Annotated in this window: 54 protein-coding genes (1 of these 54 only partly in view); 34 read left to right on the top strand and 20 right to left on the bottom strand. The window is 71.5% G+C overall.

All coding sequences use genetic code 11. From position 1 onward, the window contains the following. Positions 1-380: 380 nt before the first annotated feature. Positions 381-1,352, top strand: a complete 972-nt coding sequence (locus ACGFIE_RS10455; protein ID WP_363685482.1) for a pirin family protein — start codon at positions 381-383, stop codon at positions 1,350-1,352. A gap of 44 nt (positions 1,353-1,396) precedes the next feature. Then, the gene (locus ACGFIE_RS10450) at positions 1,397-2,065 is read left to right on the top strand and encodes a hypothetical protein (RefSeq protein WP_393293167.1); all 669 of its coding nucleotides are present in this window, start codon (positions 1,397-1,399) and stop codon (positions 2,063-2,065) included. A 248-nt stretch (positions 2,066-2,313) separates the two neighbouring features. Here the strand turns inward: ACGFIE_RS10450 and ACGFIE_RS10445 are convergent, their stop codons facing one another. Both ACGFIE_RS10445 and ACGFIE_RS10440 read right to left on the bottom strand, forming a co-directional pair. Continuing rightward, positions 2,314-2,982 (bottom strand): DUF1345 domain-containing protein, encoded by a 669-nt coding sequence (locus ACGFIE_RS10445; RefSeq protein ID WP_363685486.1) that lies wholly within the window; start codon positions 2,980-2,982, stop codon positions 2,314-2,316. A gap of 33 nt (positions 2,983-3,015) precedes the next feature. After that, positions 3,016-3,288, bottom strand: coding sequence for a DUF2795 domain-containing protein (locus ACGFIE_RS10440; RefSeq protein WP_363685488.1), 273 nt, complete (start codon positions 3,286-3,288; stop codon positions 3,016-3,018). A 179-nt stretch (positions 3,289-3,467) separates the two neighbouring features. Here ACGFIE_RS10440 and ACGFIE_RS10435 point away from each other — a divergent pair, with 179 nt between their 5' ends. From ACGFIE_RS10435 to ACGFIE_RS10410, 6 genes are all read left to right on the top strand, one after another. Beyond that, positions 3,468-3,878, top strand: a complete 411-nt coding sequence (locus ACGFIE_RS10435; protein WP_393293165.1) for a DUF2267 domain-containing protein — start codon at positions 3,468-3,470, stop codon at positions 3,876-3,878. Positions 3,879-4,085: 207 nt separating this feature from the next. Next, the gene (locus ACGFIE_RS10430) at positions 4,086-5,108 is read left to right on the top strand and encodes a TerC/Alx family metal homeostasis membrane protein (protein ID WP_393293163.1); all 1,023 of its coding nucleotides are present in this window, start codon (positions 4,086-4,088) and stop codon (positions 5,106-5,108) included. Positions 5,109-5,184: 76 nt separating this feature from the next. Beyond that, a complete protein-coding gene (locus tag ACGFIE_RS10425; RefSeq protein ID WP_363685494.1) occupies positions 5,185-5,784 on the top strand; it encodes a sulfite oxidase-like oxidoreductase in 600 nt (199 codons plus the stop codon). Between the two features lie 7 nt (positions 5,785-5,791). Then, entirely contained in the window at positions 5,792-6,556 is a 765-nt protein-coding gene (locus ACGFIE_RS10420) for a ferredoxin reductase (RefSeq protein WP_358111825.1), read from the top strand. 30 nt (positions 6,557-6,586) lie between these two features. Then, entirely contained in the window at positions 6,587-6,880 is a 294-nt protein-coding gene (locus ACGFIE_RS10415; RefSeq protein ID WP_007459518.1) for a DUF6510 family protein, read from the top strand. A gap of 41 nt (positions 6,881-6,921) precedes the next feature. After that, positions 6,922-7,341, top strand: coding sequence for a hypothetical protein (locus ACGFIE_RS10410; RefSeq protein WP_393293160.1), 420 nt, complete (start codon positions 6,922-6,924; stop codon positions 7,339-7,341). A gap of 139 nt (positions 7,342-7,480) precedes the next feature. Here the strand turns inward: ACGFIE_RS10410 and ACGFIE_RS10405 are convergent, their stop codons facing one another. Continuing rightward, on the bottom strand, positions 7,481-8,317 hold the full coding sequence (locus ACGFIE_RS10405; protein WP_393293157.1) for an LLM class flavin-dependent oxidoreductase: 837 nt from the start codon (positions 8,315-8,317) through the stop codon (positions 7,481-7,483). A 350-nt stretch (positions 8,318-8,667) separates the two neighbouring features. Between ACGFIE_RS10405 and ACGFIE_RS10400 the strand changes: the two genes are divergently transcribed. Next, positions 8,668-9,384: a VOC family protein gene (locus ACGFIE_RS10400; protein WP_393293219.1), complete on the top strand. Its 717-nt coding sequence runs from the start codon at positions 8,668-8,670 to the stop codon at positions 9,382-9,384. A gap of 51 nt (positions 9,385-9,435) precedes the next feature. Continuing rightward, on the top strand, positions 9,436-10,296 hold the full coding sequence (locus tag ACGFIE_RS10395) for a class I SAM-dependent methyltransferase (RefSeq protein ID WP_393293155.1): 861 nt from the start codon (positions 9,436-9,438) through the stop codon (positions 10,294-10,296). A gap of 83 nt (positions 10,297-10,379) precedes the next feature. Here the strand turns inward: ACGFIE_RS10395 and ACGFIE_RS10390 are convergent, their stop codons facing one another. Continuing rightward, positions 10,380-11,111 (bottom strand): VOC family protein, encoded by a 732-nt coding sequence (locus tag ACGFIE_RS10390; protein WP_393293152.1) that lies wholly within the window; start codon positions 11,109-11,111, stop codon positions 10,380-10,382. Positions 11,112-11,221: 110 nt separating this feature from the next. Between ACGFIE_RS10390 and ACGFIE_RS10385 the strand changes: the two genes are divergently transcribed. After that, a complete protein-coding gene (locus ACGFIE_RS10385; protein WP_393293150.1) occupies positions 11,222-11,749 on the top strand; it encodes a GNAT family N-acetyltransferase in 528 nt (175 codons plus the stop codon). A gap of 51 nt (positions 11,750-11,800) precedes the next feature. Here the strand turns inward: ACGFIE_RS10385 and ACGFIE_RS10380 are convergent, their stop codons facing one another. Further along, positions 11,801-13,249, bottom strand: coding sequence for a M20/M25/M40 family metallo-hydrolase (locus tag ACGFIE_RS10380; RefSeq protein WP_393293148.1), 1,449 nt, complete (start codon positions 13,247-13,249; stop codon positions 11,801-11,803). A gap of 118 nt (positions 13,250-13,367) precedes the next feature. Between ACGFIE_RS10380 and ACGFIE_RS10375 the strand changes: the two genes are divergently transcribed. Both ACGFIE_RS10375 and ACGFIE_RS10370 read left to right on the top strand, forming a co-directional pair. Next, positions 13,368-15,521 (top strand): glycogen debranching N-terminal domain-containing protein, encoded by a 2,154-nt coding sequence (locus tag ACGFIE_RS10375; RefSeq protein WP_393293146.1) that lies wholly within the window; start codon positions 13,368-13,370, stop codon positions 15,519-15,521. 54 nt (positions 15,522-15,575) lie between these two features. Continuing rightward, entirely contained in the window at positions 15,576-16,877 is a 1,302-nt protein-coding gene (locus ACGFIE_RS10370; protein ID WP_363685516.1) for an NAD(P)/FAD-dependent oxidoreductase, read from the top strand. A 23-nt stretch (positions 16,878-16,900) separates the two neighbouring features. Here ACGFIE_RS10370 and ACGFIE_RS10365 read toward each other — a convergent pair whose 3' ends face one another. The 3 genes from ACGFIE_RS10365 to ACGFIE_RS10355 all read right to left on the bottom strand — a co-directional run bounded on the left by ACGFIE_RS10365 (position 16,901) and on the right by ACGFIE_RS10355 (position 20,065). Next, positions 16,901-18,013: an AI-2E family transporter gene (locus ACGFIE_RS10365; RefSeq protein WP_393293144.1), complete on the bottom strand. Its 1,113-nt coding sequence runs from the start codon at positions 18,011-18,013 to the stop codon at positions 16,901-16,903. A 115-nt stretch (positions 18,014-18,128) separates the two neighbouring features. Further along, entirely contained in the window at positions 18,129-18,920 is a 792-nt protein-coding gene (locus ACGFIE_RS10360; RefSeq protein ID WP_393293142.1) for a spermidine synthase, read from the bottom strand. A gap of 170 nt (positions 18,921-19,090) precedes the next feature. Continuing rightward, a complete protein-coding gene (locus ACGFIE_RS10355; protein ID WP_393293140.1) occupies positions 19,091-20,065 on the bottom strand; it encodes a DUF2267 domain-containing protein in 975 nt (324 codons plus the stop codon). A 201-nt stretch (positions 20,066-20,266) separates the two neighbouring features. Here ACGFIE_RS10355 and ACGFIE_RS10350 point away from each other — a divergent pair, with 201 nt between their 5' ends. Continuing rightward, positions 20,267-20,581, top strand: coding sequence for a hypothetical protein (locus ACGFIE_RS10350; protein WP_393293137.1), 315 nt, complete (start codon positions 20,267-20,269; stop codon positions 20,579-20,581). Positions 20,582-20,674: 93 nt separating this feature from the next. Here the strand turns inward: ACGFIE_RS10350 and ACGFIE_RS10345 are convergent, their stop codons facing one another. Together ACGFIE_RS10345 and ACGFIE_RS10340 are read right to left on the bottom strand one after the other, a co-directional pair. Continuing rightward, the gene (locus ACGFIE_RS10345) at positions 20,675-21,019 is read right to left on the bottom strand and encodes an STAS domain-containing protein (protein WP_393293135.1); all 345 of its coding nucleotides are present in this window, start codon (positions 21,017-21,019) and stop codon (positions 20,675-20,677) included. A 58-nt stretch (positions 21,020-21,077) separates the two neighbouring features. Beyond that, positions 21,078-21,494, bottom strand: a complete 417-nt coding sequence (locus ACGFIE_RS10340; protein ID WP_393293133.1) for an STAS domain-containing protein — start codon at positions 21,492-21,494, stop codon at positions 21,078-21,080. 192 nt (positions 21,495-21,686) lie between these two features. Between ACGFIE_RS10340 and ACGFIE_RS10335 the strand changes: the two genes are divergently transcribed. From ACGFIE_RS10335 to ACGFIE_RS10315, 5 genes are all read left to right on the top strand, one after another. Further along, positions 21,687-23,453 carry a PP2C family protein-serine/threonine phosphatase gene (locus ACGFIE_RS10335; protein ID WP_393293131.1) on the top strand — a complete coding sequence of 589 codons (1,767 nt, stop codon included), beginning with the start codon at positions 21,687-21,689 and terminating at the stop codon, positions 23,451-23,453. Next, positions 23,450-24,496, top strand: a complete 1,047-nt coding sequence (locus ACGFIE_RS10330; protein WP_393293129.1) for a B12-binding domain-containing protein — start codon at positions 23,450-23,452, stop codon at positions 24,494-24,496. The genes ACGFIE_RS10335 and ACGFIE_RS10330 overlap by 4 nt, the downstream gene beginning before the upstream one ends. 107 nt (positions 24,497-24,603) lie before the next feature. Further along, positions 24,604-24,951, top strand: coding sequence for an STAS domain-containing protein (locus tag ACGFIE_RS10325; protein WP_393293127.1), 348 nt, complete (start codon positions 24,604-24,606; stop codon positions 24,949-24,951). Positions 24,952-25,021: 70 nt separating this feature from the next. Beyond that, entirely contained in the window at positions 25,022-25,465 is a 444-nt protein-coding gene (locus ACGFIE_RS10320; protein WP_354861669.1) for a response regulator, read from the top strand. 179 nt (positions 25,466-25,644) lie between these two features. Then, positions 25,645-26,178: an ATPase gene (locus tag ACGFIE_RS10315; protein WP_393293125.1), complete on the top strand. Its 534-nt coding sequence runs from the start codon at positions 25,645-25,647 to the stop codon at positions 26,176-26,178. A gap of 8 nt (positions 26,179-26,186) precedes the next feature. Here ACGFIE_RS10315 and ACGFIE_RS10310 read toward each other — a convergent pair whose 3' ends face one another. The 3 genes from ACGFIE_RS10310 to ACGFIE_RS10300 form a co-directional block, all read right to left on the bottom strand. Continuing rightward, on the bottom strand, positions 26,187-27,035 hold the full coding sequence (locus ACGFIE_RS10310) for a hypothetical protein (protein WP_393293122.1): 849 nt from the start codon (positions 27,033-27,035) through the stop codon (positions 26,187-26,189). A gap of 322 nt (positions 27,036-27,357) precedes the next feature. After that, positions 27,358-27,783 (bottom strand): OsmC family protein, encoded by a 426-nt coding sequence (locus tag ACGFIE_RS10305; protein WP_363685540.1) that lies wholly within the window; start codon positions 27,781-27,783, stop codon positions 27,358-27,360. A 71-nt stretch (positions 27,784-27,854) separates the two neighbouring features. After that, positions 27,855-28,784 (bottom strand): serine/threonine-protein kinase, encoded by a 930-nt coding sequence (locus ACGFIE_RS10300; protein WP_393293120.1) that lies wholly within the window; start codon positions 28,782-28,784, stop codon positions 27,855-27,857. A gap of 198 nt (positions 28,785-28,982) precedes the next feature. Between ACGFIE_RS10300 and ACGFIE_RS10295 the strand changes: the two genes are divergently transcribed. The 3 genes from ACGFIE_RS10295 (at position 28,983) to ACGFIE_RS10285 (ending at position 31,574) form a co-directional block, all read left to right on the top strand. Then, positions 28,983-29,213: a hypothetical protein gene (locus ACGFIE_RS10295; protein ID WP_393293118.1), complete on the top strand. Its 231-nt coding sequence runs from the start codon at positions 28,983-28,985 to the stop codon at positions 29,211-29,213. A gap of 101 nt (positions 29,214-29,314) precedes the next feature. Then, positions 29,315-30,061, top strand: coding sequence for a response regulator transcription factor (locus tag ACGFIE_RS10290; protein ID WP_039906116.1), 747 nt, complete (start codon positions 29,315-29,317; stop codon positions 30,059-30,061). Beyond that, positions 30,039-31,574 (top strand): sensor histidine kinase, encoded by a 1,536-nt coding sequence (locus tag ACGFIE_RS10285; protein ID WP_393293115.1) that lies wholly within the window; start codon positions 30,039-30,041, stop codon positions 31,572-31,574. The genes ACGFIE_RS10290 and ACGFIE_RS10285 overlap by 23 nt, the downstream gene beginning before the upstream one ends. A gap of 49 nt (positions 31,575-31,623) precedes the next feature. On the opposite strand, the gene ACGFIE_RS10280 is transcribed toward ACGFIE_RS10285, so the two are convergent. Continuing rightward, a complete protein-coding gene (locus ACGFIE_RS10280) occupies positions 31,624-32,481 on the bottom strand; it encodes an arginase family protein (RefSeq protein WP_393293113.1) in 858 nt (285 codons plus the stop codon). Positions 32,482-32,661: 180 nt separating this feature from the next. Between ACGFIE_RS10280 and ACGFIE_RS10275 the strand changes: the two genes are divergently transcribed. From ACGFIE_RS10275 to ACGFIE_RS10260, 4 genes are all read left to right on the top strand, one after another. Next, positions 32,662-32,811, top strand: coding sequence for a hypothetical protein (locus ACGFIE_RS10275; protein WP_007459587.1), 150 nt, complete (start codon positions 32,662-32,664; stop codon positions 32,809-32,811). Between the two features lie 14 nt (positions 32,812-32,825). After that, complete coding sequence (locus ACGFIE_RS10270) at positions 32,826-34,256, top strand: methyltransferase (RefSeq protein ID WP_393293111.1); 1,431 nt, start codon at positions 32,826-32,828, stop codon at positions 34,254-34,256. Next, positions 34,249-36,264: a sulfatase-like hydrolase/transferase gene (locus ACGFIE_RS10265; protein ID WP_393293108.1), complete on the top strand. Its 2,016-nt coding sequence runs from the start codon at positions 34,249-34,251 to the stop codon at positions 36,262-36,264. Before ACGFIE_RS10270 ends, ACGFIE_RS10265 begins: the two co-directional genes overlap by 8 nt. A 190-nt stretch (positions 36,265-36,454) precedes the next feature. Then, entirely contained in the window at positions 36,455-37,738 is a 1,284-nt protein-coding gene (locus ACGFIE_RS10260) for a citrate synthase (RefSeq protein WP_393293106.1), read from the top strand. 186 nt (positions 37,739-37,924) lie between these two features. Here the strand turns inward: ACGFIE_RS10260 and ACGFIE_RS10255 are convergent, their stop codons facing one another. Together ACGFIE_RS10255 and ACGFIE_RS10250 are read right to left on the bottom strand one after the other, a co-directional pair. Next, entirely contained in the window at positions 37,925-38,569 is a 645-nt protein-coding gene (locus tag ACGFIE_RS10255) for a maleylpyruvate isomerase N-terminal domain-containing protein (protein WP_393293104.1), read from the bottom strand. Between the two features lie 197 nt (positions 38,570-38,766). After that, entirely contained in the window at positions 38,767-40,230 is a 1,464-nt protein-coding gene (locus ACGFIE_RS10250; protein ID WP_393293102.1) for a glycosyltransferase family 4 protein, read from the bottom strand. Between the two features lie 335 nt (positions 40,231-40,565). On the opposite strand from ACGFIE_RS10250, the gene glgX reads away from it, so the two are divergent. From glgX to ACGFIE_RS10215, 7 genes are all read left to right on the top strand, one after another. Continuing rightward, positions 40,566-42,683 carry a glycogen debranching protein GlgX gene (glgX, locus tag ACGFIE_RS10245; protein ID WP_393293100.1) on the top strand — a complete coding sequence of 706 codons (2,118 nt, stop codon included), beginning with the start codon at positions 40,566-40,568 and terminating at the stop codon, positions 42,681-42,683. A gap of 1 nt (position 42,684) precedes the next feature. After that, entirely contained in the window at positions 42,685-44,991 is a 2,307-nt protein-coding gene (treY, locus tag ACGFIE_RS10240) for a malto-oligosyltrehalose synthase (protein ID WP_393293097.1), read from the top strand. Further along, positions 44,988-46,712 (top strand): malto-oligosyltrehalose trehalohydrolase, encoded by a 1,725-nt coding sequence (gene treZ / locus ACGFIE_RS10235; protein ID WP_393293095.1) that lies wholly within the window; start codon positions 44,988-44,990, stop codon positions 46,710-46,712. The genes treY and treZ overlap by 4 nt, the downstream gene beginning before the upstream one ends. Positions 46,713-46,843: 131 nt before the next feature. Then, positions 46,844-49,312: a protein kinase gene (locus ACGFIE_RS10230; protein WP_393293093.1), complete on the top strand. Its 2,469-nt coding sequence runs from the start codon at positions 46,844-46,846 to the stop codon at positions 49,310-49,312. A 258-nt stretch (positions 49,313-49,570) separates the two neighbouring features. Next, positions 49,571-50,761: a helix-turn-helix domain-containing protein gene (locus ACGFIE_RS10225; RefSeq protein WP_393293217.1), complete on the top strand. Its 1,191-nt coding sequence runs from the start codon at positions 49,571-49,573 to the stop codon at positions 50,759-50,761. Between the two features lie 112 nt (positions 50,762-50,873). Further along, entirely contained in the window at positions 50,874-51,035 is a 162-nt protein-coding gene (locus ACGFIE_RS10220; RefSeq protein WP_393293091.1) for a hypothetical protein, read from the top strand. Then, entirely contained in the window at positions 51,022-52,167 is a 1,146-nt protein-coding gene (locus ACGFIE_RS10215) for a helix-turn-helix domain-containing protein (protein WP_393293088.1), read from the top strand. Before ACGFIE_RS10220 ends, ACGFIE_RS10215 begins: the two co-directional genes overlap by 14 nt. A 74-nt stretch (positions 52,168-52,241) precedes the next feature. On the opposite strand, the gene ACGFIE_RS10210 is transcribed toward ACGFIE_RS10215, so the two are convergent. Further along, positions 52,242-52,766, bottom strand: a complete 525-nt coding sequence (locus ACGFIE_RS10210) for a TetR/AcrR family transcriptional regulator (protein WP_393293085.1) — start codon at positions 52,764-52,766, stop codon at positions 52,242-52,244. Positions 52,767-52,911: 145 nt separating this feature from the next. Here ACGFIE_RS10210 and ACGFIE_RS10205 point away from each other — a divergent pair, with 145 nt between their 5' ends. Further along, positions 52,912-53,808: an SDR family oxidoreductase gene (locus ACGFIE_RS10205; protein WP_393293083.1), complete on the top strand. Its 897-nt coding sequence runs from the start codon at positions 52,912-52,914 to the stop codon at positions 53,806-53,808. A 50-nt stretch (positions 53,809-53,858) separates the two neighbouring features. Here the strand turns inward: ACGFIE_RS10205 and ACGFIE_RS10200 are convergent, their stop codons facing one another. From ACGFIE_RS10200 to ACGFIE_RS10190, 3 genes are all read right to left on the bottom strand, one after another. Further along, positions 53,859-54,119: a transcriptional regulator gene (locus tag ACGFIE_RS10200; RefSeq protein ID WP_393293081.1), complete on the bottom strand. Its 261-nt coding sequence runs from the start codon at positions 54,117-54,119 to the stop codon at positions 53,859-53,861. 74 nt (positions 54,120-54,193) lie between these two features. Then, positions 54,194-54,697, bottom strand: coding sequence for a hypothetical protein (locus ACGFIE_RS10195; RefSeq protein WP_393293079.1), 504 nt, complete (start codon positions 54,695-54,697; stop codon positions 54,194-54,196). Positions 54,698-55,116: 419 nt separating this feature from the next. Beyond that, on the bottom strand, positions 55,117-55,395 hold the final stretch of the coding sequence (locus ACGFIE_RS10190) for an SDR family NAD(P)-dependent oxidoreductase (RefSeq protein ID WP_393293076.1). 513 nt of this gene lie beyond the right edge of the window; the window shows 279 of its 792 coding nt (coding positions 514-792); the start codon falls outside the window, past its right edge; its stop codon occupies positions 55,117-55,119.

The following is a 55,395-nucleotide window of genomic DNA, read 5'->3' as shown; positions in this document are numbered from 1 at the left end:
CGACTGGCCGGCACCCGAACCCGGGTGCCGGCCAGCGGCATGTCCGACCCCACCCACCCCCGCTCGCCCAAGCCCGGCTGCGCCCAAGCCCGGCTGCGCCCAAGCCCGGCTTACCGGAGGGTGCGGCGTCGTGCCGTGCCCAGGGTGTGGCGTCGTGCCGTGCGCGCAGGGTTCGGCTTCACGCCGGTTGCGGCTCGCCCGGGTCCGGCTCGCACGCTGTCTGCCGAGATCTTGGACAGTTTCCGTTCGGGCCGAACGGAAACTGTCCAAGATCTCGACGTGGGTCGGCGGCCACCCCGCCGGGAAGCGTCGCGGTTCGGGAGGCGCCGCGGTCCGGGAAGCGCCGCGGCCAGGGGAGGGCGCGAGCGTACAGTCGGGCGGTGGAGCGTACCGAATCGATGCTGGCACAGACCCGACCTCCCGGCGTGGCCGACGTCGATCCCGGCAGCGTGCTGCTGCCGGGCCACGACGTGCCGCTGGGGCGGTACACGACGGTCCGGCGGTTGTTGCCGCAGCGGCCTCGGCGGATGGTCGGCGCGTGGTGCTTCGTGGACCATTTTGGCCCGGACGACGTGGCGCAGCGGCCCGGCATGGAGGTGCCGCCGCACCCGCACACGGGTCTGCAGACGGTGACCTGGCTGCTCGACGGCGAAATCATTCACCGGGACAGTCTCGGCAACGTCCAGGCGATCCGGCCCGGCCAGCTGAACGTGATGACCTCCGGGCACGGCATCGCCCACTCGGAGCGGTCGCCGGCCACGCACCCGCCGGTCATGCACGGTGTGCAGCTCTGGGTGGCGCTGCCGGACCCCGCGCGGGCCGGCGACGCGGACTTCGCCCACCATGCCGACCTGCCACGCTGGCGAGACGGCGACGTGGACGCGACCCTGCTGGTCGGCGAGTTCGCCGGCCAGCGGTCCCCTGCTGTGGTGCACACCCCGCTGGTGGGCGTGCAGCTCGAGCTGGGCGGGTCGGCGCCGACCACCCTGCCGTTGCGGCCCGATTTCGAGTACGCCGTGCTGGCGATGTCCGGCTCCGCGGAGGCCGCCGGGGTGGGTTTCGAGCCGGGCGCGCTGCTGTACCTGGGTTCGGGTCGACGTGAGGTGACCGTGCGCGGCGGGGCGGGCGCACGGCTGTTGCTGCTGGGCGGTACGCCGTTCGAGGAGCCGCTGGTCATGTGGTGGAACTTCGTGGGCCGCTCGCACGAGGAGGTCGCCGCCGCACGGGAGGACTGGATGGCCGGCAGGCGTTTCGGGGTCGTGGCCGACGACGCGGCGTCACCGCTGCCGGCGCCCGCCCTGCCCACCACCCGACTCAAGGCCCGCGACCGCACCGGCGGCCTGCACGGCTGACCGGACGCGGCGGTTGACCGACGGCGGCGCGGGTAGTCGCCGGCATGGCGACGACTCTGATCACGCCCGTGGAGGACCGGAAACGCCTGGCCCGCCGCCTGGCCGGCAGTGGACGGGGCTTCGCCGAGCAGTACGGCTTCCGGGTGACGAACAATCCGGCGAGCCTGTTCCAGGTGCTCTACCTGGCGGTGCTGCTCGCCCGGCGGGGTGACTTCCGGCGGGCGTTGGACGGCGCGCGGGCGCTGCGCGACGAGGGGTGGGACAGCGCCGCACGGCTGGCCCGGTCGCTGCACACCGACCGGGTGCGGGTGCTGCGCGACAGTGGGCAGCGCGGTGACGTCGACGCGTTGGCCGACGTGCTGGGCGATCTGGCGCGGACGGTCGTCGAGCGGTACCGGGGCGACCTGCGCCGGTTGCGCGCGGTGGCGCACCACGAGCCGGCTGCCGAGCGCGCGCTCCTCGCCGACCTGCCCGGGGTGGACGAGCAGGTCGTCGAGCTGTTTCTGCGCGAGGCGCAGGCGCTGTGGCGGGAGGTGGCCCCCGTCGCGGACCGGCGGGCGCTGGTGGCGGCCCGCCGGCTCGGGCTGGGCCGCTCGGCCGATGACCTCGCCGGGTTGGCCAGCGGTGAGTCGGAACAGCTGGCGTGGCTGGTGGGGGCCCTGGCCCGGGTGGATCTGGAGCACCGGTACGCGGAGCTGACCGGTCACTCCTGACGTGCCCTGGCCCACAGTTCGGCAAAAACTGACCGTACGGAGGATGTTCTGTCGTATGGTTGTACCCGGCAGTGCTGGCCGCTCGGTTCGAGCGGCCATCCACCGCCTGGTGACCGCGACCGGTTCGGGAGCGGTTCACCGCCTGGGCAGGCCTGCGTGGCGCCCCCGGTCGCGGTTCGTGGCCACGGGGCGCCCGCCTGTCCCGGCGAACTCCCGCCCCGTGCCAACCCCGGGCCGCGGTCGAGCGCTCAGTGGGCCAGTCCCGCCAGCAGGTTCACGGTGACGGCGATGATGAACGCCCCGAACAGGTACGACACCATCGAGTGCCGCAGCACCGTACGGCGCATCTCGTTGCTGGTCAGGTTGGTGTCGGAGACCTGGAACGTCGCTCCGATGGTGAACGCCACGTACGCGAAGTCCGTGTACCGGGGCGGTTCCGGTTGGTTGAAGTTCACCCCGCCGTCGGGGCCGGTGTAGTAGATCCGGGCGTAGCGGGCCGCGAAGACTGTGTGCACCACCAGCCAGGACAGCAGCACGCTGAGGACGCCCAGCCCGCCGTACAGGTCGCGATGCAGGCCGGGCGGCGCCGCGTGGGCGCTGGCCACGACGAGGCCGACGGCCAGCAGGCTGGCGAGGCAGGCGATCAGCAGCACCACGTCGCGGGTGGCCCGGTTGGGGTCCTCGTGCACGGCGAGTTGGGCGGTGCGGGCGGCGTCCATCGGCCAGAGCTTGCGCCACACCAGCACCAGCCAGCTCAACGCGGCGGCGTCCCAGCCTGCCAGTGGGGCGAGCGACGGCGACAGTGTCAGGGCGAAGGCGCAGCCGGCGATGACGCCGGCGACCGCCACGACGACGAGCTGCGTCGCCGCCGGGGTGTGCCCGTCCGGGGGGCGGGACAGCGGACCGGTGCCGGTCATCGGCGGCTCACGGTCGGGTCCGCCACCGCCGGGTCAGATGCCGCGCAGATGCTGCGACACCCGGTTGTGCTTCTTGTCCCGGGCCTGCTCGGCGCGTTGTGCGGGGCCCACCTCGGGGGCGGCCTCGATGCCTGCGGACCGGGCCACCTCGTTGCCGTTGGCGTAGTCGACGGGCGGCAGGGCGCGCAGCGCCTTCAGCACGTCCGGCGGGGCGCCCTCGCGTTCGGCCTCGCGGACCACGTCGTCCTTCTCGGCCGGGTAGTCCAGGCTCGACAGGTACTGCAGGACGTCCGCGTAGCTCGCCATGTCTGGGGCTCCCTCGGGGCATCGATGTGGTCACGACCGGCGGCGGTTACCCGCCCGCCGCCCGCTCACGCCGACCCGAGCGAGGAAATCGCCCGCGCCGGCGGAGAAAGGCGGCGTCGTTTCCACGGCACGGCCGCGGGTACCCGCAGGCGCCGTCGACAAGCCCGAGGGAGTACGCGATGAACTACGACACCTTCGTCGATCAGGTTTCCCGGCGCACCCGGACGTCGTCCGAGCAGGCGGTCGAACTGACCCGGGCGGTGTTGGAGACGTTCGCCGAGCGGCTGACCGGCGGCGAGGTGCTGGACCTGGCCGCGCAGCTTCCGCAGCCGCTGCAACTGGTGCTCAAGCCGAGCCCGAGCACGGAACAGGCGGACCGGTTCGGTGCGGCGGAGTTCGTGGCGCGCGTCGCGTTGCGTGCCCGGGTGCAGGAGCCGGCCGCGCGCGATGCCGTCCGCGCGGTGTTCACCACCCTGCGCGAGGCGATCACGGGCGGGGAGTTCGACGACGTGGCGACCCAGTTGCCGCGTGACTACCGGGGTCTCGTGGAGCAGGCGATGGCGCCGGGCGCGACGTTGCGCCGCTCCTGACCGGTACGGCGCACAGCGGTTGGCCAGGGCAACCATCGACGTCCGGCTTGGCGTGTCGATCCGGCCTGGCCTAACCTTGTCGTGCGAGGGGAGTACTTCCCACGAACCATTCCGGTCAGTACGGCACGCCCGGCGTGCCTCGGGTGGTTGCCCATCATCGATGGGTGAAGGAGACCTCGAACATGACACGGTGTTCGAGGAGACCCAATGACCGAATTGTCATACCTGGCCGCGGCGAGCGACCTGTCGTCGGTGGGTACGCCCACGCTCTGGGCGCTGACCATCGCCGGCGTGGTGCTCCTGCTGGTGCTGGACTTCCTGGTGACGCGCAAGCCGCACGAGGTGTCCATGCGGGAGGCGCTCGGCTGGTCGGCGTTCTACGTCGCGCTGCCGCTCGCGTTCGGCGGTTGGGTCTGGTCCCGCTACGGCTCCGAGCAGGGCGTGCAGTACCTGACCGGTTACCTCGTGGAGAAGTCCCTCTCGGTCGACAACCTCTTCGTCTTCATGCTGCTGCTGGCCGCGTTCGCGGTGCCGGCCGTGCTCGCCCAGCGGGTGCTGCTCTACGGCATCGCCGGCGCGCTGGTGCTGCGGGCGGTCTTCATCGCCCTGGGCGCGGCGGCGTTGCAGACCCTCGACTTCGCGTTCCTGCTGTTCGCGATCATCCTCATCGCCACCGCGGTGAAGCTGCTGCGCGACGCCCTCGCCGGGCACCAGCAGGAGGTCGACATCAACACGATGCGCTCGGTGAAGCTGCTGCGCAGGATCATGCCGGTGGTCGACGAGTACCACGGCGCGCGGATGACCGTGCGACAGGGCGCGAAGCGGGCACTCACCCCGTTCGCCCTGGTGGTGGTCGCGGTGCTGGCCACCGACGTGGTCTTCGCCGTCGACTCGGTGCCGGCCGTCTACGGCATCACCGAGGACCCGTACCTGGTCTTCGCCACCAACGCGTTCGCCCTGCTCGGCCTGCGGGCGCTCTACTTCGTCCTGCATGCGGCGTTGAGCCGGCTGGTGCACCTCAGCTACGGCCTGGCGATCATCCTGGCGTTCATCGGCCTGAAGCTGGGACTGCACTGGGCGCACGGCATCTGGGCGAGCGTGCCGCAGATCCCCACCCTGGCCTCGCTCGGCGTGATCATCGGCGTGCTGATCGTGGTGACCCTGACCAGCCTGCGCGCCACCCGGGGCGACACACCCGAGCAGCGCGAGGTCGTCACGGAGCGACACTGACCACGCCGCGCCGGGCCGACGAGGGGGTACGCGGGAAAACTCCCACCCCGGCCGGCCCGGGTGGTACGACTGTGCCATGGGAATCGTGTCACCGGGCTTCTCGGGTCGGCCTCGAACGCAGGAGCCGGCCCTGCCACCCGGCCAGTACCTGACCGAGGACTTTCCGGTGCTGTCGGCCGGCCCGACACCCCGGGTCTCGCTGGACACCTGGGAGTTCGTCATCTCCGCCGAGAACGGCACCGAGTACCGGTGGTCGTGGCAGGAGCTGATGGCGCTCCCACAGGAGACGCCGATGGTCGACATCCACTGCGTCACCCACTGGTCGAAGCTCGGCACCACCTGGACCGGCGTCTCCCTGGACACCCTGCTCGACGGCGTGGACACCGGCGCGCACTTCGCTCTCGCCCACTCGTACGGCGGGTACACCACCAACCTGCCGCTGGACGACCTGCGCGGCGGCCGGGCCTGGGTGGCGCACACGTTCGACGGTGCGCCGCTGCCGGCCGAGCACGGCGGGCCGGCGCGGCTGCTGGTGCCGCACCTGTACTTCTGGAAGTCCGCCAAGTGGGTGCGCGGCATCCGGCTCAAGACGATGGACGAGCCGGGATTCTGGGAGACGGCCGGCTACCACGACTACGGCGACCCGTGGCGCGAGCAGCGGTACCAGGGTGACTGAGCGGGCCGTGGCGACGGGCACCCCGGCCCGCGCGCCGATCAAGTGGCAGGTGGCGCGGCTGGTGGAGCGCCGGGTCGAGACGGCGACGGCGCAGACGCTTGTGCTGGAGGTGCCGGACTGGCCGGGGCACCTGCCCGGGCAGCACGTCGACGTGCGGTTGACAGCGCCGGACGGCTACCAGGCCGCCCGGTCGTACTCGATCGCCGGACCGGCAGTGGACGGCCCCGGCGGCCCGCGCATCGAGGTGACAGTCCAGCGGGTGCCCGACGGCGAGGTGTCGCCGTACCTCATCGATGTCTTCGGCGCCGGTGACCCGGTGGAGGTCCGCGGACCGCTCGGTGGTTGGTTCATCTGGCGGTCGGAGGACACCGCGCCGGTGCAGCTGGTCGCGGGTGGCTCCGGCATCGTGCCGCTGATGGCGATGATCCGGGCGCGGCGGGCGGTCGGCAGCAAGGTGCCGTTCCGGCTGATCTACTCGGTGCGTACGGCGCAGGACGTGATCTACGCCGACGAGCTGCGCCGCCGCGGCCGCGACGACTTCGGCCTCGACGTGGCGTATGTGTACACCCGTGAGGCGCCCGACGGCTGGCGCGGCGAGCCGCACCGGGTCGGGCTGGCCGACGTGAACACCCACGGCTGGCCGCCGGACCTGGAACCGCTCACCTACGTGTGCGGCCCGACCGGGTTCGTGGAGGCCGTGGCCGATCTGCTGGTGGGCCTGGGCCACTCGTCGCGGCGGATCAGGACCGAACGCTTCGGCCCCACCGGCTGAGAGCCCGCCCCGCAACGTCGAGGAGACCCGATGACCGAGATGTCGTACCTGGACGGCAACATGCTCGACGGCCCGATGCGCGAGCTGTTCACCGTCGACCTGAGCACCGCGATGGGCCGCTGCGAGAACTGCGGGATGACCGGCTCGATGGCCAGCCTGCACGTCTACTCGCACGCCCCGGGCCTGGTCGCGCGCTGTCCGTCCTGCGAGTCGGTGATGGTGCGGCTGGTCCGCGCACCGGACCGGGCCTGGCTGGACATGCGCGGCGTCACCTACCTCCAGGTGCCGATGCCGATGGAGCAGACGCTTCCCGAGCCGCTCTGACCGCTCGCTCGGCGCTCGCGCCGCTGCGGCAGACTGGCCGGATGAGCACCGGTCGGTGGCAGGGCGTACCCCTGCGGGTCCGGTTGGTCGTGTCAGCGGCCGTGCTGGTCTTCGCCTACGGCGCCGTCGTGCACGTCCTCCAGGTGCTGGTCCCCGGGCTGCGACCGCAGGTCGCCCTGCCCGGGTGGCTCGCTGTCTACTTCGCGTCCCTGACCCTGTGGGATCCGTTGGCGGCACTGCTCTTGGCGGCTCGCCGCCCGGTGGGGCTCGCGCTGGGCTGCGCCGTGCTGGTGACCGACGCCGCCGCGAACGGGTACGCCAACTACGTGCTCGACCCCGCCGGTGGCGTCACCCCGGGCCGGATCGGGCAGGCCGTGATCACCGCCCTCGCCGTCGCCCTCGTCGCGCTCACCCCGTGGCTGGCCCGGTGGTACGCCGCCGGGTCAGTCACGGGGCGATGAGCGGTCGGCGTCACCAGGCCGCCGGACGGCGACGACGTGGCCTATCTCGACAATCCTCTACAGGGGACGGTCGTCGAGCGCAGCGCCGACGTAAGCGCGTGCTGCCTCTTCCCGACGACCCTGATCCGGTGTGCCGAACTCAGCGCACGATCTCCGCGAGCACGTCGACCTGCCCGGGGTCAGCGCCGTAGCAGTACAACACCAGTTCGTCCGCGCCGAACTCCCGGTACGCGGCCACGGTGTCGGCGATCTGCGCCGGATCGCTCAGCGGCTCACCCCAACCGGGCCGGCCGGTGAACGCGTAGTAGGCGGCGATGGCGGCACGCGCCTCGTCGATCGTGGCGGGCGAGCCGACCGCGACGTTTACCTGACACACCAGGCGCGGTCGGCCGGCACGGCCCGCTGCCTCCCACCCCTCCTGCACGGTACGGACCAGGGGGCCGGCCCAGGTCAGGGGTGCTGCGCAGACGAACCCGTCGGCGTACCGCCCGACGCGTCGCAGTGCCGGCGCGGCGAACCCTCCGATCAGCAGCGGTGGCCCCCCGGGCGTGATGGGGCGGGGCCCGATCGTCGTCCCGCGGTACGGCTGGCCCCGCCAGATCTCACGCAGGGCGGCGAGTTGCGCGTCGAGCAGCCGACCCCGCTGCCCGATCGGCGTGCCGGCGGCAACGTGGTCGTCGTCGCGACCACCGACGCCGATGCCGAGGACGAACCGGCCGGCGGACATGCGGTCGAGGGTGGCGACCTGCTTGGCCAGCAGGGCGGTCTCCCGCAGCGGGCCCAGCAGGACTTCCGTCTGGAGGCGGATGCGCGTCGTGGCGCCGGCGAGGACCGCCAGGGCGGTCAACGGTTCGGGATTGTCGAACGTGAGGCGGTCCAGCAGAGCGAGGCTGTCGAAGCCGCGTGCTTCGGCGGCGGTGGCCCAGTCGAGCAGGCGGGCCGGTGCGCTGATGGGCAGGCCGAGGCCGATGTCCATGTCGATCTCCGTACGATAGGCAGCGTGAACTGAAGCCGCCACCTCCTCCTCGCCCACGGCGAGGTCCCGAGTTCATCTGCGACGTGTTTCTCGAACCAGGGATACGAAGTTCCGCGGCAATACTACGCGGCATCCACCGGAGCGTCCCGCCGCCCCGGTGGGCGGTGATCGACTCCGTTTCACGGAAATCGGGGCGTCCGAGCGCACGGGACACCCCGACTTCAAGGATGCCGAGTCGATCAACCGCCGCCGTATCGAAACTCGGGTGCGGGCGGCGCGGCCGGATCCGTAGGCTCCGATCTCCGGCCCGTCCGGGCTGTCCCCTTCAGGGATCGGAGATGAGCGCAGCGATGGCAAGTCACCTCTTCGCGGTGTGTTTCGGCGCGAACGAACCCCTGCGTGTCGCACGGTTCTGGTCCGAGATCCTGGGCCGGGAGCTGGTCGACGACCCTCGCGACGGCGTCCTCGTGCTGCCCGACGACAAGAGCGGCTTCCGGCTGCGCTTTCCGCGGATCCCGGAGCCGAAGGTCCTGCAGAACCCCGCACACCTCGAACTGACAAGCGACTCGCCGGAACACCAGCGGCAGACGGTGGCCAGGGCGCTGGAGCTGGGCGCGCGGCACACCGACGTCGGTCAACTCCCGGAGGAGAGCCACGTCGTGCTTGCCGACCCGGAGGGCAACGAGTTCTGCGTCCTCGGGCCGGGCAGCGTGTTCCTCGCCGGCTGCGGCTTCCTCGGTGATGTGGCCTGCGACGGAACGCGGGCCGTCGGCTACTTCTGGAGCGAGGCACTCGGCTGGCCGCTGGTCTGGGACCAGGACGAGGAGACCGCCATCCAGTCACCCCTGGGCGGCCCGAAGATCGCCTGGGGTGGTCCGCCGTTGATGCCCAAGGGGACCAGGGACCGGGTGACGTTCGACCTCGCCGTCGACGACGGCGACGACCCGCAGGCCGAGGTCGACCGCCTGCTCTCCCTCGGCGCGACAGTGGTCGGCACCGAGGGGGAGGGCGCGGTGGTGCTGGCCGACCCCGACGGCACCGAGTTCCGCCTGCTGACGCGCCGCTAGGTTCGAACCTGCACGACGTGGGGTGCCAGAGAGCCTGGCTAGGCTGGACGCGTGACTGACGCGGCGGGACCGATCGAGCCGTCCGGGGTGTGGGCCACAGCCGTGGGCGTGGCCCGGGTGCGAGCGATGGAGACGGCACGCGAGCAGCCGCTGTTCCGGGACCCGCTGGCGCTTGCCTTCGCCACGGCCGGTGGGAGGGCCCCCGGGACGCCGCCGCCCCCGCACGCGGACGAGGCGGCGCGACGCCGCTGGCTCGGTGTGGCCTTCTCGATCGTCATCCGGACGAAGTTCCTGGACGACCTGCTGGATAAGGCGGTCGGGTCCGGCGTCCGGCAGGTCGTGCTGCTCGGCGCCGGGATGGACAGCAGGGCCTTCCGGATGGACTGGCCGGCGGGCACCCGGTTGTTCGAGGTCGACACGGCCGAACCGCTCGGCTTCAAGGCCGCGGTGCTGCGTCAGGAGCGTGCCGCTCCGCGCTGCGAGCGGATCACCGTCCCGGTCGACCTCCGTGAGGACTGGCCCGGCGCCCTGGCCGCGGCCGGGCACGACCCGGCGCAGCCGACGGTGTGGATCGCCGAAGGGCTGCTGATCTATCTACCCCAGGACGCGGTGGAGTCGCTGCTCGAACGGGTCGGCGCGCTGTCCGCCCCGGGCAGCCGGATGGGTCTCACCCTGGGCTCGCGCGGTGTGGTCGACCGCTTTCGCGAGGACGCCGCCTCGGGATCGGCGGCGTCGATGTGGCTCTCGGAGATGCCGGAGGACCCGGTCGGCTGGCTGGCCGGCCTCGGCTGGGAGGCGGAAACCTTCACCCTGCGCGAGCGCGCCGCGGCCTACGGGCGGCCGGTGCTCACCCCGCCGCAGCAGGACGAGGGCGTGGGCGGGCTCGTCTCAGCGGTGCGCGCCGCGCCCTGAGCACGCATGGTTACGGCACCTGTGCGGCCGAAGGTTCGCCGGGGCGAACAACGGCCGCGCCGCGCGGATGACGAGGGTACGGGTCAGGCCGGCGTGAGGAGGCAGAACTCGTTGCCCTCCGGGTCGGCCAGGACGGTCCACGCGACGGTGCCCCCGCCCAGGTCGGCGTCGGTGGCGCCGAGAGACCGTAGTCGGGCCGCCTCGGCCTCCAGGTCATCGCCCGGGTAGGGGCGGACGTCGAGATGGACGCGATTCCACACTGTCTTCACGTCGGGCGTACGGAGAAACTGGAGGTACGGGCCGACGCCCTGCGCCGAGCGCAGCACCGCGCTGTGGTCGGTCACCTTGTGCACGGTCCAGTCCGTGGCCTCGCCCCAGAAGCGGGCCATGAGACGCGGATCCGCGCAGTCGACCACCACCGACGCGATCGGGCCGGTTTCCTCGTAGAGCGAGTCCAGCACGCAGAACTCGTTGCCCTCCGGGTCGGCCATCACCGTCCAGGGCACGTCGCCCTGGCCCACGTCCGCGAGGGTCGCGCCGAGACCCGTCAGCCGCGCCACCACCTCCGCCTGGTGTTCCGCCGAGGTGGTCGCCAGGTCGACGTGCACGCGGTTCTTCACCGTCTTGGGTTCCGCGGAGACGACGAGGTCGATGCAGACGGCGACGGGATCGGGGTAGACGAAGCCCTCGGGTTCGAGGTTGGTGACACCCGGTCCCTCGCTGGAGATCCCCCAGTCGAGCGCCTTCGCCCAGAAACCGCCCAGGGCGGCGTCGTCGCGAGCCTTCATGTTGATCTGCACAAGCCGCGTTGCCATGCCGACGATCCTAAGCAGGCGCGCGGCCGGTGCGAACACCCCCTGCCATCGGGCTGCGGGCGGCCTGCCGGTTGGACAACGGCCGGGCCGGTCGGTCAGAGTGGTCCGCCGTGAGATACCTGCGCAGCGGTGGTCCCGCCGCGATCCGGCGACCCCGGCCCACCGACGTCGACGAGTTCGTGGCGGCCACGCGGCGCAGCCGGGACCTGCACCATCCGTGGCTGGCCGCGCCGACGAGCCCGCAGGAGTACGACAACTATCTGCGTCGCATCCGCCGGCGGGACAGCGCCGGCTACCTGATCTGCGACCGGGCCAGCGGCGCGATCGCCGGCTACGTGAACATCAGCGGCATCGTGCTGGGCGCGCTGCGCGGCGGTTACCTGGGGTACGCGGCGTTCGAGCCGTACAGCGGCACCGGCCACGCCTCGGCGGGCATCGCGCTGGTGATCGACCACGCGTTCACGGCGGCCGGGCTGCACCGCCTGGAGGCGAACATCCAGCCGGGCAACGAACCGTCGCGGCGGGTGGCCCGCAAGCTCGGCTTCCGCCTGGAGGGCTTCTCCCCGGACTACCTGTTCATCGACGGCGCGTGGCGCGACCACGAACGCTGGGCGATAACCGCCCCCACCCCCGCGTGATCAAGAGGTTGCGTCACGACACAGTGACGCGAACCTCTTGATCAAGACGGGTCAGGCGCCGGGTCGGGGGAAGGCTACCGGGCTTCTGCGGCCCTCCCGGTCCACGGCGCGGATGCCGAAGAAGACGTTGTCCTTGGACAGGTCGATGCTGACCTCGGTGACGTCACCGACTCCGATCACCCGCTGCCACTCGGCGGCAGTGGTCTCCCGCCACACCACCTCGTAGCCGGCCAGGCCCGGCTCGTCGCCGCGCTGCCAGCGCAGCGTCGTGTTGTTGGTCAGGTCGGTGGTCACGATGATCGCGCCCTTGGGCGTACCGGGGGCCTGGGCCAGCGACCACAGCGCCGCGCCGTTGACCCGGGCTACCCGGGCGATGTACGCGAAGTCGCAGAACTCGGGCAGGTCACCGAACTGTTGACCGTCCTGCACGCGGACGTCCTGGTGCTGGTGGGCGAAGTCCTCGTTCGGCTCGGTGTACCGCGCCGCCGGCCAGCCCTCGCGCAGGAACGAGATGTGGTCGCTGCCGCGCAGGTAGCGGTCCCGTCGATAGATCACCCGCACCCGCATGCCCGTCGCGTCGTTCTCCGCCACGTCCCTGACGAACCGGGCGAGCTGCCGCGACGATGAGTCGTTCTCGCCGCCGACGGACTGCCGGGTGGTGGCCTCCGCAGGTGTCTCGGCGGTCGGCACCCCCTCGGCGAAGAGGCGCACCGCGTACGGATCGCGGGTGCCGTCGTCGGCGGTGCTGCTGCCCACGATGTCGTCGCTGAACATGCCCTGCACGTCCGCGCCGGCGGCCTTGAGCTGCGCGGCCAGGTACGCCGAGCCGTACAGGCCCTGCTCCTCGGCGGCGACCGCGGCGAAGACAACGGTGGCGGCGGTGGGTCGGGTGGCCATCAGTCGGGCCAGTTCCAGCACCACTGCCACGCCGGACGCGTCGTCGTCCGCGCCGGGCGCGTCGCTGACGGCGTCCATCACGTCGGTGACCCGGGAGTCGTAGTGGCCGGTCACCACGTAGGTGCGGTTCGGGGAGGACTGGCCGCGCAGGGTGGCCACCACGTTGGTGATCCGGGTGGCGGTGGGGATCCGCGAGGCGGGCTGCTGCACGTACGACTGGAGTTCGACTGTCATCCGGCCGCCGGAGGTGGCCGCGTACTCCTGAAGGCGGGCGTGGATCCAGTCCCGGGCGGCGCCGATGCCCCGCTGGGGGTCGTCCTGGCTGGAGAGGGTGTGCCGGGTGCCGAACGCGACCAGCCGGCGCACGATCGCCTCGATCCGGCGGGGATCGACCTGGCGCAGCAGCTCCCGCAGCTCGCGCTCGGGGCGTTGCGCGTGGACCGGGCGGCCGGGCCCGGCGGGGACGGCGTCAGCGGCCGCGGGTGCGGCCAGCGAGGGCGCCGCGACGGTGGCGGCGGTCGCCGCGGTGACGGCTGCGGAGGCGGACAGGAAGGTGCGGCGGGTGGGCCTCGTGGGCCGCGCGCCGGTGTCGTCTGATCCCATTCCGGCATCCTGCCCATCGATTGCGGTGTCTGTCCATATCGTTCGGTGTCCATGGTGATGGAGTTTTCACCCGGATTGGGTGATGACGTCTCGTGTCGACGTTCCTACGGTGGGTGTCATGGCTGCCGTGCGCGCGACCCCCGCCAACCCGACCGTCGGCCTCGCTCAGACGACGGGGATGAGCGGCGACCAGCGGGCGATGCCACCCGAGCTGGGCCCCGACTCCCTCGCCGTGCTCAGTGGCCCCACCTTCATGTACTCGAATTCGAGCGGCGACGTCCCGCCGGGCAGCATCGGCGGGCTCGTGCACCTGGACACCCGGCTGGTCAGCGGCTGGACCCTCACCGTCAACGGTGGCCAGCTGCTGGTGTTGCGGGCCAAGACCATCGAGCACTACTCCGCGCAGTACGTGCTCACCAACCCGGAGCTGCCCGGGCTGCCGCCGAACGGTCTCGCCGTCCGGCGGTTGCGCTACGTCGGCGACGGCTTCCACGAGCGGCTGGAGCTGGTGTCGTACCAGCCCGAGCCGGTGCGGGTGGAGCTGCGCCTTGCCGTCGACGTGGACTTCGCCGACCTGTTCGAGGTCAAGTCGGTGGTCCGGGACCGCTCCGCGCAGATCGTCCGCGCCCACGCCGCCGACGGCTCCGAGCTGTGCTTCTCCTACCGCCACGGAGACTTCACCGCGGAGACCCGGGTGCGCTGCGCGACCCCGGCGGACCGGATCGAGGGGGACGATCTGGTCTGGGACCTGCACCTGCGTCCGCGCGACAACTGGCTGGTGGACCTGCACGTGCCGCTGGCGCCGGGCCTGGGCGTGGTCGAACCGGTGCGGGGCGACATCATCGACGTCATTCAAGGCCGGGCCGAAGACCCGCTGCGCCGGTGGACCGAGGACCGGGCCGTGCTGCGCAGTGACAGCCAGGCGCTGGAATGCGCCGTGCGTCAGTCCCGCGACGACCTGGCGGCGCTGCGGCTCGACCTGGAGGTCAAAGGTCAGCGGATCCTGCTGCCCGGCGCGGGGCTGCCCTGGTTCCTCAGCGTCTTCGGGCGGGACACGCTGATCACCGCGTACCAGACGTTGGTGGCCGGGCCGGCGCTGGCCAAGGGGGCGCTGCTCGCGCTCGCCCGACTGCAGGGCGATGCCTGTGACGACTTCACCGACGAGGAGCCCGGCAAGATCCTGCACGAGGTCCGCAGCGGCGAGCTGACCCGCAGCGGCCAGAAGCCGTACGGGCCGTACTACGGCACCGCCGACGCCACCCAGCTCTGGCTGATCCTGCTCTCGGAGTACTGGCGGTGGACCGGCGACGACGAGACCGTCCGGCACCTGCGCGACAACGCGATGGCCGCGCTGCGGTGGATCGACGAGTACGGCGACCGCGACGGCGACGGCTTCGTGGAGTACGCCACCCGGTCCCCGGAAGGGCTGGGCAACCAGTGCTGGCGGGACTCGCCGGACGGCGTCTGCTTCGCCGACGGGCGTATCCCGGTGCTGCCGCTGGCAACCGCCGACATCCAGGGCTACACCTTCGACGCGAAGGTGCGCCTGGCCGAGCTGTTCGACGGCCCGCTGGGCGACCCCACCCTGGCGGCACGGCTGCGCGACGAGGCCGGCACCCTGTACAAGCGGTTCAACCGGGACTTCTGGATCGACGAGCGGGGCGGCTACTACGCGGTGGCCCTCGACGGCGACAAGAACGTGGTCGACTCCAAGACGTCCAGCATGGGTCACCTGCTGTGGAGCGGCATCGTGGCGCCGGGGCGGGCGGATGCGGTGGTGCGCCAGCTCATGTCGCCCGACATGTTCTCCGGCTGGGGAATCCGGACGCTGTCCGCCGAGGAACGCCTCTACCGGCCCCTCGGCTACCACCTGGGCACGGTCTGGCCGCACGACAACTCGCTGATCGCGCTCGGCCTGGCCCGCTACGGCTACCGGGCGGAGGCGAACCGGATCAGCCTGGCGATGATCGACGCGGCCGAGCAGTTCGACCACCGGCTGCCCGAGGCGCTCAGCGGGTCCGACCGGCAACGGCTGCTGTTCGCCATCCCGTATCCCACCGCGTGCAGCCCGCAGGCGTGGGCGGCCGGCACGCCGCTGGCGCTGGTCCGCGCGATGCTGGGGCTCAACCCGGTCGAGGGTCGGCTCGTGCTCGACCCGGCGGTTCCACCGGAGGTCGGCCGGATCTCGGCCAACCGGGTGCGGGCCTTCGGTGAGGAGTGGGGTGTGGAGGCGGTGGGCTCCAGCGGTCGCGTCTGGCTCGAGCGGAGCTGACCGTACGCGGGCGCTTCGACGTTTGTCCGGGGCTGCGACGGGAAACGGCCCGCAATGACGAAACCTCGTGTGGTGATCGTGGGGGCCGGGTTCGCCGGTTACCACGCGGCGAAGACGTTGAGCCGGATCGCCCGGGACCGGGCCGAGATCGTGGTGCTGAACTCCACCGACTACTTCCTGTACCTGCCGCTGCTGCCCGAGGTCGCGGCCGGGGTGGTCGAGCCCAAACGGATCGCGGTGCCGCTGACCGGCACCCTCAAGGGCGTCCGCGTGGTGATCGGCGAGGCGGACCACGTCGACCTGCAGAACCGCTGGGTCGGCTTCACCCAGGCCGAGGGGGAGAAGAACCGCCTGGCGTACGACCGGCTGGTGCTCGCCGTGGGCAGCGTCAACAAGCTGCTGCCCATCCCGGGTGTCACCGAGTACGCGCACGGCTTCCGCGGCCTGCCCGAGGCCGTCTACCTGCACGACCACATCGTCCGCCAGATCGAGCTGGCCGAGCAGGCCGAGGACCCGGCGGAGCAGAAGGCGCGCTCCACGTTCGTGGTCGTCGGAGCGGGCTACACAGGCACCGAGGTGGCCGCGCACGGTCAGTTGTTCACCGACGCGCTGCACGCCCAGCGACCCCGGCTCACCGTCCGGCCCCGCTGGATGCTGCTCGACGTCGCCCCCCGGGTGCTGCCCGAGCTGGACAAGCGGATGTCCGACACCTCGCACAAGGTGCTCAACCGGCGCGGAGTGGACGTGCGGATGGGCACGTCGGTGGCCGAGGCGACCTGCGACGGAGTGAAGCTGACCGACGGCGAGTACGTGCCGACCTGCACGCTTGTGTGGTGTGTGGGGGTGCGGCCCGACCCGTTCGTCAACGAGCTGGGCCTGCGCACCGAGAAGGGCCGGCTGGTCACCGACGAGTTCCTCAACGTCCCCGGCTACCCGGAGGTCTTCGCCTGCGGCGACGCCGCCGCCGTGCCGGACCTGGTCAACCCGGGACAGCTCTGCGGCATGACGGCCCAGCACGCGCAGCGGCAGGGCAAGCGCGCGGCGCACAACATCGCCGCGTCGTACGGCTTCGGTCAGCGCAAGCCGTACAAGCACCACGATCTGGGTTGGGTGGTCGACCTGGGTGGCAAGGACGCGGCCGCGAACCCGTTGCACGTCAACCTGGCCGGGCTGCCGGCCAAGGCGGTCACCCGGGCGTACCACCTGATGGCGATGCCGGGCAACCGCACCCGCGTGGGGGCCGACTGGGTGCTCGACGCCGCGCTGACCCGCTCGGCCGTGCAGTTGGGGCTGGTCCCGGCGAACGCGGTCCCGCTGGAGAGCACCTCGCCGGAGGTCGCGGTGCGGGGCCGCTGAGCGGAACCCGTCGACCCGGCCGGTCAGCCCCGCGAGGGGGCGGGGCCGGCCGGTCCGCGTGCCGGCGGGTGGGGCTCGCCGGGATCGGCCGGCGGGGGCGGGTTCAGCCGTCGCGGCCCGTACTCCCGCAGCAGCGTCTGGACGATGCCGGCGGCGGGAATGGCCAGCAGCGCGCCGAGCAGCCCGGCCAGCTCCGCCGCGAGCAGCACGCTCAGCAGGACGGTCAGCGGGTTGAGCCGCACCGCGCGGGAGAGGATCAGCGGCTGGAGCAGATGGTTCTCGACCTGCTGGTAGACCACGAAGAAGACGAGCACGACGATCCCGGCGGTGGGGGAGTGCAGGAACCCGGCCCCGGCGGCGATCACCGCGCCGATCGTCGCGCCGACAAGCGGTATCAGGTCGGCGACCGCCACCAGCAGCGCGATCACGCCCGCGAACGGCACCCCGGTCAGGGCCAGCACCACGAACGTCAACGCTCCGCAGATCACGCTGATCAGCAGGTTGCCGGTGAGGTAGCCGGTCACCGTCCGCGACACCTCCCGGCCGACCCGGCGCACGCGCTCGCCCTGCCCGTCCCCGGCCGCCGCGAGCAGGCTCCGGGTGATCCGCGGCGATTCCAACACCATGAGGTACGCCAGCACGACGACAGTGACCAGCCCTGCGACCGTCTCCAGGACGCCGCGCAGCACCCCGACGGCGGGTTGTCGCAGCCGGCTGCCGAAGTCGCGCAGTTGGTCGGAGTGCTCGCCGACGTAGCGCCGTGCTCCGGTGCGCTCCACGAGTTGGCCCACCGGTCCGCGTCCGGCGCGTGCGTCGCGCAGCAGCTCGGGCCCCCGCTCGGCGAACCGGCCCAGCTCGTCCAGCAGGGGCACCAGGATGACCGTGGCCAGGACCGCCACCACGACGAAGGCGGCGAGGAACACGAGCAGCGTGGCCACTGCCCGCCGTCGGACGAACCGGCGTTGCAGCCAGTCCACGGACGGCTTGAGGGCGACCGCGAAGAAGGCGGCCACCACGGCCCAGACCAGCACCCGGCGGGTCGCGTACACGAAGGTCAGCGCGAGCGCGGTCGCCAGCACCAGACCGATCACGACCAGGGCCCGGCGGGCGGTGGCCCGATCGTCGGCGTTACTCACTCGCCAGGCCTTCCCCGCGCACACCGCAGGAAACCCGGCAATGCGGACGTCGGCACTCGGCGGGCCGGTAGTCGGAGAGCGCCGTGGCGCGTCGAGGGCCGCCCGTGTCGGACGGTCAGCGGCGGGTGTCGGTGGCGTCGGTGAGCGGGTGGGCGCCGGCGACGAACGTGTCGAGAGCGGCGGCGTGCAGCAGCCCGCCGGCGATCGGATCGCGCAGGGCCATCGCCGCCAGCCTGCCCACCGGGAGCCCGCCGGGCCGGTGCGTCGCGGCGAGCACCAGGTTGCCGTAGCGCCTGCCGCGCAGCATCCGCCGGTCCCCGAACACGCAGACGTCCCCGAAGACCGCCCGCAGCGTCGCCACCTGCACGCGGGTGCCGACCAGCGGCGGCAGGTCCGTCACGTTCACCAGACACAGCCCGCCGGGGCGCAGCACGCGGGCCACCTCGGCCGCGAACTCCACGGTGCGGACGTGCGCGGGCATCCGGGCCGCTCGGTAGATGTCGGCGATCACCAGGTCGTACTCCCCGGCCGGTGCGGCCGTGACCGCGTCCCGGGCGTCGGCGACCTCCACCCGCACCTCTGGCGGCAACGGCGGCAGTTCCCGGGCGACCAGCTCGACCACTTCCCGGTCCCGCTCGACGACCCGCTGCGCGGAGCCCGGCCGGGTCGCGGCCAGCCAGCGCGGCAGCGTCAACGCGCCGCCGCCGAGGTGCAGCACGCTCAGCGGTACGCCCGCCGGGGCCGCCACCTCCACCGCCGAAGCGATCCGGCGGACGTACTCGAAGTGCAGGTGCCGGGGATCCTCGACATCCACGTACGACTGCTCGACACCTGCGGACAGCAGCGTCCGTCCGGTTCGGCGGACCGGATCGGCGACCAACTCCAACCGGTCGGCGGCGCGGTTCATGACGGCACGCTAACCGAGCCGCGGCCGGTGCCCGCCGACGGGCCGCGCCGGGCCGCCCGGCGTGCGCGCCCGCCGGTCCGGTGCCGGCCCGCCCGACGCGCGTGGGCCGACGGGCCGACGGCGCGGGTCGAACCCCGCGTCCGTCGGCCCGCCTGTGCCGTGGCGGCCGGTCAGCCGCTGGCCATCCCGGCGCCCACCTCGTCGATGGCGTCGTCGATCGAGTGGGCGAGGTCCACGTCGAGCGCGGTCACCCCGTCCGCCTGGTTGGTGCGGACGGTCAGCACGGCGGCCGTGCCGCCCGGTCGCCCGATGCTCGGGCCGCGTCCGGTGTCCACGCGTAGCCGGTCCAGTCGGGCGAGCACCCGGTCCAGGTTGTCCGGAGGCAGCGCGATCACGCGGTACAGGCCGCCGCTGTCACCGGCCCAGTACGGCAGGTCGTCCAACGCCGCCCGGAGCTGGGCCTCGTCCAGGCTGGGCGTGGTGGTGGAGGCGCCCACGATGCCGCCGCCGGCCGCCGGCGGGTTCAGCAGTTCCCGCAGGCCGTCGGGGACGTGCAGCGACTCGACCAGGTCGCCGTCCTGTTCGGCGAGCGCGGCGAGTGTCGCCTCGGCCTGGTAGCGGGCCTGCTCGGGCGTACGCCCGCTGATCCGGCCCACCTCGGCCAGGAAGCCGGGCAGGTCCCGGTGCCGCTCGATGCCGTCGACGGGCACGACGTCGTGCAGCGAGTTGGGCACGGCGGCGAGCAGCCGTTGCCGCTCCGCCGCGTCCAGTGCGAAGGCCAGCACCAGCACTGTCGCCTCGGCGCCCACCTTGGCCGTCGAGAAGTCGACGCCGGAGCGTCGCCGGACGTCGTCGACCAGATCGTGGTAGCCCACGCTGTTCACCCCGACCGCGCCGCCGGGCGGAGGTTGCGGTCGCGGGTTGTCCGCGGTGCCCCGCGACGGCGGGGCCGGTCCACCGCGCGTGGTGTCCGACTTGTGCCGTCCGGCCGGTGGTGGGCCGGCTCGCTTGCCCTGGTCCAGGCTGGTGAGCTGCTTGGAGGCGCTCAGGCTGGCGCCGAACTGACTGGGCTGACTGCCCTGTTCGCGGGCCTGCCGGGCCAGCGCCCGGCGCCGCTGGTTGTCGCCCTCCATCTGCTTGCGCATGGTGACGCCCCTTTCGCTGGGGATCGATCCTGCGCCCGTCGCCTTCCCGCCCTCCCGGGAGCCGAAACGGGCGCTGCCGGCCCGGTAGCGCCGAGCGCGGGCCACGCTTCATCCGGCACGGGTGAGGGGTGCTCACCCGCGCGGGGCGCACGATCGGGGCAGGACCGCAGTTCTTCCGAGGTACGCGGAAGGAAGGTCGTCATGAAACAGATCATCGAGATCGTTCCCGCTCGACCCGGCTGGTACGCCCGCTGGCAGCTCACGCCCGAGGCCACCCGGTGCTATCCGGTCAGCCTCTGGGCGCTGCTGGAGGAGGCCGACGGAACCGGCCGGGAGGTGGTCGGAATGGACTGCATCGGCCAGTGGCCGGGTGCGGACGACAACGAGGCGGGTGGGGAGTTTGTCCGCTACCTGTACCAGACGCCCGATTCGGGGAAGCCCGACGACATCGAACCCCCGGCGACCGTCGAGCTGCGCGACGCAGCGCCCCGGCTCCAGCCGATGACCGCACCCTAGACATTCCTCCGGCCCCCGACCCCAGGTCCCAGGGTCGGGGGCCACCCGCCTTCTGGCTCAGGTGGGCGGCCCGGCGGTGGGTGGGTGCGGTGGTCAGCCGATGGCGCGCAGGTTGTCGCCGTCGTCGGCGGCCGTGCTCTCCACGGCCAGCAGCTCGGTGAGCCCGGTGCGGTCCAGCATCTGCTGGAGTCGGACGCCGACCCCGGTCAGCCGGATCGCCCCGGCGCCCCGGTGCACCACCAGCAGGGCGCTGAGCCCGGACGAGTCGCAGAGGCCAACCCCGGCCAGGTCTATCGTCACGAGCTGCTCGCCGTGCAGCTCAGCGGCGGCGGCGATCAGCTCGGGCGCGGTGTCGTAGTCCAGCTCGCCGGTCAGCCGCAGCCGGACGTGACAGGCGTCGAGCCGGGTCACCTCGATGGTCAACAGCTGGTGGGACATGCCCCCATGTTTCCAGTCCAGCGGCGGAACGCAAACCCCGGGGCCGCGAGCCGCCGGATCACGCCGTGGCGGCGGACGGCGCCGAGCCGGTGCCCAGGGCCGCCCGGGTGGCCGGCAGCGGCCGGCCGAGCAGCGTCGCCACGCCGGTGATGTCCAGGATCGCCGTCACGAAACGGGGAACCGCCCGCAGCCGCAGGGTCGTGCCGACCGACTGGCCCTCCCGCCAGGCGTGCACGATCACGGCGAGACCGGTGCTGTCGAGGAAGGTCAGGTCGGCGAAGTCCAGTACGAGGGCGCGCGGCGCGTCGGCGAGGACCCGGTCGACCTCGGCGTGCAGAGGCGCCGCAGTCGCGTACGCCAGCTCGCCGCCCACCCGGATCAGGGGCATGTCGGGATCGGTCCGATCGACGAAGATGCTCAGCGGTGACGCCTCCGAAGCCCGCCCGACAGATGCCACGATCACGCCCTTCCGCACGCCGCCTTTCTGGCCGGTGCGAGGGGATCGTAACAACGGTCCACCCGGTCCGCCCGGCACGCGAGTAAGGGCCCGCGACCTGCCGTGGGATGCCGGCCCAGGCGTACCGGCGTAGGGTGGTCGGAGAGATTTGGCCATCGACGCCGGTTCCGGTGCGGGTTCGGGTGGACGACAAGGAGTGAGGCTCAGCTGGTGACTGCTTCCGACGTCAGGGGCGCAGACCCGGGCGACGGACGGATCTCCACGCCGAGTACCACACGGGTCCCGGCGCGGTCCGCCGACGCACCGTCCTGGCCCCCGCCCGCGCTGCCGCCGCTGGCCCCCGACCGCGATCAGGCCACACCGGACTGGTCGGAGGTCGTCGAGCACTTCCGCGAGGGCCTGGTGGTCTGCGACGCCGACGGCATCGTCCGACACGTCAGCCCGGTGGCCGAGCGGCTGCTGCCCGAGGTGGTCCCCGGTGCGTCGCTCGCCGCCTCCGGCGTGCCGGGCCTGAGCGCGGGTGTCCCCGGGGGCTTCACCCACCACGGCCGTCGCCTGACCGCCCGCCAGGTGCCGCTCTCCGCCGGCCGCTGCTGCTGGTACGTGGAGGACGTCACCGAGAGCGTCAGCCGGGCCGACGCGCTGCTCGCCGAGCGAGCCCGTTCGGCCTTCCTGGCCGTGGTCGGCGACAAGCTGGGCAACCCACTGCACCCCGACCGGGCCGCCGCGGCGGTCGTCCGGCTCGCCGTGCCGACCCTGGCGGAGGTGGCCGTGCTGGTGCTGGCCCCGCGCGGGGGGCGGGCACGGTGGTGGCGGGCCTCCCGGGCCGACGACGAGGCGCCGAGTGTCGACAGCGGCGTGCTGGCCGGCCCCGCGCTGCCGGCAGCGATCGCCGAGGGGCTGACCGGGGTCGAGCCACACGCTCTCGACTGGCTGGTGGAGCAGGCGGTCGACGCCGGCTGGCTGCCCGGTCTCACGGGTGCCGACAGCGCCGCCCGGGTCGTTCCGCTGCCCGGCCGGGACGCGCCCGTCGGGGTGCTGCTGGTCGCCCGGCGCTCCAGTCGGTGGTACGACGAGGACGACGTCGGGTTGATCCGCGCCTTCGCGGCTCGGGCCGGCGCGGCGCTGACGACCGCTCTGCTCTACCGCGACCAGGCCGAGGTCGCCGACACCCTCCAGGCCAGCCTGCTGCCTGTCGAACCGACCGAGACCCCCGGCGTCCAGTGGGGCACGGCGTACCGGCCGGCGCAGGCGGGGCTGCGGATCGGCGGCGACTTCTACGGTTCGCACCGGCTGGCCGACGGCGGTTCCGTGTTCTTCCTCGGCGACGTCTCCGGCAAGGGCGTCGAGGCGGCCGTCTTCACCGGCCAGCTCCGCCAGTGCCTACAGGCCCTGCACCGGGTGGAGTCACACCCCGGGCGGCTGCTGCGACTGCTCAACGACGCGCTGCTGGAGACGACCCAGGCGCACGGTCAGGGCCGCTTCGCCACCATCGTGCTCGGCGTGGCCCGTCCGCAGCGCGACGGGAGCGTCACCCTCACCATGGCCGGGGGCGGGCACCTGCCGCCGCTGGTGCTGCGGACGTCGGGCGAGGTCGAGTCGGTGTCGCTGCGCGGCATGCTGATCGGCGTGGTGCCCGATCCGCGCGTCGGCGAGGTGACCGTGCGGTTGGCGCCGGGCGAGACCTGCCTGCTCTACAGCGACGGCGTGACCGAGGCCCGTGGGGGCGGCCGCGGTGACGAGCTGTTCGGCACGGAGCGGTTGATCACGGCCGTGACCGGGTGTCAGCGGATGCCGGCGCCGGCCCTGGCCGAACGCGTCGAACAGGTCACCGGTGACTGGCTGGGGCACGGTGACCACGACGACATCGCGGTGCTGGCGCTGCGCGCGGTCAGCCCGGGTGGGCGAGCCGCGCGGCACCTGCACGCGGTGCCCACGTCGACGAGCGCCGACGAGCAGTCGGAGGGCCCCGCATGACCGCCGCCGCCGTGACCACGGACCCGACCGACGCGTACTCCGGCTACCTTGCCTGCCTCGCCGACGCCGACGAGTACGCCGCGATCGACCTGGCGCTCGGCCTGCTCGACGCGGGCGTGCCGGCGGAGCGGGTCCTGCTCGACCTGGTCGCGCCGGCCCAGGCCGAGGTGGGTGAGCGGTGGGCACGCAACGAGTGGAGCGTGGCCCAGGAGCACGCGGCGACGCACATCAGCGAGCGGGTCGTGGCCGCGGTGGCGGCGCACGCCAACCCGCGTCCGACCGGCGGACGGATCGTGGTGGCCTGCATGGACGGCGAGTGGCACGCGCTGCCGCCTCGGCTGGTGGCCGAGGTGCTGCGGCTGCGTGGCTGGCAGGTGACCTTCCTGGGCGCCAGCGTGCCGGCTGCGCACCTGGTGTCGTACCTGCATCGGCACGACGCGCAGGCGGTCGCGCTGGCCTGCGCTCTGCCGATGCGGCTGCCGCACGCCCACCGGATGATCGAGGCGTGCCGGCGCTCGGACGTGCCTGTCGTCGTGGGTGGGCGTGGCTTCGGCGCGGACGGCCGGTGGGCGGCCCGCCTCGGCGCGGCCTGGGCGTCGAACGCGCCGGCGGCGGCCGAGCTGATCGCCGACGAGCGGGCGCTGCGGCGGGTGCCGGCGGCGCAGCTCGCGCACCTGGCCGACGACGAGTACGCGAGTCTCGTCCGCCGCCGTGCAGAGCTGATCGACAGCGCGCTTACCGACCTGCGCGACCGGGTACCGGCGACCCGGGAGTACACGGCCGCCCAGCTCGACTCGACGGTGAGCGACCTGGGGCACATCGTGGACTCGCTGGCCGCCTCGCTCTACGTCGACGACGCCTCGCTGTTCACCGAGTTCGTCGGCTGGCTGGTGGAGATCCTGACCAGTCGTGGGGTGCCGGCCAGTGCGGTCGCCCTGACCCTGGAGCACTACGCGGCCGTGCTGCGCGACTTTCCCCGCGCGTCGCACGCGCTGGCCCGCAGCCGCGCCGGGCTGCCCGCCACGTCCCGTTCCGAGGGCTGAGGGGCACCTTCCGGACGATCACCACGCGCTGCGGACCGTCGTACCCCCCTGCGTATACTTGCCGGACTGCAAACGTCCCACCCACCGGTGGAGCGAGGGGGAGAACGGTGACGTTCAGCGTCAGCCACGCCGAACGCGACGGCGGTGCGGCCTGCCTGCGGCTCGCCGGTGAGCTGGACCTGAGCACCGCCGGTGAGCTGGCTGCCGCCATCGACACACTCACCGCCGCCGGCGAGCGGCGGGTGCTGCTCGACCTCGCCGATCTGACCTTCTGTGACTCCACCGGGATGGCCGTGTTCGTCCGGGGCGACAACCAGGTCGCCGTCGACGGCGGTTGGTTGCGGATCACCGGGGCCACCGGCCGGGTCGAGCGGGTGTTGCGGGTCACCGGTCTGGCCGACGTGCTGCGATACCTTCCGGACACGGCCGACCCCGCGTCCCAGAGCGCCTCCTGATGGGCTAGATTTCCCCGCCAGCACGGTGACCGTTCCGGTCTCCTTCTCCGCCGACCCGAGGCAGGTAGTGATGGGCGACAGCCCGCAGCCGGTACGCATCCTGGTGGTCGACGACGATCCGGGTGACGTGCTGATGATCGAGGAGGCGTTGGCCGACTCCGACGTCGAGAAGATCATTGATGTGGTCAGTGACGGCGAGGAGGCGATGGAGTTCCTCCGTGCCGAGGGCCGGCACGTGCAGGCCCGCCGACCGGACGTCATCCTGCTGGACCTGAACATGCCGCGGATGGACGGCCGTCAGGTGCTCGGCGCGGTCAAGCAGGACGAGGATCTGCGGACCATTCCGATCGTGGTGCTGACCACCTCGAACGCCGACACCGACATCGTGGGCAGCTACACGTTGCAGGCCAACGCGTACGTCACCAAGCCGATCGACCTGGACGACTTCAACGACGTGGTGCGCCGCATCGACGAGTTCTTCGGCCGCGTCGTCGTCCTGCCCAAGCGCCCCTGATCACACCCGGCACGGTCGGTGGCATTGTCCCCGCCGCCGGGCCGCACGTGGCCCCTCGCCGCGCCGCGTCGCGCGAGGCGCGCGCATGCTGAACAATTTTCCCGAACCGCCTCGGCCGCTGTCGCCGCGTCCGAGGATCCAGGTGGGGAAGTAACAGCGGCTGCCTGGGGGGCGACAGTATGAGGTTCTCCGTCGTGAAGACCGGCTACGACCAGCGGCAGGTGGATTCCTGCCTGGACGAGCTGGGGCTCCGGTTGTCCCGACTCGCGGCGCGGGCGGAGGGTGCCGCCGGGGCGACCCGCGAGTGGGACGAGATCCGCCAGGAGGCGACCTGGCTCAGCGGGCTGCTCCAGCGGCTCGACCTGGGCGACGCCGCGACGACCCGGCAGGCCGGCGACGCGGTGCGGCGGGAGGCGGCCGAGATCCTGGCGCAGGCCCGCTCCGAACTGGACGAGGCCCGCGAGGAGGCCCGGCGCGTTCGTGAGCAGGCGTACGCGGACGCCGTGCAGGCTCGGCGGGACTTCGAGGAGGCGTTGCTCGCCCGGCGACGCCGCGAAGCGCTCGTCGACGAGATCCTCACCGGCGTGACGGTCGAGCCGGTGCCGGCCGACACGCCGACGGCCGCGGCCGGAACGGGCGTACCGGCGACCCGGGTGGCGGCCGGCGGCCGGGACACCGGCGCGCAGCCGCCCAGCGGACGTGCGGCCCGCTGAGCGCAGGCTCAGACGGTGAGTGCCGCCGCCACGGTGGCCGCGCGCTCCTCGTGCTGGGCGTACGCGTCGGGGAAGGCGGAGATCTGCACGGCCTGGGCGGCGGCGGTGACGCTCATGTCCTCCCAGCCGGGGATCTCGGCCAGCGCCGTGTAGAAGGCCCGCGCGGCGTACGACGGGCGCATCAGCTCGGCCACCGTGCCCCAGCCGCTGCTGGGTCGCTGCTGGAACAGCCCGACCGAGTCGTGGTCGGCGCCGGTGCCCTGGTGCGGGTACTGCGTCGACTCCGGCAGCACGTCGCTGGCGAGGTTGTAGAGGTTGCTCTCCTGCATCGCGGTCGCCAGCGCCACCACCAGGGCGCGGCGCGGCATCTGCAGCTCCCGGCCGACGTCCACGATGATCTTCGCGTTGTCCATCTGGGTCTGGTCGAGCCCGGCGACCGGGCGGGGTCGGCGGGGCTTGACAGGCTTCTTGGGCGCTGCCTTGCGGGCGGCGGTGGGCGTCGGCGACGCCGTGGGGGTGGGGATGACCCGGGCGGGGGCGGCGTCGCGGTCCAGCGACCGGGAGGCGCGCTCGTCGGCGATGGAGGCGCGGTCGGCAAGCGCGTCGGCCATCGGTCGTACCGGCGGTGGGCCGTCCTCGGCGGCACGGGCGGCGGCGAACGCGCCCAGACCGAGGCAGCAGGTGACGCCGGTGGCCAGGGCGACCCGGACGGGGGTGGAGCCCAGTCGGGTGCGGCGCGGCGGCGGCTCGGGGGCCCGGTGACGGCCGATCGTCCGTTCGGTTGATACGGCGTCGCCCGAACGGGTGGTCGGGAGCGCGTCGGTCAGCTTCTGGGCGGCGGGGTCGACGGGATGCACCCGCCGAGGCTAGATAGTCGATCGCCCGCTGCCATCACCCCGTACGGTGGCATGCGCCACAATTTGCCCGGATCATGGTCGCCATAGCGGGCGAAAGAGCTGTTATACCCGCGAAACCTAGCTGATCAGGCGAGCCGGTTATTCCCGATTAGCCCGGCCAACTCGGTCACCGCTGCGGACCCGCCTGCCGGCTGCGGCCGATCGCCGACGCTCCTCCGTTCAGAGGGGTGCCCCTTCCGCCGAACGGTGGAGGCCCGAGGTGTGCGCCCGGTGGATGCGGCACGCGAAAAGCCGCCAACCGGTCACCGGCGCGGCACCGCGATCAGTGCCGGCCGTTCTCCGCAGGGGTGACGGTCAGTCGATGCCGGGTGTTGTCGCCGCTGGAGAACGGCCAGAGCCGGTCGGCGTACTCGACCAGATCGGCCAACTGCGACCGGCTCAGGCCGGCGGAGGAGATCGAGGCGTGCACGTCGGCCCGGTAGCGGCCGTCGTCGTCGCGGCCCAGTTTCGCCTCGGCGCGTACCTGGACCGTGTGCGCCTCGTTCGTGATCTCCCCGGCCGCCTCCACCGCCGCGTGGTGCAGGCAGGACGCGAAGGCCGCCGCCAACAGTTGCTCGGGTCGCAGGCCGGTGCAGTGCGCCGCCAGTGGCGACGCCAGCGGCGTGGAGAGCCCGCCGTCGTCGGTGCGTACGTGGCCGCCCTCGGCCGTCGCGGTGGCCTGATGCAGCCAGGAACTCGGACTCGGCATCGCGTTCCTCCCGTCGCTCACCCGCCCGGCTACCCGGCCGAGGGCGGGCGAAACGCCACGCGACCCCGCGTTCAGGTCCCCTCGACCACCGACAGCGCCTCGGTGGCCTCCGCCGCGGCCTGCTCGCTCCACGGCGACATCGCCGTCGGCCGGCGCGGCGAAGGGATCGTCATCGGCACGTACACCCGGGCGTCCACGGCCTCGGCCAGCAGCAGCGCGGCGACCAGGCTGGTCGGACGCTCCGCCGGGTCGTCGGCCAGGCAGGAGCGGCACAACTCGGACACCTCCGGCGGCAGCCCGTCGATCTCGGGCAGCGGCTGCGGAGGCCGGGCCCGACGCTCCGTCAGCAACTCGGCGGCATTGGTCGCCAGGTACGGCAGCCGGCTGGTGAGGGAGTAGTAGAGCAGCACGCCGAGGGCGTACATGTCGGCCGCCGGAGTGGCCGGTACGCCGTCGAGCTGCTCGGGCGCCAGATACGCGGGAGTGCCCAGCACCATGCCGTCAGGCATCGCGTCCGCCGCTCCGGCAGGGGTGGCGATGCCGAAGTCGAGGACCTTCACCCCGGCCGGGGTGAGCATGACGTTTGCCGGCTTCACGTCGCGGTGCACGATGCCGCTGGCGTGGGCGGCGGACAGCGCGGCGGCGACCTCGGCGCAGACCCGCACCGAGATGCGCCAGTCCAGCGGACCCGCCCGCAGGTGCGCGGCGAGCGTCTCGCCCTCGGCCAGCTCCATCACGATGTACGGCGCCTGGCGGCCGGGAATCGTCGAGGAGGTGCCGAAGTCGTGCACGCTCGCGACGTTGGGGTGCACCAGCCGTGCCGCGGAACGGGCCTCCGTGCGGATGCGGTCCACCGTGTCGTGGTGGCCCTCCGGGCCGGGCGAGATCAGCTTCACCGCGACCGGCCGGTCCAGCACACGGTCGTGGGCTCGCCACACCTCGGACATCCCACCCACGCCGATACGCTGTTCGAGCTGGTACCGCCCGTCCAGCGTACGCATCGACCGCTCCTCGCCCTCGCCCGCCGACCGCGGGTGCCTGCGATCGCGGTACCCGGGGTCCGAGCTGGGCAAACCGTACGGCGATCGGGCGCGGCCGATCCCGCCGTACCTCGGCGCGGGCCGGTGGTGGGTGCGGTAGCTTGCGAGCCAGGGCTGGCGCACCGAGCGTGCCGGCACGGTCACCGGGGAGCCACCGCGATGAGCGAGGTCACCGTACGCTTCGTGGGCGGTCCCGCCGACGGCCTGGTTCGCCCGGTGCCGGCCGAGCCCGACGGCGGCCCTCCACGGCGGTGGATCATGCGGCATCCGGACGGCACCGGCCCGACGCAGCCCGGCCCCGACCACCTCTACGAACGCGACCAGCCGGACGGCCGGGGCGGGTGGAGCATGCGGTTCGTCCGGACCGACGCCCAGGGAGTGTCCGAGTGACCACGGTCGAGGGCTGAGCGGTGCTCCGGCGGCCCGGCCGCACAGGTGGCGCACAGGTGGGGCAGAGGCGCGTCACAGCGGACCCGCCCACGATGGGGGGCATGGTCATCCAGGGGCAGACCGCGCCGGGCCGGATCGAGTTGCGCCGCCCCGACGGCGAACCGGTCCGGGTGCTGGTGGTCGACGACGAGGCGACACTCACCGACCTGCTGGCGATGGCGCTGCGCTACGAGGGTTGGCAGGTGCGCAGCGCCGGCAACGGCATGGCGGCGTTGAGCACCGCGCGGCAGTTCCAGCCGGACGCCGTCGTGCTCGACGTCATGCTGCCCGACCTGGACGGTTTCCAGGTGCTGCGCCGGCTGCGCGAGCACGCGCCCACCGTGCCGGTGCTGTTCCTGACCGCCCGCGACGCCGTCGAGGAGCGCATCGCCGGGCTGACCGTGGGAGGCGACGACTACGTGACGAAGCCGTTCAGCCTGGAGGAGGTGATCGCCCGGCTGCGCGCCCTGCTACGCCGCTCCGGCTTCGCGGTCGCCGCCCGGGAGGAGGCCGTGCTGACCGTCGGCGACCTCAGCCTCGACGAGGACAGCCACGAGGTCCGCCGCGCCGGCCAGCTCGTCACGCTTACCGCGACCGAGTTCGAGCTGCTGCGCTACCTGATGCGCAACCCGCGCCGGGTGCTCAGCAAGGCGCAGATCCTCGACCGGGTGTGGAACTACGACTTCGGCGGCCAGGCCAACGTGGTGGAGCTGTACATCTCGTACCTGCGCAAGAAGATCGACGCCGGCCGGCCGCCGATGATCCACACGTTGCGCGGCGCGGGCTATGTCCTCAAACCCGCCGACTGACGGACGGCCGCGCCGCCGGCCGCTGCGGACCGCCCGGCGGTGGCTGGCCGGCCGGTCGCTGCGGGCCCGGCTGGTGCTCGCCCTGGTGGCGCTGCTCGCCCTGGTCAGCGTCGCGATCGGCGGGCTCACCACTGTCGCCCTGCGGCACTTCCTCGTCGGCCAGGTCGACAGCCAGTTGACGATGGGGGACCGGCCCCGCGCCGACGTGCCACAGTGGTTCCGCCAGGGCGGCGCCCCCGGGTGGCCCGCCTCGCGACCGGACGGCGTCGGCCCGCCCCCGCCGGAGCCTCCGCGCGGCTTTCCGCCGGGCTCGCTGGCCGTCCGCCGCGCCGACGGCGTCACCACGGCGACGAGGAGCACCGAGAGCGGCAGCCTCGCCGACGTCCCCGCCACGGACGCCTCCCGGCTGGCCGCGCTGCCCACCGACGGCCGACCACGCACCGTCGGCCTCGACGACGGCGGTGACGTCCGGGCCGTGGCGCGGCGTCTCCCCGACGGGATGGTGCTGGCCGTGGCGATCCCGCTGTCGGGCGTGCAGGACACCGTCTGGGCGCTTGTCGCCGCGCAGGCCGGAGTGGCCGCCGTCGGGCTGCTCCTCGCCGGCGCGGCCGGCGCGCTTATCGTGCGCGCCACGCTGCGGCCACTGAACCGGGTCGCCGCCACCGCCACCCGGGTCACCGAGCTGCCGCTGGACCGGGGCGAGGTCGCGCTGGCCGTCCGCGTACCGGCCGGGGACACCGACCCGCGCACCGAGGTCGGCCAGGTCGGCGCGGCACTCAACCGCATGCTCGGCCACGTCGCCGACGCGCTCGCCGCGCGGCAGGCCAGCGAGACCCGCGTACGCCAGTTCGTCGCCGACGCCAGCCACGAGCTGCGCACCCCCCTCGCGGCCATCCGGGGGTACGCCGAGGTGGCCCGGCGCGGCCGCGCCGAGGTCCCCGCCGACGTGGCGCACGCGCTGCGCCGCGTCGAGTCGGAGAGCACCCGGATGACCACCCTCGTGGACGACCTGCTGCTGCTGGCCCGGCTCGACGCCGGCCGACCGCTCGCGGCGGACCCGGTCGACCTGTCCGCCCTCGTCGTGGACGCGGTCAGCGACGCCCACGTGGCAGGCCCCGAGCACCGCTGGCAGCTCGACCTGCCCGAGGTGGTCATCCGGGTGCCCGGCGACACCGCCCGTCTGCACCAGGTGGTGGCGAACCTGCTCGCCAACGCCCGCGTGCACACCCCACCCGGCACGACCGTCACCACCACGCTGGCCGTCGAGCCGGACTCCGCCGTGCTCACCGTCGCCGACGACGGGCCGGGGGTGCCGGCGGAGCTGCGACCGGAGATGTTCGAGCGGTTCGCCCGGGGTGACAGCTCCCGGTCCCGCGCGCACGGCAGCACCGGCCTCGGCCTGGCGATCGTGGCGGCCGTGGTGGAGGCCCACCACGGCACGGTCGCCGTCGACAGCCGGCCGGGGTGGACCGTCTTCGCCGTCCGCCTGCCGAATCCCACAGCTGACGAATAGTCGGCAGCACCGACGAGGCTTACCTGTCGACGGGGCCCTGAGCGTCGACTCAGCCCGCCAGCACGTCCTTGAGGACCTCGACGACGCGCCGCGCGTGGCGTCCGTCGGGGTCCTCGTCGGCGTTCAGGTCGGTCACGCTCATCCCGAGCAGCCGGTCGGCGCGGGCCAGCGGGGTGACAAGCGCCGCCAGGTCGGGCCAGCGCAGCCCGGCCGGCTCGGGGTAGGTCACCGCCGGCAGGTCGCGCGGGTCCACGGCGTCCAGGTCGAGGTGCAGCCAGGCCGGCCCGTCGCCGTCCGCCGCCAGGGCCGCCCCGACCGCCCCCGCGCCCCGGCGCAGCAGGTCGGCGGCGGGCACCTGGTGGATGGCCGGGTCGATCCGGGCCACCTCGACGCGGCCGTCGTCGTCGGACGACGGGCGGTGCCCGAGCAGGTGCACCCGCCCGGGGCCGAGCAGCGCTTCGTCGACGCCGATCGCGGCGGCCGGGCCGTGCCCGGTGACCACCGAGAGGTCCATGTCGGCGGCCTCGCCGGTCGGTGAGGTCGCGCCGTCGAGGAAGTCGGGGTGGGCGTCGACGAACCACAGCTCCGTCCTGCGCGGCAGGCCCCGGCAGATGCCGGGCAGGATCGCGCAGTCCCCGCCCAGCACGAGCGGCCGACGGCCGTCGGCGATCAGCGCCGCTATCCGGCTGGTGATGGCCGCGCCGGCCCGGACCAGGCCGGCCGCGCCGATCACCCCGCTCGCCGGGTCACGCGCCGGGTCGCGCAGCCGTGCCTCGTCCACCTGCCCGCCGTCGTCCGCTGCGAGCGCGTCCAGCAGGCCGGCCCGGCGCAGGGCAGCCGGGGCCCGCTCCTCGCCGCGCCCGGCGCCGGAGGAGTCCAGAGGTGCGTCCACGACTGTCCAGCGCACCCTCGCAGCGTACCGACGCGGACGGCTTCCTGTGGCGAGGCTGGGAGTCCTCCGATGTGGCCGCGACAGCGCTGACGAGCAGCGTACGGTGATGGACAAGTCCGGCTTTCTGGGTTAAAAGCCTCACCGCTGCATTCCCGGGACGCCGGTGTCGAGACGGGCGAGGGGAAGGAGCGGTCGGTGATCCATCTGGCCTACCTGGACGCGGGATCCGGCAGCCTGATCGTGCAGGCCGTCGTGGGCGGGGTGGCCGGCGCCGCGGTCGCCGCCAAGCTCTACTGGCGGCGGCTCGTCGACCGGTTCCGCCGGCAGCCCACCGACCAGCGGTAGCGGTCGCCGCGACGATGACGACCTCACCCACCGGCGTACGCCCCGAGCCCGCCTCCTTCCGCGACCCCGCCAACCGGGTGTTCCACGTCGGCGACGAGGTGCTGCGCGGGCTGAACGCCCAGTCCGCCGAGCACTGGCGGACCCTCGCGGCCAGCCCGTTCTTTCCCACGCTCGTCTCGGCCGGCAAGGTCTGCGCCACCGAGGACGCCCCGCCCACGTTGGTGCCCGCCGCGACCGGCACGCCGTGGGCGGCGGTGCTGCGCCACGAGCGCATCCCGTTCGTCTCGCACCCGTACGAGTGGTCGTTCGGCATGCTGCGCGACGCCGCGCTGCTGCACCTGGAGATCCTGCGTACCGCCCTCGCCGACGGCTTCACCACCAAGGACGGCTCCGCCTACAACCTCCAGTGGCGCGGCGCGAAACCGGTCTTCATCGACATCGGCTCCTTCGAGCCGGTCCGCGACGGCGAGCCGTGGGCCGGCTACCGGCAGTTCTGTCAGACCGTGCTCTACCCGCTGCTGCTCACCGCCCACCTGGGCGTGGACTTCCAGCCCTGGCTGCGCGCGCAGGTCGACGGCATCGAGGCCGACCAGCTGCGCCCGCTCTTCGGCGGCACCCGCCGGCTGCGCCCCGGCATCCTGACCCACCTGCACCTGCACGGCGCCATGCAGCAGCGCAACGCCGCCGCCAGCACCAGCGACGTGAAGGCCCAGCTGCGCGCCGCCGGCTACTCCCGGGACCTGCAGGCGGCCACCGTACGCGGCATCGAGAAGCTCGTGCGCCGGCTGGAGCACCGCCCGTCGGGCAGCCACTGGTCGGACTACCAGCGCACCTGCGGCTACTCGGCCCGCGACCGGGTCGCCAAGGAGCAGTTCGTGGTCACCGCGGTGGCCGCCGCCGCACGCCCGCGCCTGGTGCTCGACCTGGGCGCCAACGACGGCCGGTACGCCCGACTGGCCGTCGGCCACGCCGACTACGTGGTCGCCGTCGAGCAGGACCCGGCAGTGGTCGACGAGCTGTACCGGGCGCTGCGCTCCGAGGGGCAGCAACGGATCCTGCCACTCGTCGTCGACCTGGCCGACCCGTCCCCCGGCGGCGGTTGGCGCGGCGTCGAGCGCGCCGGTTTCGCCCAGCGGGCGTCGGCGGACGTCGTACTCGCCCTGGCGTTGGTGCACCACCTGGCGATCGGCCGCAACGTGCCACTGCCCGAGGTCGTCGACTGGCTGGCCGGACTGACCGCGCCCGGCGGCGCAGTGGTGGTGGAGTTCGTCCACCCGGACGACCCGATGGCCGCTCGGCTGCTGGCCAACAAGCCCGACGGCCTCTTCCCGGACTACCGGCGTGACACCTTCGAACGGCTCGTCGAAGCCCGGGGCCGCATCACCGACCGGCTGGAGCTGCCCTCCGGCACCCGCACGCTCTACCGGGCGGTGATGGGTGGCTGAACCGCCATCCACCGGCCGCTGGGAGGGGGGCTGGCGCGGCGAGGTGGGCCGACTGCTGGAGGTCGTGGCGCTTGTCGGACTGGTCGTCACCCAGCCCCTGCTGGACGTGCTCGGCCGCAGCCCCGACTTCTTCCTCTTCCACCGCGCCGACCGCACCCAGATCCTGCTGCTCGTCGCCCTGGTGGCCGTCGCGCCCACCGTGCCCGTGGCGCTGCTCGGCGCGCTCAGTCGACTCGCCGGCCGCACCGCCCGCGCGCTCACCCACACGGTGCTCGTCGGGCTGCTGCTCGCCGCCTTCGCGGTGCAGGTGGGCCGGCACACGGTGCCGCTTCGGGGCGTACCCCTGCTGGTGCTTGCCGGTCTGGCCGGTCTGGGCGGCGCGGCCGCGCACCGGCGGTGGCGGTCGCCGGGCCGCGCGTTACGACTGGCCGCCGCCGGACCGGTGGCCTTCGTGGCGCTGTTCCTGTTCGTCTCTCCCACCTCGGCGGTCGTGCTGCCGCGCGGCGACGGCGGCGCGGTCGGCACCACGCAGGGCGCGGCCGTGCACCCGCCGATGGTCATGCTGATCCTCGACGAGCTGCCGCTGGTCAGCCTGCTCGGCCGCGACGGCCGGATCGACGCGGCCCGGTTCCCGCACTTCGCCGAGCTGGCCGGCGGCTCGACCTGGTACCGCAACGCCACCGGGGTCAGCGGCTGGACGCCTAACGCGCTGCCGGCGATGCTCACCGGCCGCTACCCGGCGCGGGCGGTCGCGCCGCACTACTCGCAGTACCCGGACAACCTCTTCACGGCCTTCGGTGGCCTCTACGACATCCAGGCCCAGGAGAGCATCACCCGGCTCTGCCCACCCAGCCGCTGCGACCAGCCGGTCGCGCCGGAGCAGGGCCTCGGCGTGCTGGTCCGGGAGACCGGCAAGCTGCTCGGCCAGGTCGCCGGGCCGACGAACACCCGCGTCGACCCGGAGGACTCCTACCGGGAGCAGACCCGCGTCGAGGCCGGCCTGGACGCCGCCGAGCCGGTCCCCGCCGACCCGAAGTTCCGCTGGGACAGCCTCGACGACAACCAGCCAGTCCGGTTCACCCGCTTCCTCGCCGGGCTGAAGCCGCAACCCCGACCCGCCCTGCACTTCCTGCACCTGCTGATGCCGCACTCCCCGTGGACGTACCTGCCGTCCGGCGCCCGCTACGACGCCCCCGAGGACCTGCCCAACGACGGCGCCGGCTGGGTCGAGCTGGCCCGCCAGCGCCACCTCGCCCAACTCGGCTACACCGACCGGCTGATCGGCGAGACCCTGCGGACGCTGCGCGCCAGCGGCCTCTACGACCAGGCCCTCGTCGTCGTCACCGCCGACCACGGGGTGAGCTTCCACCCGGGCGCGCAGGGCCGGGGCATGGACGCCATCAGGGCCGCCGCCGGCGAGGTCGCGTGGGTGCCCATGTTCGTCAAGGAACCCGGGCAGCAGTCCGGCCGGGTGGACGACCGCAACTGGGAGCACGTCGACCTGCTGCCCACCGTCGCCGACGCCGCCGGCATCCGCCTGCCCTGGCACGTCGACGGCCGCTCCGCCCGGCAGGCCCCCCGCGCCGACGCCACGAAGCACTTCTACGACACCCCCGGGCGGGCGGTCACCTTCCCCGGCGGGGTGCCCACGCCGCCGCCGCTGCCGCCGCCGCACCCCCTGGTGGGCACCGAGGTCCGCGCCGGCCCGACCGGGGGCAGCGCCCGGATCGCCGACCTGGCCGCCTTCCGGGCGACCGACCCGGACACCGGCACCCTGCCGGCGCTGGTCTGGGGTGACGTGCCGGACGCGATACCGGACGGCACGCTGCTGGCCGTCGCCGTCAACGGCCGGATCGGCGCGGTGGTCCCGGTGGTGCCGACCGACCCGGGCGGGCGCCGCTTCGCCGCGCTGCTGACCGACGATCGGCTGTTCCGCGCCGGGACCAACCAGCTCGACGTCTACCAGGTCGCGGCGGACGGTACGCTACGACGCCTCACGTTGTCCTGATCGTCCGGCCTCTCGGCGGGGTTTCTTTCGGCTCCCGCCTGGCGGGACGGCGGGTTTCCCGGCTGCCCGGTCGGGAATCGGGTGACGCATACCTCACCGCCGAACCACGGCGGGCGGTGTCCCCCGGGCCGCAATTACGGTAGAAGCGAAGGCAATTCAACGTAGATCTGCCGGCGAAGCGAGGAACCACATGACGGAAGTCAAGCTCGATCACCCCGGTGGGCAGCTGTCGATGCCGGTCCATTCCGCGGTCGAGGGCCCCGCTGGCATCGGGGTGAGCAAGCTGCTGAAGGAAACCGGGATGACGACGTACGACCCCGGTTTCGTCAACACCGCGGCTGCCTCATCCGCGATCACCTACATCGACGGCGACGCGGGGATCCTGCGTTACCGGGGATACCCGATCGAGCAGCTGGCCGAGAAGTCCTCCTTCCTGGAGGTCTCCTACCTGCTCATCTACGGTGAGCTGCCCACCGAGCAGCAGCTGACCGAGTTCACCGAGTGGATCCGGCGGCACTCGCTGCTGCACGAGGAGATGCGCCGCTTCTTCGACGGCTTCCCCCGGGACGCCCACCCGATGGCGGTGCTGTCGTCGGCGGTGAGCGCGCTGTCGACCTTCTACCAGGACAGCCTGGACCCGTTCGACTCCGAGCACGTGGAGATCTCCACGGTCCGGCTCATGGCGAAGGTCCCCACCATCGCCTCGTACGCCTACAAGAAGTCCATCGGGCAGCCGCTGCTCTACCCGGACAACTCGCTGGGGTACGTGGACAACCTGCTGCGCATGACGTTCGGCGTGCCGGCGGAGCCGTACGTGGTCGACCCGGTCATGTCGAAGGTGCTGGACATGCTGTTCGTCCTGCACGCCGACCACGAGCAGAACTGCTCCACGTCGACAGTCCGCCTGGTCGGCTCCAGCAACGCCAACCTGTTCGCCTCGGTCTCGGCCGGCGTGAACGCGCTGTTCGGCCCCCTGCACGGTGGCGCGAACCAGGCGGTGCTGGAGATGCTCCAGCAGATCCACGCCGGTGACGGCGACGTCCGGTCCTTCGTCCGCAAGGTCAAGGACAAGCAGGACGGCGTCAAGCTGATGGGCTTCGGCCACCGGGTCTACAAGAACTACGACCCGCGGGCGGCCATCGTCAAGAAGGCCGCGCAGGACGTGCTGGGCCGGATGGCCAAGCCGGACCCGCTGCTGGACATCGCCATGGAGCTGGAGGAGATCGCGCTCGCCGACGACTTCTTCGTCTCCCGCCGGCTCTACCCGAACGTGGACTTCTACACCGGCCTGATCTACAAGGCCATGGGCTTCCCCACGAAGATGTTCACGGTGCTCTTCGCGCTCGGCCGGCTGCCCGGCTGGATCGCCCAGTGGCGCGAGATGATCAACGACCCGGAGACCAAGATCGGCCGTCCGCGGCAGGTCTACGTCGGTGCCCCCGAGCGGGACTACGTCCCCTTCGGCGAGCGCTGACCTCCACCCTTCGCACCACCGGCAGGCCGCCGACCCGATCCGGGTCGGCGGCCTGCCGGCATGTCGCGTCCGGGACCCTTGATCGACTCGGGTTCCAGGAAACCGGGGGGTCCGGGCGGCATCGATGCCCCGACTTCCAGGAAGCCGAGTCGATCAAGCGCAGGCCGCGGACGGCGGCGCGGCGGGTCAGAAGGCGGAGATGTCCCGGGCTCGTTCACTGCGGCTCAGTGCGCCGATCAGCGCCGACTGGCCACGCCGGCGGACGGCCAACCGGACCAGCAGGTCGCGTACGGGGTCGAAGACCTCCGCCGGGAATTCCGGCGTGGGCACGCCGACGCTCACTGCGAGGTCGTCGGAGTGCACGACGATCTCCAGTTGGCGCGTGAGCAGGAAGTCGGCGCGGCGCAGGGACCAGCCCTGCCACGGGATCGGCACGACGTCGAGGGCGGCACCCCGCGACAGCAGGTCGGTGACCGCGTTGAGCGCGTCGGCCGAGCGGGTGTGCAGGTCCGCCGGGCCGCGTGCCGCGTCGGCCTCGTCCGGGCCCGCGGCGACCGCGTCGGCGTCCGGGGTGCCGTCGGTGACCCAGGCGGCCCGCTCGTAGTGGCTGTCGGCCGACTCCAGCGTGGGCAGGTCGGCGGGGCTCGGCAGCAGTTCCGCCGCGCGTACGGCCTGACGCCCGAGGTGGCACGCCAGGGCGCCCACGGACAGGTGCGGCAGGGCGCTCGGGCGCGACCACTGCGCGGACACCTCGGGGCGGCGGATCAGGTCCAGGGCGATGGAGGCGGCGACCGGAAACGCGGAGTCCAGGGCGTCAACAGGACGAGACATCCGCACATTCTGACAGGCCCGGCCGGCCCTCGCCGGGCCAGCTCGGCCTGGCGACCGGCGCTGGGCGGCGAAGCCCGGCCAGCCCGCTTGTGCGTGATCGACTCGGGTTCCAGGAAGTCGCGGTATCCCCGGCGTGGGGACACCGCGACTTCAAGGAACCCGAGTCGATCAAACGGGCCGGAGGAGCCGGAAGCGCCTCAGCGCAGGCCGGCGGCGGCGAGCAGGTTGCCCTCGGGCAGTGCCGGAAGGGCCCGACCCTGGGACATGCGCTGCTCGGTGCGCTCGGCGGTGAACGCGGCGTCGTTGGCGATGGCGGCGGCGTAGCTGGCGGCGGTGTGCTGGGCGATGGCCGTCCAGCCGTACTGGTCGTGGACCATCCGGCGGGCGCGGCGGGCCATGGCGCGGGCGCGCTCACGGTCGGACAGCAGCGCGTCGATGGCGTCGGCGAGCCCGTCCGGGTCGTGCGGGCGGAACGTCATCCCGGTCGCGCCCGGCTCGACGATCTCGGCGAGGCCACCGGTGGCGGCAACGGCGAGGGGCGCTCCGGCGGCGGCGCCCTCCAGGGCGACCATGCCGAACGGCTCGTAGATGCTCGGCACCGCGAAGCAGTCGGACGCCGCCATCAGCGCCGGCAGGTCGTTGCCGCCGAGGAAGCCGGGCATGCTGACCATCCCGCCGAGGCCGCGGCGGTGCACCTCGGCCTCCAGTTCCGCGCGGTACGGGCCGTCGCCGGCGATCACGGCGCGCAGCCCGGGGTGCCGCTCACGCAGCCGGGGGAGGGCGGCGATGAGGTGCTGCACGCCCTTCTCGTAGACGAGCCGGCCGGCGAAGGTGACCAGGGGGCCGTCTGCGGCGAACCGGGCCCGCGCGGCGGCCACGTCCCGGGCCGGCACCTTCCAGCGGTGCGACTCGACGCCGTTGGCGACCACGTCGACGCGGCTGGCCGGTACGCCGAACAGCGCGCCCACCTCGTCGCGCATGTAGCCGGAGCAGACGATGACCCGACCGGACTCGCTGCTGAGCCACTGCTCGACGCCGTGGATGGTGCGGTTCATCTCCTCGGGCAGCCAGCCCTGGTGCCGGCCCGCCTCGGTCGCGTGGATGGTGCTGACGAGCGGGATGTCCAGGTGGTCGCGCAACGTCATCGCGGTGTGGGCGACGAGCCAGTCGTGGGCGTGGATGACGTCGTAGCTGCCGGCCTGGGTGGCGCGCAGGGCGGTGCGGGTGAGGGTGTGGTTGAAGGCCATCGTCCAGGCCAGGAGGGAGCCGGTGGCGAGGGGGAAGGTGACCGGGTCTTCGGGTGCGCGCAGGATGCGCACTCCGTCGGCGTACTCCTCGAGGGGTGCGCCCTCGGCGTGGCGGGTGACGACTGTGACGTCGTGGCCGGCGGCGGCGAGGGCGACGGAGAGGGCGTGCACGTGGCGGCCGAGGCCGCCGACGAGCACCGGCGGGTACTCCCACGAGAGCATCAGGATGCGACGGGTCTGCGGCGGCACCCCCGGGCCGGGCTGCGCCGGCACGATCGCGGCAGGCTGCGCGCCGAGGCCGGAATGCGCGGACGGGCCGGGCTGCGCCGGAAGCTGGGGCCGGGAGGTGAGGGTGGGCCGGTGGGCCCGATCCGTGGCGATAGCGAGCTGCTCGCCGACCCGCAGCGTGGTCACATCAGTCTCCGTCCATACGTGGTGGCACGCGCCGGCAGCAGTGGCGGCGGAGTGAGGGTGGGAAGGGGTGGCCGAGGGCCGAGTGAGGCACGCGCGAACGCGTGTCCCCCGACAAGCAAAGGGCATCGAGCCCGGGAACGCATCTTCAAAAGGCCCATGGTGACGGAGGACACCTGAGGGTGTAGCGCGCATCAGACAGGTGGTTTTCGGTCATCGCCTGAAAGGATGGATTGGCGCGTGGGGGCGCAGGGCAATACCGGCGTGCGCGCGGGCGGGTCCGACCTCCCGTGCGCTCACGACGCGGTTCGCTCGTGATCAAGTGCTGAAGGAGCGACATGCAGGTCTGGCCGGGCGAGCGGTATCCCCTGGGCGCCACCTACGACGGGATGGGCACCAACTTCGCCATCTTCTCCGAGGTGGCCGAGCGGATCGAACTCTGCCTCTTCGACGAGTGGGACACCGGCGCCGAGCGCCGCGTCGAGCTGCGCGAGGTGGACGCCTACGTCTGGCACGCGTACCTGCCGGGGATCGAGCCGGGGCAGCGCTACGGCTACCGGGTGTACGGCCCGTACGACCCGGCGAACGGGCTGCGTTGCAACCCGCACAAGCTGCTGCTCGACCCGTACGCCAAGGCCGTCGACGGTGACGTCCAGTGGGACCCGGCGGTGTACGACTACGAGCTGGGCGAGCCGGAGAAGATGAACGAGACCGACTCGGCGCCGTTCATGCCGAAGTCGGTGGTGGTCAACCCGTACTTCGACTGGGGCAACGACAAGCCGCCGCGTACGCCGTACCACCACTCGGTGATCTACGAGGCGCACGTGCGCGGGCTGACGATGCGGCACCCGGACATCCCGGAGGAGCTGCGCGGCACGTACGCGGGCATCGCCTCCCCGCCGATGATCGACTATCTGACCCGGCTCGGGGTGACGGCGATCGAGCTGATGCCCGTGCACGAGTTCGTGCACGACCACCGCCTCGTCGACCTGGGTCTGCGCAACTACTGGGGTTACAACACCATCGGCTTCTTCGCCCCGCACCACGGCTACTCGGCCCTGGGTCGCCTCGGCCAGCAGGTGCAGGAGTTCCGGGGCATGGTCAAGGCGCTGCACGCGGCGGGCATCGAGGTCATCCTCGACGTGGTCTACAACCACACCGCCGAGGGCAACCACCTCGGGCCGACGTTGAGCTTCAAGGGCGTGGACGCGCCGAGCTACTACCGGCTCAGCGAGGAGGACCGGCGCTACTTCGTCGACTACACGGGCACCGGTAACAGCCTCAACGTGCGCAGCCCGCACTCGCTGCAACTGATCATGGATTCGCTGCGGTACTGGGTGACCGAGATGCACGTCGACGGGTTCCGCTTCGACCTGGCGGCCACCCTGGCCCGCGAGTTCTACGAGGTGGACAGGCTGTCGACGTTCTTCGAGGTGGTCCAGCAGGACCCGGTGGTCAGCCAGGTGAAGCTGATCGCCGAGCCGTGGGACGTCGGCCCCGGCGGCTACCAGGTGGGCAACTTCCCGCCGCTGTGGACGGAGTGGAACGGCAAGTACCGGGACACCGTGCGGGACTTCTGGCGCGGCGAGCCGGCGACGCTTGCCGAGTTCGCGTCGCGGATCTCCGGCTCGGCCGACCTCTATCAGGACGACGGCCGCCGCCCGTTCCACAGCATCAACTTCGTGACCGTGCACGACGGGTTCACGCTCAACGACCTGGTGTCGTACAACGACAAGCACAACGAGGCCAACGGCGAGGAGAACCGGGACGGCGAGAGCCACAACCGGTCCTGGAACTGCGGCGTGGAGGGCGACACCGACGACGACGCGGTGCTCGCCCTGCGGGCCAAGCAGCGGCGTAACTTCCTGGCCACCCTGATGCTCTCGCAGGGCGTGCCGATGATCGGCCACGGCGATGAGCTGGGCCGCACCCAGCACGGCAACAACAACGCCTACTGCCAGGACAGCGAGCTTGCCTGGGTCGACTGGGACAACGTCGACGAGCAGTTGCTGGACTTCGTCCGTACGCTGACCGACTTCCGCAAGCGGCACCAGGTGTTCCGCCGCCGCCGGTTCTTCACCGGCCTGCCGGTGAACGGGCGCGGCATCGACGAGCCGCTGCCCGACCTGGCCTGGCACACGCCCGACGGGCGGGAGATGACGGGCGAGGACTGGGGCAACGACTTCGGTCGTTCGGTGGCGCTGTTCGTCAACGGCGAGGGCATCCGGGAGCGCGGCCAGTACGGCCAGAAGCACCACGACGCCTCGTTCCTGCTCTGCTTCAACGCCCACGACGCGCCGCTGGACTTCACGATGCCCGGCTCCGAGTACGGGCAGAAGTGGGAACGGGTGATCAGCACCGCCGAACCCGAGCCGGACGACGCCACGGTGATCAGCGCGGGCGGCACCATCCGGGTGCCGGACCGGTCCCTCGTCGTGCTGGAGAGGACGATCTGACATGCCGGCCACCCCTCCCAAGGCCACCTACCGCGTCCAGGTCCGCCCCGGCTTCGACCTGGACGCCACCGCCGCGATCCTCGACTACCTGGACGAGCTGGGCGTCAGCCACCTCTACAGCGCCCCGCTGCTGGCCGCCACCCCCGGTTCCGCGCACGGCTACGACGTGGTCGACCACCGGGCGGTCAACCCGGAGCTGGGCGGCGAGGCCGCCAGGCAGCGGCTGCTGCGGGCGCTGCGCGAGCGGCAGCTCGGCCTGGTCGTCGACATCGTGCCCAACCACGCAGGGGTCGCCGTGCCGCCGGCCAACCCGGCCTGGTGGGACGTGCTGCGCCGGGGGCGCGACTCGTCGTACGCCGACTGGTTCGACATCGACTGGGACCGGGGCCGGCTGCTCCTGCCGGTGCTGGCCGACGACCCGGCCGCCCTGGACGACCTGAAGCTCGTCGACGGCGAGTTGCGCTACCACGAGCACCGCTTCCCGGTCGCCGACGGCACCGGCGACGGCACCGCCCGGGAGGTGCACGACCGGCAGCACTACGAGCTGATCTCCTGGCGGCGCGGTGACGCCGAGCTGACGTACCGCCGGTTCTTCGCCATCGCGGGCCTGGCGGGTCTGCGCGTGGAGGACCCGGCGGTGTTCGCCGCCACCCACGAGCTGATCCTGCGGTGGGCCGCCGCGGGGGAGGTCGACGGCATCCGCGTCGACCACCCGGACGGCCTGCGTGACCCCGCCGGCTACCTGGCCCGGCTGCGCGAGGCCGCGCCGGACGCCTGGCTCGTGGTGGAGAAGATCCTGGAGTACGGCGAGGAGCTGCCGGACTGGCCGGTGGACGGCACGACCGGCTACGACGCCCTCGCGGCTGTCAACGGCCTGTTCGTCGACCCGGACACCGAGGGCGACTTCACGGCGCTGGACACCCGCCTCACCGGGCACCACACGTCGTGGCAGGACCTGACCCACACCACTAAGCTGGCCGCCGCCACCCAGCTCCTCGCCGCCGAGCTGACCCGGCTGGCGGCGCTCGCCCCCGAGGTGCCCACCGAGCGGGCCCGCGCCGCGCTCGCCGAACTGGCCGCCGCTTTCCCGGTCTACCGCGGCTACCCGCCGGAGGGCGCCCGGCACCTCGCCGCCGCCCGCTCCGAGGCCGGCCGCCGCCGCCCCGACCTGACCGGCGCCCTGGACGCGATCACCCGTCGGCTGCGCAACCAGGACGACGAGCTGGCGATGCGTTTCCCGCAGCTCACCGGCGCGGTGATGGCCAAGGGCGTGGAGGACACCGCGTTCTACCGCTGGACCCGCTTCGTGGCGCTCAACGAGGTCGGCGGCAGCCCCGCCCACTTCGGGGTGCCGCCGGCGGAGTTCCACCGCTTCGCCAGCGCCCGCCAGGTCCGCTGGCCGGCAAGCATGACGACCCTCTCCACCCACGACACGAAGCGCGGCGAGGACGTGCGCGCCCGCCTCGCCGTACTCAGCGAGCTGCCGGGCCGCTGGGCCGAGCAGGTCCAGAGATGGATGGAGTACGCCCCGCTGCCCGACCCGGCGTTCGCCCACCTGCTCTGGCAGACGGCCGTCGGCGCGTGGCCGATCGAGCGGGAGCGGCTGCACGCGTACGCCGAGAAGGCCGCCCGGGAGGCCGCGGCCTCGACCAGTTGGGCGGACCCGGACCCGGTCTTCGAGCAGGCCATGCACGCGGTCATCGACCGCATGTACGACGACCCGAGCCTGCACGACGAGCTGACCGAACTCGCCGCCGCCATCACTCCGGCCGGCTGGTGCAACTCGCTCGGGCAGAAGCTGATCCAACTCACGATGCCGGGCGTTCCGGACACCTACCAGGGCACCGAGCTGTGGGACAACTCCCTGGTCGACCCGGACAATCGGCGGCCCGTCGACTTCGACGTACGCCGGGAGATGCTGGCGCGGCTCGACGGCGGCTGGCGTCCCCCGATCGACACCGACGGAGCGGCGAAGCTGCTCGTCGTGTCGCGGACGCTGCGGTTGCGGCGGGCGCACCCGGAGCTGTTCACCTCCTACCGGCCGGTGCCGGCGCACGGGCCGCAGGGTCGACACGTGCTGGCCTTCGACAGGGGCGGCGCGATCACCGTGGCGACCCGCCTGCCGCTGGGCCTGGCACGCGCCGGTGGGTGGTGCGACACAGTCCTGTCGCTTGGTGTTAACGAGGTGAAGGACCTGTTCACCGGGCGGGTCTACAGTGGCGGGGAGACCTCACTGGCCGACCTGTTGGCCGACTATCCCGTCGCACTGCTGGCTCCTCCCACCGATGACGCGGAGGCTGCTTCATGACCGAATTCTCCGTGTGGGCGCCCGACGCCACCCGCGTGCGGCTGCACCTGCCCGGCGCCGACGACCACGAGATGCGCGCCGCCGCCGACGGCTGGTGGCGGGTCGAGGTGCCCGACGGCGGCCCCGACTACGCGTTCCTGCTCGACGGCGACGACATCCCGCTGCCCGACCCGCGCTCGGCCTGGCAGCCCGACGGCGTCCACGGGCCGAGCCGCCTCTACGACCATTCGGCCTTCGACTGGTCCGACAGCTCGTGGACCGGGCGGCAACTGCCCGGCAGCATCCTCTACGAGCTGCACATCGGCACCTTCACCCCCGAGGGCACCTTCGACGCGGCCATCGAGCGCCTCGACCACCTGGTGTCGTTGGGCGTCGACCTGATCGAACTGCTCCCGGTCAACGCCTTCAACGGCGAACACAACTGGGGGTACGACGGCGTCTGCTGGTATGCCCCGCACCAGCCCTACGGCGGCCCCGACGGCCTGAAACGGTTCGTCGACGCCGCCCACGCCAAGGGGTTGGGGGTGATCCTCGACGTCGTCTACAACCATTTCGGGCCCTCCGGGGCCTACGCGCCACGGTTCGGGCCCTACCTCGCCGAGCAGAGCAACAGTTGGGGCCGCTCGGTCAACCTGGACGGCCCGCACTCCGACGAGGTACGCCGCTACATCATCGACAGCGTCCTCATGTGGCTGCGCGACTACCACGTCGACGGGCTGCGTCTGGATGCCGTGCACGCGCTGCTCGACACCCGGGCGGTGCCCATCCTGGAAGAGCTGACCATCGCCGTCGAGTCCCTGTCGACGCACCTGGGGCGGCCGTTGTCGCTGATCGCCGAGTCGGACCTCAACGACCCTCGGCTCATCACGCCTCGAGAGGCGGGTGGCTTCGGGCTGCACGCGCAGTGGAACGACGATGCCCATCACGCGCTGCACACGTTGCTGACGGGGGAGCGGCAGGGCTACTACGGGGACTTCGGCTCCCTGGAGACGCTGTCGGACGTGCTGACCGGCGGGTTCTTCCACGCGGGCACGTGGTCGAGCTTCCGTAACCGGCACCACGGGCGGCCTGTCGATCCTCGGATTCCTGGGCACCGGATGGTGGCCTACCTGCAGAACCATGACCAGATCGGAAACCGGGCTACCGGGGACCGGATCTCTGCTTCGTTGTCGCCTTCTCTTTTGCGTGTCGGGGCTACGTTGCTGTTGACCGCGCCCTTTACTCCGATGCTGTTCATGGGGGAGGAGTGGGCCGCCTCAACGCCGTGGCAGTTCTTCACGTCGCACCCGGAGCCGGAGCTGGCGTCCGCGGTGCGGACCGGGCGGCGGCGGGAGTTCGCGTCGCACGGGTGGCCGGAGGGGGACGTGCCGGATCCGCAGGACCCGCAGACGTTCGTGCGGTCCCGGTTGGACTGGGCCGAGCTGGACAAGCCTGAGCATGCTTCGATGCTGGCGTTCTACCAGCGGTTGATTGGGCTGCGGCGGTCGGTGCCTGATCTCTCTGATCCTCGGTTGCACGCGGTTTCTGTGCAGCACGGGGACCAGTTCCTGCTGATGCGGCGGGGGGACACGCTTGTCGTGGCGAACCTGGCTGGGCGGGGGCAGGGGGTGTCGCTGCCTGGGGTGGCTCGGCGGGTGTTGCTGGCTACGGGGGAGGGGGTCACCGTGATGCGGGACCGGATCGAGCTGCCTGCGGAGACTGCGGCGATCGTGGCGCTTTGATGCATACGCATCACAAGGCGCCATCTGCGACCGCTGAGTGCATGCCATCTAAGGCGTTTGCTGGCAACCCCTTTGACCGCTAGCCGACCAACACGAGGGGATCGGTGCGTGTGCCGGTAACGTGTCGGGCTATGTCTCCACTGCCTGTCGGTGCGCTTGAGCGATTTACTCAGGGGAGTCGGATTAGGCGGGACGTCACTGCGGCGCTCCAAGCCGGCGGACTCTCTATCGAGTACACGAAGGCGACAGATAATGCCCGAGTATGGGGGCTGTTTGTAAAATTATCGGAGGCGCTTCAGGCTGCCCTGGGGGAGACAAGGGAAGTGCTGGTTCTGGTCGCCGAATATGACCAGCTGCAGGCTAGTGAGATCGATAAGGCCGCTGACATAATCCGGTCTACAGGTGTTAGGCTTAGTAGATCTATTAGCATCATACTTACTGAAGATCGCCGAACCGGCGATAAAGTCCGTGAATACAGTGACGAGAGTGGCACGCTCTTTGTGGGTTTCAGTTTGGACCGTATCCGCTCTTGCAAACCACACGGCGATACTGACTTCCGAGGATTGCTGCAATCGCAAGCGTATGCTCGCGACCTGTACAACTTGCCCGGTGCGGTAACAAAATCGCAAGACTTCTTCGGTCGGCGTCGATTGCTGGAGCGTCTTCGTCAAGAGGTGATTACGGGGTCAGGGCATCAAGGGATCTTCGGGCTTAGGAAGATCGGAAAGACATCTCTGGTCAATAGACTCGCTCAGCTCGTCCGAGAGGACGGCAGATGTTTCGTCGCGCAGATCGATTTACAGCGAGCGGCGGCGATTAGGGCGGATGTCTCTTACGTCCTTTGGTCAGTTGGGCAATCGATCTTCGATTCCCATAGACGAGTTCGCGATATAAAACATCTCCGCCTGTTCGGTCAATATCGGCTTTTCTTGGATATTCCTGATCCAAGCATTGTGGCTGAATTGTACGATCACGATATACAGCTTATCCTGAGAGAGCGTCGCAAGAAGATCGTCATTTTCCTGGACGAAATTGAGCGGATTCTTCCGCCAAATCCTTCATCGGATGCGCAACGAAATTTCGTTCAGCTATGGCGACTGCTTCGTGGACTCGACCAGCAGTTTCCTGGCAGGCTCTCTTACATCATTTCTGGAACCAATCCTAAATGCGTTGAGGACGCGAAGATCGGTCCTGACGACAATCCAGTATACAATTACTTCACCCGGGAGTACTTGAGTCCACTAAATCTGGATGAGGCCGCCGACTTGCTCGCTACGATCGGGAAACGGATAGGCCTCGAGTGGGAGACTCATGCGCTTTCCTCTAGCTATGCACAGACCGGTGGCCACCCGGCCTTGCTGCGGGCACTCGGATCGATCGCACACGCCCGTCAGCCGAGTAGGCGGAATGCTACTCGTGTAATCGAAAGCGATGTCAGGCTGCTTGCGCAAGATCTCTTGGTTGAGCGCTCATCACTTTTGGACCAGTTGGTCTCGACCTTGCGTGATGACTATCCGGATGAGTATTACCTGTTGACGCTCCTTGCTGAAGGCAAGGTGAATGAGTTCGCCGACTGGGCTAGATCGTCCCCACCTGATGTCGCCCACTTGGTTGGATACGGAATTTGTAAGGACCCACACACCGTCCCACAGCTATGTATTAATCTCCTCCAGACTTACCTCCAGAGGCAGTTGAGGGCAATCGAGCGCTCACCCGATGTCTTCGGATCTCTGGACCTTCAGCCGGGGAGAGAGGTGGGCGATTACGTTATCGAGCACACGGTAGGCGCTCCAGGTGGTTTCGCCAGGGTCTATAAGGCTCATCGGCAGGACGAACCTGATGAGGTGGTTGCTCTGAAGGTGGTCCGAAATGGAAAACTCAGCAGCGTGCAGCGGGAGCTGGATATCCTTCAGACGCTTAACCATCCGAACATCGTGAAGATTATCGATGCAGGCAGTCTGCCTAATGGCGATGCCTACTTGGTGATGGAGTACGTCGAGGGGCCTACGCTGCGAAACTTTTGTGAAGCGTCGACCCGCCCGTCAGAACCAGCACTCCTGAGGTGGACTGTTGCGCTCTTGAGTGCTCTGGAGAGGATGCATCCGCGCCCGACCCGAGTCGATGAACTACGTAAGCGTCACGACGAACTTGACGGCGATGTCGCGCAGGCGATCTTCGAGGCGCAGCACGGAGTTGTGCATCGGGATATCAAGCCAGCGAACATCATCCTGAGCAAGGGGCGCGGACCTGTATTAATTGACTTCAACATTTCGGTCGCTGCTGGTGCTCCGGTCCGGACAGTGAGTGCAACACCATATTATTTGCCGCCTGGTGTAATGCATGGTAATTGGACTCATGAGGTTGATCTTTACCAACTCGGTCTCACCCTGCTTCAACTTGCTGGCGGGGCGGAGATTGGCAGGGCTACCATAGCTGATCTTCGTGTGCTAGCCAGAAAGAACGTTAGCCAGCGGACATTCAATATTATTAACAAGATGTTAGCGTATCAGGATACTAATGGATACCGGTTGACGTCTGACGCATTCCGAGAGGCGCGGACAGCTTTGAGCGCGGTTGGGCGGGGCGCCGACCATATTTAGGCGGCCCCGCTGTTTCATTTTTGGTTGACCCGCTTCAGCAAATCGAGAACATGAGCCGGTGCGACTTCGGTTCCCTGCCTAGTCGTTGAATGTATTGAATTGACCGGAGGCAGCTGCGACGCTGCGGCGAGCCAAGGTGGGCGGGCGAGGTTTCTTGGGCACTAAGCGTTATCGTTCGGCGCTCTGCTGGTGTACCGTCCAATCGCGGGGGTCAGCCGTTAGGTGGTGTCTCGATCCTCTACACCGAGGGGCGTGGGTATGGTGAAGAGGCCGGACACCATCGGTGCCAGGATTCGGTACTGGCGGATGCGCCGGGGCGGCATGACTCAGGCCGTCCTCGCTGGACTCGCTGGTGTCACCCAGTCATACGTTTCGCAGGTCGAGTCCGGCCGCAAGACGATCGACCGCCGATCCACTCTGGTCGCTCTCGCCGCCGCCCTTCAGGTCACGGTGGCCGACCTGCTCGGCCAGGGGACCGAGCCCGGTGATCCGGCCCGCGAGAGCGCAGCCGAGTGCGTGCCGGCGGTCTGGTCGGCCCTGATCGAGATCGAGGACGGCGAACGCCGTCCGTCGACCTACACAACAGAACGCCTCGCGGCCGAGATCGCCAGCGCCGATCAGCTCCGCAATGCGTGCAACTACCCGGCCATGGCCCGCATGCTCCCGAACCTGCTGCTGGAAGCCGCTGCCGTAGGCGGCGCCGCGCTCGCTCAGGTCGCCTACCTGGCCTCCACCTGCCTCCGGCATCTCGGCTACCGCCACTTGGCCCTCAATGCGGCCCGAGTATCCGTATCGGCTGCCGAGGACGTCGAAGATCGAGCGTGGATCGGCGCATCCCGGTTCGTTTACGCGCAGAGCCTGCCGATCGAGTCCGCGCGCCTGGCGGCCAGAGTCAGTGACCGATCACTGGCGGAGCTTCAGGGGGACGCCTCCGACGTCCGAGTGCGGCAGATGCTTGGTCAGCTTCACCTCATGGCAGCGCTGGCCTCGACCGTGGACGCTCGCCCCGACGTTGCCCGCGACCACCTCGCGGAGGCAACCCGTGAGGCGGCGAGTCTGGGAGATCCGGCCGACGGCGGTGGCTTCAACGGCTGCTGCTTCGGGCCAACCAATGTCGGACTCTGGAAGATGTCCATCGCGGCTGAGCAGGGCGAGTACGGCAAGATCATCGAGCTGTCCCGGACGATACGGCCGCAGGTCCTCAAGGCATCGAATCGCCAACTGTCGTACTGGCTGGATATCGGGCGAGCGCTGGCAGACGGTGGTCGCCGGGATGCCGAAGCCCTCGCGGCATTCATCCGGGCCGAACAGGCCGCGCCGATCCCGTTCGCCATCAACCCGCTCGCCCGCGATGCAGTGGTGACGCTCGCGCAGCGTGCCCAGCGTCGGGCCGTCCCCGACGACCTGCGGCTGCTCGCTGGCCGCATCGGCATCAACCTGGCCGCATAACTGCGAGTAATCACCGCATCACTAATCCGCCCTACTGTCCGGTTTGGGACGTGGACGCGTCCCCATGGCCTGGGGTGGCGAGCCTCCCGGGCCTCTGACGGAGGAGGCGGGGATGAGCAGGCAGGACGACAACGCTCCGGACAACACGGGTGAGGCCGCCGAGCGGGAGGCTGCCAAGCAGCGCCTCCTGGCCCAGGCCGAGGCGGAGCGCGTACCCGTAGACGACACGACCCGCGCGGTCCCGGACCGGCGGTGGCGGCGTGACCAACGATGACCTCCCCATCGGCCGCCGGGTGGCGCGCTGGCGGGTGCGGCGGCAGATGACGCAGCAGATGCTTGCCGACCGGCTGCGCAGGTCGAAGAGCTGGGTCGACAAGATCGAGCGGGGTGTTCGCCCCCTGGACCGGTACTCGGTGATCCAGGAGCTGGCCCACGTCCTGCGCGTCGACCCGGAGGTGTTGCTCGGCCAGCCGCGTGGCACCCCTGCTGGCCCTCCGGATGGGGTGGACGACATCCGGGCGGCGCTCGCCCGCTACGACATCCCGCAAGCCCCACAGGAGACGGACGAGCTGAGGCGGCAGGTCGGCTACGCCTGGCTGACCTATCAGCACGCGCACTACGGGCAGTTGACGCGGGTGTTGCCGGGTCTGCTCGACGCCGCCCAGGGCGCGCGGTCGGCGGAGCTGCTGGTGCAGGCGTACCGCATCACCTCGTCGCTGCTGGTCAAGCTCGGCGAGGCCGACCTCGGCTGGCTGGCCGCCGACCGCGCGATGGCCACCGCCGGAGACGACCCGGCGCTCGCGGCGACGGCGGCCGTCTCGGTCAGCCAGGCGCTCCGCGCCGCCGGCCGCGACCGCCTGGCCCTGGCCGCGTCCCTCGCCGCCGCGAACCGTGTCCGGCCGCAGCGGTCGGCGGGGGAGTGGGCAGTGGGCGGGACGCTGCTGGTCCAGGCCGCCCTGGCCGCCGCGGGCTGCGGCGAGCACCGTCGCGCCGGCGAGCTGACCGATCGGGCCGCGGGCGTCGCCGCAAACCTTCGGGGGTACGACGATCAGCACCGCACCAGCTTCGGCCCGGTCACCGTGGAGCTGGCGCGAGTGCTGGTGGCAGCCTCACGTGGTGACGCCGTCGAGGCACTGCACAGGCACTCGACTGTGGTGCGGCGGGAGGGGTGGCGGCGGTTGCCGGCCGAGTATCGAGGCGCCTACCTGGTGGATGCCGCCAGGGCGTACCTCCAGGTGGGTGACCTGCGCGGGGCGGCGCGGGCGCTTGTCGACGCGGACAGTGTGGCGCCGGCTGAGGTTCGGTGCCGGCCTCTGGCGCGTACTCTCATCGCCGATGTCGCCCGGGCGCAGCCGGCGCCGGCCGGCGTGGCGCGACTGGCGACATTGGTCGGCCTCACCCGTTGAGCACCTGCGGCGACCCAAGCGCCGGGCGGCGGGACAGGACAAAGGCAGCCATCGGGGCTTCGACGGCAAGAATGTCAAGCTGCCAGTGCTTTCAGTTCTTCCAGCACCTCACGCTCGACCTCGGCTAGTGACCTCTGTTCGTCCTCGGCGATCCACTGGGAGAAGGCCACGTTGAAAACCGTCACGCCGGTTTCCGCCGCGAGGACGGCCGCTCGCTCGGCGACGCCGCGCGCACGCAACGCGCCGGCTACCACCGCCGCAAGCGATGCCCTCTTCAACAGCTCGCGTTCCAGTAGGCCGGGGTTCGCCGTGATGACCGCGTGGCGCTGACGTGACCAGGGCCGTCGTTCGTCGGCGAAGGACTCCGCCGCGACCGCCAGGGCTGCGGTGACCATCTCCAGCGGCGACGCGGACGGCGGGGCTGCGCGCACGCCGTCCAGGAATGCCTGTTGCAGCATGTCCTGTCCGTCGAACAGCACCTCGCGCTTGTCGGCGAAGTGACGGAAGAACGTGCGCTCGGTCAGGCCGACGCTCTGGGCGATCTCTTCGACGGTCGTCTTCTCGAAGCCTTGTCGGACATAGAGCTCCAGTGCCGCCATCTGTAGGCGCTGCCTCGCACCTGGATCCCATCGCGCCATAGGGAGAGCATAGTGATGACAGCGACTGACATCATGCGCTAGGCTGATGACAGCAACTGACATCATCAGGATGTTGGTTGGCCGGCATCAAGAAGGAGATCCATCCATGCGCGTTTTCGTCACCGGGGCATCCGGCTGGATCGGCTCCGCCACCGTCGACGAGCTGCTCGCGGCCGGTCACGACGTCGTCGGCCTCGCCCGCTCCGACACCTCCGCCGCCGCTCTGGAAGCCATAGGCGTCACGGTCCGGCGCGGCGACCTCGACGACCTCGACAGCATCCGCGCGGGCGCCGCGGACGCCGAGGCCGTGATTCATCTCGCCAACAAACACGACTTCGACAACCCCGCCGTCTCGAACAGGGCCGAGCGAGCCGCGATCGAGGCAATCGGGGACACCCTCGAAGGTTCGGGTCGGCCGTTCCTGTTCGCCTCGGGCATCATCCCGGTCGACGGTGGCCGTCCCGCCACCGAAGACGATGCCTCCCCGTTTCACGGCCCCGACACCCCTCGCGGCGGCGGCGAGAACCTCGCACTGGACTACCTCGCCCGAGGCGTGCACGTGGTCGGGGTGCGGTTCGCCCCCACCACCCACGGCGCGGGCGACAACGGCTTCATGACCACTCTCGTCGCTATCGCGCGGGAGAAGGGCGTTGCCTGCTACATCGGCGACGGTACGAACCGGTGGCCCGCAGTGCATCGCTCCGATGCCGCCCGCCTCGTCCGCCTCGGACTGGAGAAAGCACCCGCGGGCTCGCTTTTGCACGCGATCGCCGAGGAAGGAGTCCCGACACGCCAGATCGCCGAGGCGATCGGCCACGCGCTCGACGTGCCCGTCGCCTCCATCTCGGCCGAGAACGCACCAGCTCACTTCGGCTGGATCGGCGGATTCTTCGGCAGGGACATCCCCGCCTCCAGTACTCGCACCCAGGAGATTCTCGGCTGGACACCCACCGGCCCCACCCTCCTGGACGACCTCAACACAGGCGCCTACTCCCACGCCTGACAACCCGACGACGAGACGTAGGCCGTCGGGTCAACCGGGCTACGAAACACCTAGAACCGCGGCTGTTCTCCGGCTTGAGCGCGTTCCACGATCATTCGTAGCGCCTCGACGTGCCTCACGAAACGGGATCGGGCCTCGTCGGTGGCTCGTACCGTGGTTTTGGGTACCCGGCCGTGATACGTGCGCCGTTGCTCGATCTGCCCGTCGTTCTTGAGTGTGCTGAGCTGTTTGGACAGTGCGGAGTCCGACAGTGACACCGCGTCCCGCAGGAAGGCGAAGTCGCACCAGTCCGCAGCCGTCAGCACCGACATGATCGCCAGCCGTGTCGGATCCGAGAGCAGCCGGTCCAGGCCCGGTGCCCGGCCCGCAGTTGGTGGTGAGTCGGTCATCGGCCGCTTCGGTGTTGGAAGGTCTCGCTCAGCAGCTGACTCAGGGCGAACAGCGCGGTGAACGCAGCGCCGAGGAGTATCCCGGCGACGGTGTTCGGGTAGTTGCTCAGGCCGACCGCGCCGGCCACGTTGTCAGCGATCGTGTTGCCGTAACGGGAGAGCAGCCAGCCGCCGAGACCGCCGACGACCGCCACCACACCGAAAGCCTGTGGCGCGAATGTCTGCCTGCGCCGCACAGCGCGCAGCCTGCTCAGTGGCGCTGATCGGCCGGCAAAAGTGATCACGGCAACGATGACGAGCACGACCAGGACGACCGCGGCGAGCAGCTTGGCGCCATCGAGGTCGACGAAGTCGTTGACCGCACATGCCGCGGCACTCAGGAGGAACATCGTTGCGTAGACCCACCACGGCACGCGCGCCGCGCGCCGGGTCCGTTGCTGGTGCTCCTGGATCGTGGCCAGAGTTGCTGCCGCGCTCTGCTGATCGACTTGCCTGCTCATCGTGACCTCCCTGACTAGTTGCCTCATTGGAAAGTACTACCTTCTTTCCGATGAGGCAACTAGTCAGGAGGCCTGGGCGGCGACGGTGCGCGGATCTTCGCCGGACAGCGGCGGCGCGGGAGGGGTGGCGGTGGCTGCCCGCCGAGTGCCGGGGCGCGTACCTGGTGGACGTCGCGCGGGCGTACCTCCAGGTGGTGACTTGGGCGGGGCTAGCACGCGCGCTTGTCGACGCGGACAGTGTCGCGCCCGCTGAGGTTCGGTGCCGGGTGTTGGCGCGTACTCTCATCGCCGATGTCGCCCGCGCGCAGCCGGCGCCGGCCGGCGTGGCGCGACTGGCGACGGAAGCAGCTTCGCCGCCTGCTGTGGGCCCGCCCGGTGATCCCACGACCTGCCACCGACGCAGGACTCGGCGGGCGGACTCACAGAATCGTTGTCAGCACACCTCCGTCGACGCGTACCGCCGATCCGTTGATCGCGGACGCGGCGGGACTGGCGAGGAAGGTCACGGCGTTCGCGATCTCGCTCGGTTCGATGAAGCGTCCCAGTAGGGAGGTCTGGTTGGCGCCGATGATCGCCACCTTCAGGTCGTCCTCGAGGAGGGATTGAGCATCGGCAAGCGACCTGACCGTTTCGGCGACGCCTGTGGAATAGGTGGGACCGCCCAGCACCGAGTTGACGGTCACCGCGGTGCCCTTCGT

The sequence above is a fragment of the Micromonospora sp. NPDC049275 genome (genome assembly GCF_043197115.1).
Classification (GTDB): domain Bacteria; phylum Actinomycetota; class Actinomycetes; order Mycobacteriales; family Micromonosporaceae; genus Micromonospora.
This window is presented reverse-complemented; position numbering and strand designations above follow the sequence as displayed.

What these genes read in the sequence shown, in the direction of transcription:
- ACGFIE_RS10450 (WP_393293167.1), top strand. Translation starts at nt 1,397, where the DNA reads ATGGCGACGACTCTGATCACGCCCGTGGAGGACCGGAAACGCCTGGCC.
- ACGFIE_RS10445 (WP_363685486.1), bottom strand. Translation starts at nt 2,982, where the DNA reads ATGACCGGCACCGGTCCGCTGTCCCGCCCCCCGGACGGGCACACCCCG.
- ACGFIE_RS10440 (WP_363685488.1), bottom strand. Translation starts at nt 3,288, where the DNA reads ATGGCGAGCTACGCGGACGTCCTGCAGTACCTGTCGAGCCTGGACTAC.
- ACGFIE_RS10435 (WP_393293165.1), top strand. Translation starts at nt 3,468, where the DNA reads ATGAACTACGACACCTTCGTCGATCAGGTTTCCCGGCGCACCCGGACG.
- ACGFIE_RS10430 (WP_393293163.1), top strand. Translation starts at nt 4,086, where the DNA reads ATGACCGAATTGTCATACCTGGCCGCGGCGAGCGACCTGTCGTCGGTG.
- ACGFIE_RS10425 (WP_363685494.1), top strand. Translation starts at nt 5,185, where the DNA reads ATGGGAATCGTGTCACCGGGCTTCTCGGGTCGGCCTCGAACGCAGGAG.
- ACGFIE_RS10415 (WP_007459518.1), top strand. Translation starts at nt 6,587, where the DNA reads ATGACCGAGATGTCGTACCTGGACGGCAACATGCTCGACGGCCCGATG.
- ACGFIE_RS10410 (WP_393293160.1), top strand. Translation starts at nt 6,922, where the DNA reads ATGAGCACCGGTCGGTGGCAGGGCGTACCCCTGCGGGTCCGGTTGGTC.
- ACGFIE_RS10405 (WP_393293157.1), bottom strand. Translation starts at nt 8,317, where the DNA reads ATGGACATCGGCCTCGGCCTGCCCATCAGCGCACCGGCCCGCCTGCTC.
- ACGFIE_RS10400 (WP_393293219.1), top strand. Translation starts at nt 8,668, where the DNA reads ATGGCAAGTCACCTCTTCGCGGTGTGTTTCGGCGCGAACGAACCCCTG.
- ACGFIE_RS10390 (WP_393293152.1), bottom strand. Translation starts at nt 11,111, where the DNA reads ATGGCAACGCGGCTTGTGCAGATCAACATGAAGGCTCGCGACGACGCC.
- ACGFIE_RS10380 (WP_393293148.1), bottom strand. Translation starts at nt 13,249, where the DNA reads ATGGGATCAGACGACACCGGCGCGCGGCCCACGAGGCCCACCCGCCGC.
- ACGFIE_RS10375 (WP_393293146.1), top strand. Translation starts at nt 13,368, where the DNA reads ATGGCTGCCGTGCGCGCGACCCCCGCCAACCCGACCGTCGGCCTCGCT.
- ACGFIE_RS10370 (WP_363685516.1), top strand. Translation starts at nt 15,576, where the DNA reads ATGACGAAACCTCGTGTGGTGATCGTGGGGGCCGGGTTCGCCGGTTAC.
- ACGFIE_RS10360 (WP_393293142.1), bottom strand. Translation starts at nt 18,920, where the DNA reads ATGAACCGCGCCGCCGACCGGTTGGAGTTGGTCGCCGATCCGGTCCGC.
- ACGFIE_RS10355 (WP_393293140.1), bottom strand. Translation starts at nt 20,065, where the DNA reads ATGCGCAAGCAGATGGAGGGCGACAACCAGCGGCGCCGGGCGCTGGCC.
- ACGFIE_RS10350 (WP_393293137.1), top strand. Translation starts at nt 20,267, where the DNA reads ATGAAACAGATCATCGAGATCGTTCCCGCTCGACCCGGCTGGTACGCC.
- ACGFIE_RS10345 (WP_393293135.1), bottom strand. Translation starts at nt 21,019, where the DNA reads ATGTCCCACCAGCTGTTGACCATCGAGGTGACCCGGCTCGACGCCTGT.
- ACGFIE_RS10330 (WP_393293129.1), top strand. Translation starts at nt 23,450, where the DNA reads ATGACCGCCGCCGCCGTGACCACGGACCCGACCGACGCGTACTCCGGC.
- ACGFIE_RS10320 (WP_354861669.1), top strand. Translation starts at nt 25,022, where the DNA reads ATGGGCGACAGCCCGCAGCCGGTACGCATCCTGGTGGTCGACGACGAT.
- ACGFIE_RS10315 (WP_393293125.1), top strand. Translation starts at nt 25,645, where the DNA reads ATGAGGTTCTCCGTCGTGAAGACCGGCTACGACCAGCGGCAGGTGGAT.
- ACGFIE_RS10305 (WP_363685540.1), bottom strand. Translation starts at nt 27,783, where the DNA reads ATGCCGAGTCCGAGTTCCTGGCTGCATCAGGCCACCGCGACGGCCGAG.
- ACGFIE_RS10300 (WP_393293120.1), bottom strand. Translation starts at nt 28,784, where the DNA reads ATGCGTACGCTGGACGGGCGGTACCAGCTCGAACAGCGTATCGGCGTG.
- ACGFIE_RS10295 (WP_393293118.1), top strand. Translation starts at nt 28,983, where the DNA reads ATGAGCGAGGTCACCGTACGCTTCGTGGGCGGTCCCGCCGACGGCCTG.
- ACGFIE_RS10290 (WP_039906116.1), top strand. Translation starts at nt 29,315, where the DNA reads ATGGTCATCCAGGGGCAGACCGCGCCGGGCCGGATCGAGTTGCGCCGC.
- ACGFIE_RS10285 (WP_393293115.1), top strand. Translation starts at nt 30,039, where the DNA reads ATGTCCTCAAACCCGCCGACTGACGGACGGCCGCGCCGCCGGCCGCTG.
- ACGFIE_RS10270 (WP_393293111.1), top strand. Translation starts at nt 32,826, where the DNA reads ATGACGACCTCACCCACCGGCGTACGCCCCGAGCCCGCCTCCTTCCGC.
- ACGFIE_RS10260 (WP_393293106.1), top strand. Translation starts at nt 36,455, where the DNA reads ATGACGGAAGTCAAGCTCGATCACCCCGGTGGGCAGCTGTCGATGCCG.
- ACGFIE_RS10255 (WP_393293104.1), bottom strand. Translation starts at nt 38,569, where the DNA reads ATGTCTCGTCCTGTTGACGCCCTGGACTCCGCGTTTCCGGTCGCCGCC.
- glgX (WP_393293100.1), top strand. Translation starts at nt 40,566, where the DNA reads ATGCAGGTCTGGCCGGGCGAGCGGTATCCCCTGGGCGCCACCTACGAC.
- treY (WP_393293097.1), top strand. Translation starts at nt 42,685, where the DNA reads ATGCCGGCCACCCCTCCCAAGGCCACCTACCGCGTCCAGGTCCGCCCC.
- treZ (WP_393293095.1), top strand. Translation starts at nt 44,988, where the DNA reads ATGACCGAATTCTCCGTGTGGGCGCCCGACGCCACCCGCGTGCGGCTG.
- ACGFIE_RS10230 (WP_393293093.1), top strand. Translation starts at nt 46,844, where the DNA reads ATGTCTCCACTGCCTGTCGGTGCGCTTGAGCGATTTACTCAGGGGAGT.
- ACGFIE_RS10225 (WP_393293217.1), top strand. Translation starts at nt 49,571, where the DNA reads ATGGTGAAGAGGCCGGACACCATCGGTGCCAGGATTCGGTACTGGCGG.
- ACGFIE_RS10220 (WP_393293091.1), top strand. Translation starts at nt 50,874, where the DNA reads ATGAGCAGGCAGGACGACAACGCTCCGGACAACACGGGTGAGGCCGCC.
- ACGFIE_RS10210 (WP_393293085.1), bottom strand. Translation starts at nt 52,766, where the DNA reads ATGGCGGCACTGGAGCTCTATGTCCGACAAGGCTTCGAGAAGACGACC.
- ACGFIE_RS10205 (WP_393293083.1), top strand. Translation starts at nt 52,912, where the DNA reads ATGCGCGTTTTCGTCACCGGGGCATCCGGCTGGATCGGCTCCGCCACC.
- ACGFIE_RS10200 (WP_393293081.1), bottom strand. Translation starts at nt 54,119, where the DNA reads ATGTCGGTGCTGACGGCTGCGGACTGGTGCGACTTCGCCTTCCTGCGG.
- ACGFIE_RS10195 (WP_393293079.1), bottom strand. Translation starts at nt 54,697, where the DNA reads ATGAGCAGGCAAGTCGATCAGCAGAGCGCGGCAGCAACTCTGGCCACG.